At 54.8% G+C, this 56,918-nt stretch carries 55 protein-coding genes and 2 pseudogenes (2 of these 57 running past the window's edge); 27 read left to right on the top strand and 30 right to left on the bottom strand.

Translation table 11 applies throughout. The annotated features are described in order from the left end of the window. Together PGR23_RS02915 and mgrB are read right to left on the bottom strand one after the other, a co-directional pair. Positions 1-202, bottom strand: partial view of a YebO family protein gene (locus tag PGR23_RS02915; protein WP_047066877.1) — the 5' portion only. It extends 89 nt beyond the left edge of the window; 202 of the gene's 291 nt are visible here — the first part of the coding sequence; it begins with the start codon at positions 200-202; its stop codon lies beyond the left edge, outside the window. A 74-nt stretch (positions 203-276) separates the two neighbouring features. Further along, positions 277-420, bottom strand: coding sequence for a PhoP/PhoQ regulator MgrB (gene mgrB, locus PGR23_RS02910; protein ID WP_015366032.1), 144 nt, complete (start codon positions 418-420; stop codon positions 277-279). Between the two features lie 159 nt (positions 421-579). On the opposite strand from mgrB, the gene PGR23_RS02905 reads away from it, so the two are divergent. Next, positions 580-819: a YobH family protein gene (locus tag PGR23_RS02905; protein ID WP_015705933.1), complete on the top strand. Its 240-nt coding sequence runs from the start codon at positions 580-582 to the stop codon at positions 817-819. Positions 820-862: 43 nt separating this feature from the next. Here the strand turns inward: PGR23_RS02905 and kdgR are convergent, their stop codons facing one another. Then, positions 863-1,654 carry a DNA-binding transcriptional regulator KdgR gene (gene kdgR / locus PGR23_RS02900; RefSeq protein WP_396279564.1) on the bottom strand — a complete coding sequence of 264 codons (792 nt, stop codon included), beginning with the start codon at positions 1,652-1,654 and terminating at the stop codon, positions 863-865. 177 nt (positions 1,655-1,831) lie between these two features. Between kdgR and PGR23_RS02895 the strand changes: the two genes are divergently transcribed. Further along, positions 1,832-3,202, top strand: a complete 1,371-nt coding sequence (locus PGR23_RS02895) for an MFS transporter (RefSeq protein ID WP_396279563.1) — start codon at positions 1,832-1,834, stop codon at positions 3,200-3,202. 70 nt (positions 3,203-3,272) lie between these two features. On the opposite strand, the gene htpX is transcribed toward PGR23_RS02895, so the two are convergent. The 4 genes and pseudogenes from htpX to PGR23_RS02875 all read right to left on the bottom strand — a co-directional run bounded on the left by htpX (position 3,273) and on the right by PGR23_RS02875 (position 7,738). Next, positions 3,273-4,157, bottom strand: a complete 885-nt coding sequence (gene htpX / locus PGR23_RS02890) for a protease HtpX (RefSeq protein ID WP_045390374.1) — start codon at positions 4,155-4,157, stop codon at positions 3,273-3,275. A 234-nt stretch (positions 4,158-4,391) separates the two neighbouring features. Further along, positions 4,392-6,440, bottom strand: a complete 2,049-nt coding sequence (gene prc, locus PGR23_RS02885) for a carboxy terminal-processing peptidase (protein ID WP_047045293.1) — start codon at positions 6,438-6,440, stop codon at positions 4,392-4,394. Positions 6,441-6,459: 19 nt separating this feature from the next. Further along, on the bottom strand, positions 6,460-7,143 hold the full coding sequence (proQ, locus tag PGR23_RS02880) for an RNA chaperone ProQ (protein WP_015366026.1): 684 nt from the start codon (positions 7,141-7,143) through the stop codon (positions 6,460-6,462). 81 nt (positions 7,144-7,224) lie between these two features. After that, positions 7,225-7,738: pseudogene (locus tag PGR23_RS02875) on the bottom strand (GAF domain-containing protein). 133 nt (positions 7,739-7,871) lie between these two features. Between PGR23_RS02875 and yebS the strand changes: the two are divergent. The 5 genes from yebS to PGR23_RS02850 all read left to right on the top strand — a co-directional run bounded on the left by yebS (position 7,872) and on the right by PGR23_RS02850 (position 13,923). After that, on the top strand, positions 7,872-9,155 hold the full coding sequence (yebS, locus tag PGR23_RS02870; RefSeq protein ID WP_047045296.1) for a membrane integrity lipid transport subunit YebS: 1,284 nt from the start codon (positions 7,872-7,874) through the stop codon (positions 9,153-9,155). Beyond that, positions 9,124-11,757, top strand: coding sequence for a PqiB family protein (locus PGR23_RS02865; RefSeq protein WP_045390368.1), 2,634 nt, complete (start codon positions 9,124-9,126; stop codon positions 11,755-11,757). Before yebS ends, PGR23_RS02865 begins: the two co-directional genes overlap by 32 nt. Before the next feature lie 87 nt (positions 11,758-11,844). After that, on the top strand, positions 11,845-13,278 hold the full coding sequence (gene rsmF / locus PGR23_RS02860) for a 16S rRNA (cytosine(1407)-C(5))-methyltransferase RsmF (protein ID WP_074165435.1): 1,434 nt from the start codon (positions 11,845-11,847) through the stop codon (positions 13,276-13,278). A 112-nt stretch (positions 13,279-13,390) separates the two neighbouring features. Continuing rightward, positions 13,391-13,630: a YebV family protein gene (locus PGR23_RS02855; RefSeq protein WP_015705939.1), complete on the top strand. Its 240-nt coding sequence runs from the start codon at positions 13,391-13,393 to the stop codon at positions 13,628-13,630. 101 nt (positions 13,631-13,731) lie between these two features. Next, positions 13,732-13,923: a YebW family protein gene (locus PGR23_RS02850; RefSeq protein ID WP_047045307.1), complete on the top strand. Its 192-nt coding sequence runs from the start codon at positions 13,732-13,734 to the stop codon at positions 13,921-13,923. Between the two features lie 5 nt (positions 13,924-13,928). Here the strand turns inward: PGR23_RS02850 and pphA are convergent, their stop codons facing one another. After that, positions 13,929-14,573 (bottom strand): protein-serine/threonine phosphatase, encoded by a 645-nt coding sequence (pphA, locus tag PGR23_RS02845; RefSeq protein ID WP_430915570.1) that lies wholly within the window; start codon positions 14,571-14,573, stop codon positions 13,929-13,931. Positions 14,574-14,718: 145 nt separating this feature from the next. On the opposite strand from pphA, the gene PGR23_RS02840 reads away from it, so the two are divergent. From PGR23_RS02840 to PGR23_RS02810, 7 genes are all read left to right on the top strand, one after another. After that, positions 14,719-15,687, top strand: coding sequence for a VirK/YbjX family protein (locus PGR23_RS02840; protein WP_063416453.1), 969 nt, complete (start codon positions 14,719-14,721; stop codon positions 15,685-15,687). A 117-nt stretch (positions 15,688-15,804) separates the two neighbouring features. Further along, complete coding sequence (locus PGR23_RS02835) at positions 15,805-15,948, top strand: Ecr family regulatory small membrane protein (protein WP_113771553.1); 144 nt, start codon at positions 15,805-15,807, stop codon at positions 15,946-15,948. Positions 15,949-16,492: 544 nt separating this feature from the next. Continuing rightward, positions 16,493-17,065, top strand: coding sequence for a Csu type fimbrial protein (locus PGR23_RS02830; RefSeq protein WP_047077759.1), 573 nt, complete (start codon positions 16,493-16,495; stop codon positions 17,063-17,065). Between the two features lie 21 nt (positions 17,066-17,086). Next, positions 17,087-17,605, top strand: a complete 519-nt coding sequence (locus PGR23_RS02825; RefSeq protein ID WP_045390353.1) for a Csu type fimbrial protein — start codon at positions 17,087-17,089, stop codon at positions 17,603-17,605. A gap of 17 nt (positions 17,606-17,622) precedes the next feature. Next, entirely contained in the window at positions 17,623-18,372 is a 750-nt protein-coding gene (locus PGR23_RS02820) for a fimbrial biogenesis chaperone (protein WP_047077757.1), read from the top strand. Between the two features lie 2 nt (positions 18,373-18,374). Then, positions 18,375-20,699 carry a fimbria/pilus outer membrane usher protein gene (locus PGR23_RS02815; protein ID WP_047077756.1) on the top strand — a complete coding sequence of 775 codons (2,325 nt, stop codon included), beginning with the start codon at positions 18,375-18,377 and terminating at the stop codon, positions 20,697-20,699. Between the two features lie 17 nt (positions 20,700-20,716). Then, a complete protein-coding gene (locus tag PGR23_RS02810; protein WP_047045323.1) occupies positions 20,717-21,667 on the top strand; it encodes a Csu type fimbrial protein in 951 nt (316 codons plus the stop codon). Between the two features lie 428 nt (positions 21,668-22,095). On the opposite strand, the gene PGR23_RS02805 is transcribed toward PGR23_RS02810, so the two are convergent. The 3 genes from PGR23_RS02805 to yobA are packed head-to-tail and all read right to left on the bottom strand — an operon-like array spanning position 22,096 to position 23,698. Then, entirely contained in the window at positions 22,096-22,437 is a 342-nt protein-coding gene (locus PGR23_RS02805; RefSeq protein WP_072251410.1) for a YebY family protein, read from the bottom strand. A 13-nt stretch (positions 22,438-22,450) separates the two neighbouring features. Further along, entirely contained in the window at positions 22,451-23,320 is an 870-nt protein-coding gene (gene copD, locus PGR23_RS02800) for a copper homeostasis membrane protein CopD (protein WP_320482778.1), read from the bottom strand. A 3-nt stretch (positions 23,321-23,323) separates the two neighbouring features. Further along, positions 23,324-23,698, bottom strand: coding sequence for a CopC domain-containing protein YobA (gene yobA, locus PGR23_RS02795; RefSeq protein ID WP_045390336.1), 375 nt, complete (start codon positions 23,696-23,698; stop codon positions 23,324-23,326). A gap of 134 nt (positions 23,699-23,832) precedes the next feature. On the opposite strand from yobA, the gene PGR23_RS02790 reads away from it, so the two are divergent. Together PGR23_RS02790 and exoX are read left to right on the top strand one after the other, a co-directional pair. Beyond that, positions 23,833-24,063 (top strand): DNA polymerase III subunit theta, encoded by a 231-nt coding sequence (locus PGR23_RS02790; protein ID WP_015366007.1) that lies wholly within the window; start codon positions 23,833-23,835, stop codon positions 24,061-24,063. Between the two features lie 79 nt (positions 24,064-24,142). After that, positions 24,143-24,802: an exodeoxyribonuclease X gene (gene exoX, locus PGR23_RS02785; RefSeq protein WP_063416457.1), complete on the top strand. Its 660-nt coding sequence runs from the start codon at positions 24,143-24,145 to the stop codon at positions 24,800-24,802. A gap of 2 nt (positions 24,803-24,804) precedes the next feature. Here exoX and ptrB read toward each other — a convergent pair whose 3' ends face one another. The 3 genes from ptrB to PGR23_RS02770 form a co-directional block, all read right to left on the bottom strand. Further along, entirely contained in the window at positions 24,805-26,865 is a 2,061-nt protein-coding gene (gene ptrB / locus PGR23_RS02780) for an oligopeptidase B (RefSeq protein WP_063416459.1), read from the bottom strand. 122 nt (positions 26,866-26,987) lie between these two features. Next, positions 26,988-27,659 (bottom strand): tellurite resistance TerB family protein, encoded by a 672-nt coding sequence (locus PGR23_RS02775; RefSeq protein WP_047066818.1) that lies wholly within the window; start codon positions 27,657-27,659, stop codon positions 26,988-26,990. A gap of 105 nt (positions 27,660-27,764) precedes the next feature. After that, positions 27,765-28,124, bottom strand: a complete 360-nt coding sequence (locus PGR23_RS02770) for a YebG family protein (protein ID WP_045390327.1) — start codon at positions 28,122-28,124, stop codon at positions 27,765-27,767. A gap of 136 nt (positions 28,125-28,260) precedes the next feature. On the opposite strand from PGR23_RS02770, the gene purT reads away from it, so the two are divergent. Beyond that, positions 28,261-29,439 carry a formate-dependent phosphoribosylglycinamide formyltransferase gene (gene purT, locus PGR23_RS02765; RefSeq protein WP_063416460.1) on the top strand — a complete coding sequence of 393 codons (1,179 nt, stop codon included), beginning with the start codon at positions 28,261-28,263 and terminating at the stop codon, positions 29,437-29,439. Positions 29,440-29,493: 54 nt separating this feature from the next. Here purT and PGR23_RS02760 read toward each other — a convergent pair whose 3' ends face one another. The 3 genes from PGR23_RS02760 to zwf form a co-directional block, all read right to left on the bottom strand. Continuing rightward, entirely contained in the window at positions 29,494-30,135 is a 642-nt protein-coding gene (locus PGR23_RS02760) for a bifunctional 4-hydroxy-2-oxoglutarate aldolase/2-dehydro-3-deoxy-phosphogluconate aldolase (protein ID WP_015366001.1), read from the bottom strand. A gap of 38 nt (positions 30,136-30,173) precedes the next feature. Beyond that, a complete protein-coding gene (gene edd / locus PGR23_RS02755; protein WP_047066814.1) occupies positions 30,174-31,985 on the bottom strand; it encodes a phosphogluconate dehydratase in 1,812 nt (603 codons plus the stop codon). A 222-nt stretch (positions 31,986-32,207) separates the two neighbouring features. After that, on the bottom strand, positions 32,208-33,683 hold the full coding sequence (zwf, locus tag PGR23_RS02750; RefSeq protein ID WP_045390321.1) for a glucose-6-phosphate dehydrogenase: 1,476 nt from the start codon (positions 33,681-33,683) through the stop codon (positions 32,208-32,210). A 319-nt stretch (positions 33,684-34,002) separates the two neighbouring features. Between zwf and PGR23_RS02745 the strand changes: the two are divergent. Both PGR23_RS02745 and pyk read left to right on the top strand, forming a co-directional pair. Next, positions 34,003-34,907 (top strand): annotated as a pseudogene (locus PGR23_RS02745) (MurR/RpiR family transcriptional regulator). 125 nt (positions 34,908-35,032) lie between these two features. Continuing rightward, positions 35,033-36,475 (top strand): pyruvate kinase, encoded by a 1,443-nt coding sequence (gene pyk, locus PGR23_RS02740; protein ID WP_045390319.1) that lies wholly within the window; start codon positions 35,033-35,035, stop codon positions 36,473-36,475. 249 nt (positions 36,476-36,724) lie between these two features. Here the strand turns inward: pyk and lpxM are convergent, their stop codons facing one another. The 3 genes from lpxM to znuA all read right to left on the bottom strand — a co-directional run bounded on the left by lpxM (position 36,725) and on the right by znuA (position 40,102). Continuing rightward, on the bottom strand, positions 36,725-37,696 hold the full coding sequence (gene lpxM / locus PGR23_RS02735) for a lauroyl-Kdo(2)-lipid IV(A) myristoyltransferase (protein WP_045390317.1): 972 nt from the start codon (positions 37,694-37,696) through the stop codon (positions 36,725-36,727). Positions 37,697-37,822: 126 nt separating this feature from the next. After that, the gene (gene mepM / locus PGR23_RS02730; RefSeq protein ID WP_045376156.1) at positions 37,823-39,142 is read right to left on the bottom strand and encodes a murein DD-endopeptidase MepM; all 1,320 of its coding nucleotides are present in this window, start codon (positions 39,140-39,142) and stop codon (positions 37,823-37,825) included. 15 nt (positions 39,143-39,157) lie between these two features. After that, positions 39,158-40,102 carry a zinc ABC transporter substrate-binding protein ZnuA gene (gene znuA, locus PGR23_RS02725; protein WP_045390494.1) on the bottom strand — a complete coding sequence of 315 codons (945 nt, stop codon included), beginning with the start codon at positions 40,100-40,102 and terminating at the stop codon, positions 39,158-39,160. 78 nt (positions 40,103-40,180) lie between these two features. Between znuA and znuC the strand changes: the two genes are divergently transcribed. Further along, complete coding sequence (znuC, locus tag PGR23_RS02720) at positions 40,181-40,933, top strand: zinc ABC transporter ATP-binding protein ZnuC (protein ID WP_015705955.1); 753 nt, start codon at positions 40,181-40,183, stop codon at positions 40,931-40,933. Further along, the gene (gene znuB, locus PGR23_RS02715) at positions 40,933-41,718 is read left to right on the top strand and encodes a zinc ABC transporter permease subunit ZnuB (protein ID WP_045390315.1); all 786 of its coding nucleotides are present in this window, start codon (positions 40,933-40,935) and stop codon (positions 41,716-41,718) included. The genes znuC and znuB overlap by 1 nt, the downstream gene beginning before the upstream one ends. 39 nt (positions 41,719-41,757) lie before the next feature. Here the strand turns inward: znuB and ruvB are convergent, their stop codons facing one another. The 6 genes from ruvB to aspS form a co-directional block, all read right to left on the bottom strand. Then, positions 41,758-42,768, bottom strand: a complete 1,011-nt coding sequence (gene ruvB, locus PGR23_RS02710; protein WP_015365990.1) for a Holliday junction branch migration DNA helicase RuvB — start codon at positions 42,766-42,768, stop codon at positions 41,758-41,760. Between the two features lie 8 nt (positions 42,769-42,776). Then, positions 42,777-43,388: a Holliday junction branch migration protein RuvA gene (ruvA, locus tag PGR23_RS02705; RefSeq protein WP_015365989.1), complete on the bottom strand. Its 612-nt coding sequence runs from the start codon at positions 43,386-43,388 to the stop codon at positions 42,777-42,779. A gap of 81 nt (positions 43,389-43,469) precedes the next feature. Next, on the bottom strand, positions 43,470-43,991 hold the full coding sequence (gene ruvC / locus PGR23_RS02700; protein ID WP_015365988.1) for a crossover junction endodeoxyribonuclease RuvC: 522 nt from the start codon (positions 43,989-43,991) through the stop codon (positions 43,470-43,472). Positions 43,992-44,036: 45 nt separating this feature from the next. After that, the gene (locus tag PGR23_RS02695) at positions 44,037-44,777 is read right to left on the bottom strand and encodes a YebC/PmpR family DNA-binding transcriptional regulator (RefSeq protein ID WP_015365987.1); all 741 of its coding nucleotides are present in this window, start codon (positions 44,775-44,777) and stop codon (positions 44,037-44,039) included. 49 nt (positions 44,778-44,826) lie between these two features. Continuing rightward, entirely contained in the window at positions 44,827-45,270 is a 444-nt protein-coding gene (gene nudB, locus PGR23_RS02690) for a dihydroneopterin triphosphate diphosphatase (RefSeq protein ID WP_015365986.1), read from the bottom strand. 1 nt (position 45,271) lies between these two features. After that, a complete protein-coding gene (aspS, locus tag PGR23_RS02685; RefSeq protein WP_396279562.1) occupies positions 45,272-47,059 on the bottom strand; it encodes an aspartate--tRNA ligase in 1,788 nt (595 codons plus the stop codon). Between the two features lie 266 nt (positions 47,060-47,325). Here aspS and PGR23_RS02680 point away from each other — a divergent pair, with 266 nt between their 5' ends. The 5 genes from PGR23_RS02680 to cmoB are packed head-to-tail and all read left to right on the top strand — an operon-like array spanning position 47,326 to position 50,952. Next, the gene (locus tag PGR23_RS02680; RefSeq protein ID WP_213797646.1) at positions 47,326-47,892 is read left to right on the top strand and encodes a hydrolase; all 567 of its coding nucleotides are present in this window, start codon (positions 47,326-47,328) and stop codon (positions 47,890-47,892) included. Beyond that, positions 47,889-48,707 carry a DUF72 domain-containing protein gene (locus PGR23_RS02675; RefSeq protein ID WP_396279561.1) on the top strand — a complete coding sequence of 273 codons (819 nt, stop codon included), beginning with the start codon at positions 47,889-47,891 and terminating at the stop codon, positions 48,705-48,707. Before PGR23_RS02680 ends, PGR23_RS02675 begins: the two co-directional genes overlap by 4 nt. 53 nt (positions 48,708-48,760) lie before the next feature. Beyond that, the gene (locus tag PGR23_RS02670; RefSeq protein ID WP_015365982.1) at positions 48,761-49,156 is read left to right on the top strand and encodes an MAPEG family protein; all 396 of its coding nucleotides are present in this window, start codon (positions 48,761-48,763) and stop codon (positions 49,154-49,156) included. 39 nt (positions 49,157-49,195) lie between these two features. Next, on the top strand, positions 49,196-49,939 hold the full coding sequence (gene cmoA / locus PGR23_RS02665; protein ID WP_015365981.1) for a carboxy-S-adenosyl-L-methionine synthase CmoA: 744 nt from the start codon (positions 49,196-49,198) through the stop codon (positions 49,937-49,939). Beyond that, positions 49,936-50,952 (top strand): tRNA 5-methoxyuridine(34)/uridine 5-oxyacetic acid(34) synthase CmoB, encoded by a 1,017-nt coding sequence (gene cmoB, locus PGR23_RS02660; RefSeq protein ID WP_045390306.1) that lies wholly within the window; start codon positions 49,936-49,938, stop codon positions 50,950-50,952. Before cmoA ends, cmoB begins: the two co-directional genes overlap by 4 nt. A 128-nt stretch (positions 50,953-51,080) precedes the next feature. On the opposite strand, the gene cutC is transcribed toward cmoB, so the two are convergent. Further along, positions 51,081-51,821: a copper homeostasis protein CutC gene (cutC, locus tag PGR23_RS02655; protein ID WP_047045561.1), complete on the bottom strand. Its 741-nt coding sequence runs from the start codon at positions 51,819-51,821 to the stop codon at positions 51,081-51,083. Positions 51,822-51,900: 79 nt separating this feature from the next. Further along, positions 51,901-52,470, bottom strand: coding sequence for a VOC family protein (locus tag PGR23_RS02650; protein WP_047045558.1), 570 nt, complete (start codon positions 52,468-52,470; stop codon positions 51,901-51,903). Between the two features lie 229 nt (positions 52,471-52,699). Between PGR23_RS02650 and argS the strand changes: the two genes are divergently transcribed. Continuing rightward, the gene (argS, locus tag PGR23_RS02645; RefSeq protein ID WP_047045556.1) at positions 52,700-54,433 is read left to right on the top strand and encodes an arginine--tRNA ligase; all 1,734 of its coding nucleotides are present in this window, start codon (positions 52,700-52,702) and stop codon (positions 54,431-54,433) included. A 79-nt stretch (positions 54,434-54,512) separates the two neighbouring features. Here argS and PGR23_RS02640 read toward each other — a convergent pair whose 3' ends face one another. Both PGR23_RS02640 and PGR23_RS02635 read right to left on the bottom strand, forming a co-directional pair. After that, complete coding sequence (locus PGR23_RS02640; protein ID WP_047045553.1) at positions 54,513-55,652, bottom strand: glycoside hydrolase family 88/105 protein; 1,140 nt, start codon at positions 55,650-55,652, stop codon at positions 54,513-54,515. A 4-nt stretch (positions 55,653-55,656) separates the two neighbouring features. Next, positions 55,657-56,918, bottom strand: partial view of an MFS transporter gene (locus PGR23_RS02635; protein ID WP_045390297.1) — the 3' portion only. 322 nt of this gene lie beyond the right edge of the window; 1,262 of the gene's 1,584 nt are visible here — the last part of the coding sequence; the start codon falls outside the window, past its right edge — the gene reads right to left on this strand; the stop codon is at positions 55,657-55,659.

The following is a 56,918-nucleotide window of genomic DNA, read 5'->3' as shown; positions in this document are numbered from 1 at the left end:
CATTGGCTTCACAGAGACGGCGCAGCAGCGCATTCTGCCGCTTTTGTTGATCCAACAGCGACTGCAGCAGTTCGATTTGCTCATTGCTACGTGAACTGGCGCGATTCACAAAGAACCACAGCAGCAACCCCACCAGCAGCAGTACAACGGAAAGCGCCAGAGACGCCAGACTTACAATCCCAGGATTCAATAACTCACTCATTTCACCACCTCAAAGAGAAGGCGTTCATTCTACCACCCGCGCGGCAGAAGAAAATCCGTCGGCACAAAAATGCCTTACCAGGGGATGAACTTGTTAATAGCGCAAATACCGCTGAAAAATTGCACATCCTGATCGCACATTACGTTAAGCATCTGAGTCCACAGCAGTAAACAGCCCGCTATGACAACAATCAGCAAAACCCAGCGTAATTTTTTCACTCCACTCTCCGTACCATAATCAGATGTTGCCAGGATAACACGGCCTTCTTAAACCGCGGCTAACTGTAATACGAAAGGCGAGTTTAGGAATCATAGACTTGTATCAAATAATGTTCGTGCCAGAATAAACGTCAGGATCATACAAATAACGAGGCAACAATGCGATTGATCATTCGCTCTATTGTCATACTGGCGATCGTCTGGATTGGCGTATTATTAAGCGGTTATGGCGTATTAATTGGCAGCAATCAGAATGCTGGCGGGCTGGGACTACAGTGCAAATACCTGACGGCGCAAGGCATCACCACCGCACAATATGTTCACTCTGATAGCGGTATTATCGGCATTACCAACTGCCCGATTCTGCGCAAAAGCGTGAAGGTTATCGATCAGGGTTAATACCAGTGGAGCTACAGCATCGCGCTGTAGCTCCCGCTGACTATCAGAACGGATAATTGTTATAACCCATCTGCTCGGAAATCTTACGCGCGGCGGCATGCAGCATCGCCACATACTCGTGCAAACGTTCTTCAGAGAAGCGCAGCGTCGGGAAGGAAATACTCAAGCCGGCAATCACCACGCCAAAGCGATCGAAGACCGGCACCGCAATACAGCGTAATCCTTCTTCCTGCTCCTCATTGTCTTCGCCATAGCCCTGCTCGCGCACCTGGTCCAGCACTTTCAACAGCTCGCTGGTATCGGTAATGGTTCGCTCGGTGCTACGTTTGTACTCCACGCCCTCCATGATTTGCTCGACTTCCGCCCGCTCGCGCCACGCCAGCAGCACTTTACCAATGGCGGTGCTATACAGCGGATTACGACGACCGATACGCGAATACATCCGCAGGTTATACATGGAATCAATTTTGTGGATATAAACGATGCTGTCTTCATCTAGCGCGCCGAGGTGAATCGTCTCTTTAGTCAGACGCGAAATTTCGCGCATATGGATATCAGCGCTGCGGATCAGATCAACGTTCTGCAATGCCCGCGCGCCAAGCTCGAACAACTTCAACGTTAAAGAATATTTCTCAGACTCGCCTTCCTGTGCGACATAGCCCAGCGACTTCATAGTCTGTAAAAAACGATACACCGTGCTTTTAGACATCATCACACGCTGTGACAATTCGGTGATACCAATCTCACGCTCTTCGCCCAAAGCCTGCAGGATGCCAAAAACTTTTAATACTGAAGAGACAGAATCTGGCTGTTTATCCATATCAGCAGCTGCCATTGTTCACCTCATCGTAACTGTTTTATAAAATTCAGAACTGTTTTTTATTATAAATTCACATTATGACCGTCGCAATCGTTGTTCTGCGAGTTGGTTACAAATCTGCGACTTATGGTTGAATAATCAATGCTAAAATCATTAATCAGAAAATAGTTTCCTCTAAGACTTAAACTTCACATGGATAAAAAATTTTTGGATGGCCTGTCGGCGCCGCAGCGCTACGGCGCCATTCTGACGATTGTTTTAGGCTTGACGATGGCCGTACTTGATGGCGCTATCGCCAACGTCGCCCTGCCGACGATTGCCACCGACCTCAATGCTTCGCCGGCATCGTCAATCTGGATAGTCAACGCTTATCAAATCGCTATTGTCATCGCCCTCCTACCGCTATCGTTTCTTGGCGATATGGTTGGCTATCGGCGCATCTATAAAATCGGTCTGGTGGTATTTACTATCACCTCGTTGATTTGCGCACTTTCCCGAAGCCTTGAGATGTTGACGCTGGCGCGAGTGGCTCAAGGTTTAGGCGGCGCGGCGCTGATGAGCGTCAACACGGCGCTGATTCGCCTTATCTATCCTAAAAGGCAGCTAGGACGCGGAATGGGCATCAACTCTTTCGTTGTCGCCGTATCCTCCGCCGCGGGGCCAACCATTGCCGCCGCTATTCTTTCGCTCGCCTCCTGGCAATGGCTGTTTTTAATCAACGTACCGCTGGGGATTATTTCTATTTTCCTCGCTATGCGTTTTTTGCCGCCCAACAGCGCCGCCAGCAAAATTACCCGTTTCGATCTGCCGAGCGCGATCATGAACGCTCTCACCTTCGGGCTGCTCATCACGGCGCTCGGCGGCTTTGCCCAGGGGCAATCCGGTTATCTGGTGCTCGCGGAAGTCATCGCCATGCTGATTATCGGCTTCTTCTTTGTGCGACGGCAGTTGCGCATGCCGGTACCACTGCTACCCGTTGATTTACTGCGAATTCCGATCTTTTCGCTCTCTATCTGCACCTCGATCTGTTCATTTTGCGCCCAGATGCTGGCGATGGTATCCCTGCCCTTTTTCCTGCAAACCGTTATAGGACGCAGTGAAGTAGAGACCGGGCTGCTGTTAACGCCGTGGCCATTGGCGACCATGGTGATGGCCCCTCTGGCGGGTTACCTGATAGAGAAAGTTCATGCCGGGCTACTGGGGGCAATGGGGTTGCTGATCATGGCCTGCGGCCTGTTTGGCCTTGCGCTATTACCCTCTTCCCCTTCCGACCTCGATATTATCTGGCGGATGGCGCTGTGCGGCGCGGGCTTCGGGCTGTTTCAGTCGCCAAACAACCATACTATTGTCTCCTCCGCGCCAGGCCATCGCAGCGGAGGCGCCAGCGGCATGTTAGGTACCGCACGCTTACTGGGACAAAGTAGCGGCGCCGCGCTGGTCGCCCTGCTGTTTAACCTGGCGGGCGATAGCGGCACCCATACCGCGCTTCTGCTGGCAGGCGCCCTGGCGGTGGTTGCCGCCGCCATCAGCGGGCTACGCGTAACTCAACCGCGCGCCGCCTGATAACGCACAGCCAAAAAAAATCCGCAGCCCGAAAGCTGCGGATTTTTATTTTCAACGTCTGCACGCCAGATTATTTCAGGTATTCCCCGCTGCGCAGCGCTTCAATGCGTTTATCCAACGGCGGGTGGGTCATGAACAGTTCGCTCATCGACTTCGCTTTACCGTTGATACAGAACGCCATCATGCTGCTCGCTTCCTGCGGTTCATAGCTGGTTTTCAAGCGCTGCAACGCAGCAATCATCTTCTCACGGCCGACCAGTTTGGCGGAACCAGCATCGGCGTGGAATTCACGGTAGCGCGAGAACCACATGGTAATGATGCTGGCGAGAATACCAAACACCAGCTCCAGTACGGTAGCGACCGCAAAGTAGATAAGCGGGTTACCGTTGCTGCTTTCGCCTTCATCTTCACGATTACCGCCGAGAAAACCAGCCGCAATCTGCGCGATAACGCGGGAGATAAAGATAACGAAGGTGTTCACTACCCCCTGAATCAGCGTCATGGTGACCATGTCGCCATTGGCAATATGGCTGATTTCGTGAGCGATAACGGCTTCCGCTTCATCACGGCTCATATTCTGCAGCAAGCCGGTGCTCACGGCGACCAGAGAAGCGTCGCGGCGCGCGCCGGTGGCGAAGGCGTTAATGTCCGGGGCGTGATAAATCGCCACCTGCGGCATGCCGATGCCCGCCTGCTGCGCCTGCTGCGCGACGGTGTTCATCAGCCAACGCTCAGTTTCGTTACGCGGCTGCTCGATAACTTCCCCACCAACCGACTTCAGCGCCATCCATTTCGACATCAGCAGCGAAACGATCGAGCCGCCAAAACCAAACAGCAGCGCCATGATCAGCAGGCCGGTCATGCTGCTCGACTGGATCCCCGTCAGGCTAAGCACCAGGCCAAATACCACCATGACTGCCAGGTTAGTCAGCAGGAAAAGCGCGATTCGCATCATAATATTCTTTTTACCTCGATTTAACAAAACGCACTATGCGATACCCATATCGTATGGGTCAGATGCTAATTTTCAACTATCAGGCCCTGCTAAGTCACGAGAAAGACACAACTTTACATTTTGTAGCATATCGCTGACACCCTGAGAGAGTGTTGACATTTTTGTTGAATAAAGTCGACGGGCAGATGAAGAGAGAAAAAGAAACGGGCACAATCACTTGTGCCCGTTGAGGAGTTATTTGCTAACCGGCGGCTCTACCGGAGGCTGAGCTTTTTCCTGTTGCGCCAGGTCAATGGCGATATGCACGGTCTCATCAAGATACGGATCCGGTTCCTGATAATCCTTCGGCAGATCGTCAATCTTTTTGAGCAGCGGCTTGCCTTCGCGTTTCAGGCGATCGTTCACTCGCGCCAGACGAATTGCATCATCTTCTTCATTCTCTTTCTCACGCTGCGCGTAGTTCAGAGAAACAATATTGCGCTTGTCTTTCATAGCGTTAAAGCGCGCAATATCCTTCATGATGTACTGGAATTCCGGATCTTTCGCGATACGGTCTTCATGGCGCTTAAGCAGTTCAGGTTCGAACGGTTTCATATCGCCCGACTTCACATAGGTCGCCGGATCGATACTATCCCACGGCAGCGCGTTATCTTCATACTGCTCGCCGGTATCGCGATCTTCTTTACCGGTTGGCATCATGATGTCCGGAGTAACCCCTTTACGCTGAGTGCTGCCGCCGTTAATGCGGTAGAACTTCTGGATGGTGTACTGTACGGAACCTAACGCCGGCCATTCCGGGCGCAGCATCTGATCGTAGATACGGTTTAGCGAACGATACTGCTGAACGGTTCCTTTACCAAAGGTCTGCTCGCCGACGATAAGCGCACGGCCATAGTCCTGCATCGCGGCGGCAAAAATTTCCGATGCCGAGGCGCTGAAGCGATCGACCAGGACCACCAGCGGACCTTTGTAGTAGACGACACCGTCGGTATCGCTATCTTCGCGAACCTTACCGTTGTTATCACGCACCTGTACCACCGGGCCGGATGGGATAAACAGACCAGAGAGCGAAACCGCCTCCGTCAGCGCGCCACCGCCGTTACTGCGCAGATCGATGACGATGCTGCTGACATTCTGTTTTTCCAGCTTCTGCAGTTGCACTTTGACGTCATCGGTCAGGCCAACGTAGAAGCCCGGGATATCCAGCACGCCGACTTTTTCTTTACCGACGGTTTTGACCGACATCTTAACCGCACGGTCTTCAAGACGAATACGTTCGCGGGTCAGAGTAACAATTCGGGTTTTCGCCCCTTTGCCAGCCGGCAGAACTTCCAGGCGAACTTTGCTGCCCTTCGGCCCTTTGATCAGCGCGACAACATCGTCCAACCGCCAGCCGATGACATCGACCATGCTCTTACCCGGCTGACCGACGCCGACGATACGGTCGCCAACGCTAATCGCTTTGCTCTTCGCCGCAGGACCACCGGCAACCAGTGAATTGATCACGGTATAGTCGTCGTCCATTTGCAGCACCGCGCCAATACCTTCCAGAGACAAGCTCATTTCAGTATTGAACTGTTCGGTGTTACGCGGGGAGAGATAGTTGGTATGCGGGTCGATTTCGCGCGCGAAAGCGGTCATCGCCAGCGAGAAGACGTCTTCGCTGTTGGTTTGGGCCAGGCGACGAATCGCAAACTTGTAGCGACGAGTCAGGGTTTCACGAATTTCTTTCTCGTCTTTACCCGCCAGCTTCAGGCTTAGTTCATCGAACTTCACCTTGGCGTCCCACAACGCGTTAAGCTCGGCTTCATCCTTCGGCCACGGTGCCTTGCTGCGATCGAGATTGAAGTTGTCGTTGCCGGTAAAATTCATCGGACGATCCAGTACCTTTAAGGCGTACTGGTAACGCTCAAAGCGACGCTTCTGCGCGAGGTTATACAGGTCGTAGAAAACGTCCAGTTTACCGCTGCGCAGTTCGTCGCCGATTTTATTTTTTTGCGCCGCAAACTGAGAAACGTCGCTGGCCAGCAGCACGTTATGGCTGTAATCCAGCAGATTCAGATAGCGGTCGAAAATTTTTGCCGAAAAGGCGTTGTCGAGATCAAACTGCCGATAATGGGAGCGAGTAAAGCGCGAGGTAACGCGCTCACTCACCGTCGCGTGCTGCGGCTCTTCTTTCAGCACGGGAATTTGATCGACTCGGGTGATATCGTCCACGGCGAAGGCATGGCCTGCTATTGCTAGCAGGCCCGCAAGCGCGGTGAGCTTAAAAAGTTTGTTCATGCCTGGCCCGGCCTCCGTTTCAGAACACCAGGTGTTCTGCGCGTACAATCATTGACATACCAGAAGTCAGCTGTACACGAACGCCATCTTTGGTGATTTCCACAACGGTGGCGTCCATTGCGTTGTTGCCTGCTTTCACCTTCAGAGCCTGACCGACGCTCAATACAGAGACGTCAGACACCGGGGTAAGGCGTTGCTCTTCACGCGGTGCTTTGGCAGCTGCAGGACGCGGCTTACGCTGTTCACTACCTTCTTTACGGCGAGCCTGCGGCTGAGGACGCGGTTTACGCTCGCGGCGTGCCCCTTCTTCCTGCTGGCCTGCCGCGGCAGCGGCTTCGCGCTTCTTCGCCTGCTGGCTGGCGCGCTGCGCCTGAACGCGGGCTTTGGCTTCTTCGAGCTGCTGACGGGCGTGAGCAACGTGTTGCTCTTCCAGTTCGCCGCACGGGTTACCGTCGAGATCGACGCGAATCGCTCCCGCTTTCACGCCGTACAGATAACGCCAGCTCGAAGTATAAAGACGTAAGGCAGCGCGCAGTTGGGTTTTGCTGAGATTCATCTCGCCGCCAACTCGCTCTACAAGATCCTGAAAAATACCGATTTTCAGGGGGCGCGCTTCGCCTTCAGCGCTGAAACACTGAGGAAAACGTTCGGCCAGAAACGCGATTACTTCTTTACTGCTATTCAACTTAGGTTGATTTTCCATGAAATTTCCTGATTACAACGGACGTAGCCAACAAGCCGCAGGCATGAACAGGCGTCATTATAATGACGTCATCGCTAAATGCTACGTTATCCGTTGATTATCCTGCGACGTGGGCAAAGATTTTTTGATAATCGGTCGCCGCAATCAGCGTTTCAAGGCGCGAGACCAGCTCTGCAAGCCCCTGTTCGTCTTCTGCGGTGAAGCGGGAATACGCCGTGCTATCGATATCCAGTACGCCGATAATCTGATTATTCACCTGCAACGGAAAGACGATTTCCGAATTGCTGGCGGCGTCACAGGCGATATGGCCATCAAAAGCATGGACATCTTCCACGCGCTGGACGCGGTTCTGCGCCACGGCGGAACCGCACACGCCGCGGCCGACAGGAATACGTACACAGGCCAGCTTACCCTGGAACGGCCCCAGCACCAGCGTGTCGCCTTCCAGCAGGTAAAAACCGGCCCAGTTGACCTCTTCCAGGCGTTCAAACAACAACGCGCTGGTATTGGAGATCATTGCCAAAAAACTGGTTTCGCCTGCCATAAGCGCCTGGAAATCGCGGTTCAGATCCGCGTAGAATTCTGTTTTGTTCATTTTTTAATCACTTAGTTGTCTTACTATCTCATCTGCAGATGCCTACTAAAATAAGCATTAAATGCCTTCGGGCTCAAGATGAATTCATTCCTGGGTTAATATAGTGGGATACATTCATTCCCGAACGTAATAAATGCTGATAAAAACACCCTCAATCACGCCGACGAAGAAGATTACCGTTCATTCGGTCAGTTCGCCAACGCCGCATGCGCACTATCAGCGCTGTACGCAGTGCGACATGCTGTTCCGCATACCGGTTGTGAAAAGAAATCAATGCGCCTGGTGTCCGCGGTGCAACGCGAAAGTACGCGACGGCCGCGATTGGTCCCTCTCCCGGCTCGCCAGTATGGCGTTTACGATGATGTTGCTGATGCCGTTCGCCTGGAGCGAGCCGCTGCTGCGTTTGCATCTGCTCGGCGTGCGCATTGACGCTAACGTCCTGCAGGGGATCTGGCAGATGACCAACCAGGGCGACCCCATTACCGCCGCGATGGTGCTCTTCTGCGCCGTGGTTGCGCCCGTCCTGCTGGTGGTATCAATCGCCTACCTTTGGCTTGGCAACGTGCTGGGGATGAACCTGCGTCCGGTGCTGCTGATGCTCGGGAAACTGAAAGAGTGGGTGATGCTGGACATTTATCTGGTCGGTATAGGCGTCGCCTCCATTAAGGTCCAGGACTATGCCTTCCTGCAGCCCGGCATCGGCCTAATCGCGTTTATCGCGCTGACCCTACTCAGCATCCTGACGCTCATCCACATGAACGTTGAAGAGTTGTGGGAGCGTTTTTATCCCGAACGACCGGCAATGCGCTACGACACCAATCTTCAGGTTTGCACCGGCTGTCACTATACCGGTTATCGCGACTCCCGCGGCCGCTGCCGCCGGTGCCATACTTCGCTGCATCATCGCCGGCCGCAAAGCCTGCAGCGTAGCTGGGCGGCCCTGATTGCGTCGCTGGTTTTCCTGCTGCCGGCCAACCTGCTGCCGATATCGATAATCTACGTCAATGGCTCGCGCCAGGAAGATACGATTCTTTCGGGCATTATTTCACTTGCCAACAGCAACATCGCTATCGCCGGCGTAGTGTTCATCGCCAGTATTTTGGTACCATTCACCAAAGTTATAGTGTTATTTACCCTGCTGGTCAGCATACAATTCAAATGCGAACAGGGGCTACGTACGCGTATCCTGCTGCTGCGGCTGATTACCTGGATCGGCCGCTGGTCGATGTTGGATCTGTTTGTTATCTCATTAACCATGTCGTTGATAAACCGCGATCAGCTCCTGGCTTTTACCATGGGGCCGGCGGCGGTGTACTTCGGCGGCGCGGTGATTTTAACTATCCTTGCAGTTGAATGGCTGGACAGCCGCTTACTTTGGGACGCTCATGAGTCAGGAAACGCCCGCTTCGCCGACTGAAGCCAAAATAAAAACCAAACGTCGTATCTCGCCATTCTGGTTGTTGCCGGTCATCGCGCTGATGATTGCCGGATGGCTCATCTGGACCAGCTTTGAAGGCCGGGGAACGACGATTACCATCGATTTCCAGTCCGCAAACGGGATTGTTCCGGGGCGTACGCCTATCCGCTATCAAGGGGTAGAAGTTGGTACGGTACAGGATATCTCTTTGAGTAAGGACCTCAGCAAGATCGAAGTTTCCGCCAGCGTGAAGAGCGATATGAAAGACGCGCTGCGCAAAGACACCCAGTTCTGGCTGGTGACGCCAAAAGCTTCACTGGCCGGCGTTTCCGGGCTGGATGCGCTGGTCGGCGGTAACTATATCGGCATGATGCCGGGCAAAGGCGAACCGGAAGATCACTTCGTCGCCCTGGATACTCAGCCAAAATACCGCATCAACAACGGCGAACTAATGATTCATCTGCAGGCGCCGGATCTCGGCTCGCTGAACAGCGGCTCGCTGGTCTATTTCCGTAAAATTCCGGTTGGCCGGGTGTATGACTACACGCTCAACGCCAACAATCAGGGGGTGACGATTGATGTATTAATCGAGCGTCGCTTCACCAATCTTGTTAAAAAAGGCAGTCGGTTCTGGAACGTCTCCGGGATTAAAGCCGACGTCAGCCTGAGTGGCGCCAAAGTCCAGCTGGAAAATCTCTCCGCGTTAGTTAACGGCGCCATCGCCTTTGACTCGCCAGACGACTCCAAAGCGGCGGCGCAAAACGACGAGTACAACCTGTATGAGGATCTGGCGCACAGCCAGCGCGGCGTGCTGGTGACGCTGGAGCTGCCCGACGGCGATGGGTTGAAGGCGGGCTCTACGCCGCTGATGTACCAGGGGCTGGAAGTGGGTCAGTTAACCAAACTCAATCTCAATCCCGGCGGTAAAGTTAGCGGTGAGATGACCGTCGACCCGAGCGTGGTCACCCTGCTTCGGGATAAAACGCTGATTCAAATGAAGAAGCCGAAAATCTCGCTGGATAACCCAAGCGTCAGCGCCCTACTCACCGGCAACACCTTCGAACTGGTACCCGGTGACGGCGAACCGCGCAATCACTTTATGGTTATGCCAGCCGATAAAGCGCTGCTGGATGAGCCTAACGTCGCCACCGTGACGTTATCGGCGCCGGAAAGCTATGGCGTTTCCGCCGGCCAGCCGCTGATGCTGCACGGCGTGAAAGTGGGCCAGGTACTGGAACGCAAGCTAACCGCAGAGGGTGTCACTTTCCAGGTCGCCATTGCGCCGGAGTATCGCAATCTGGTACGCGGCGATAGCAAATTTGTCGTCAACAGCCGCCTTGATGTGAAAGTTGGGCTGGATGGCGTGCAGGTACTCGGCGCCAGCGCCAGCGAATGGGTTGATGGCGGGATCCGCATCATCCCCGGCGAAAAAGGGGAAATGCAGAGCCGCTATCCGCTGTATGCCAACCTGGAAAAAGCGCAGGAAAATAGCCTTAGTGAAATCCCAACCACCACGCTAAGCCTTTCTGCGGAAACGCTGCCCGATGTGCAGGCAGGCTCGGTAGTGTTGTATCGCAAATTCGCCGTCGGCGAGATCATCTCGGTGAAGCCGCGCAGCAACGCATTCGATATCGATCTGCATATCAAACCGGAATATCGCCATTTGTTGACCAATAACAGCGTCTTCTGGGCCGAAGGCGGCGCAAAGGTAAAACTCGACGGTAATGGGCTAACCGTGCAGGCGTCACCGCTGGCGCGCGCGCTGAAAGGCGCCATCAGCTTCGATAACCTCAGCGGCAGCAGCGCCAACGCGCGCTTGAACAATAAGCGTATCCTCTACGCCTCCGAAACCGCTGCCCGCGCGGTGGGCGGCCAGATCACGCTGCACGCTTTCGATGCCGGTAAAATGGCGGCGGGTATGCCGATTCGCTACCTCGGTATCGACATCGGCCAGATCCAGTCGCTGGAACTGATCACGGCAAAGAATGAAGTTCAGGCCAAAGCGGTACTTTATCCGGAGTATGTTGGCACCTTTGCCCGTGCCGGGACGCGTTTCTCGGTGATTACGCCGCAGATCTCTGCCGCCGGCGTTGAACATCTGGACACGATTTTCCAGTCTTATATCAACGTTGAACCTGGCCGTGGTTCGCCGCGCCGCGACTTTGAGATTCAGGACACCACCATCACCGACTCACGTTACATCGATGGCCTGAGTATTATCGTCGAAGTGCCGGAAGCCGGTTCGCTCGATATTGGTACGCCGGTGCTGTTCCGCGGCCTGGAAGTGGGCACCGTGACCGGGCTGACCCTGGGTTCAATGTCCGACCGCGTAATGGTTAAGCTGCGTATCAGTAAGCGTTATCAGTACTTAGTGCGCAACAACTCGGTGTTCTGGTTGGCTTCCGGCTATAGCCTCGACTTCGGCCTGATTGGCGGCGTGGTGAAAACAGGAACCTTCAACCAGTTTATTCGCGGCGGTATCGCCTTTGCCACGCCGCCGGGAACGCCGCTGGCGCCGAAAGCGCAGGATGGCAAGCACTTCCTGCTGCTGGAAAGCGAGCCGAAAGAGTGGCGCGACTGGGGAACGGCGCTACCTAATTAATTCCCAATGTCCCATAAGCGCCCCGGTGTCCCGCTCCGGGGCGTTTATGGTAAACTGCGCACCCTTTTTTCTTGTGGTGCGCTGCTCGTGGCTCAAAACGCTGTCTATCTTCCGGAACCCTTCCTCGCTCAAATGCGTGCGGCTATGCCAACGCATCTCTCTTTCGATGACTTTATCGCCGCCTGCCAGCGTCCGCTGCGTCGCAGTATCCGCGTCAATACGTTGAAGATTACGGTCGCTGATTTTCTGCAACTGGTCGCCCCTTACGGCTGGCAGTTAACGCCGGTTCCGTGGTGCGCCGAGGGTTTCTGGATCGAGCGCGATGACGACGATGTATTACCGCTGGGCAGCACCGCCGAGCATCTGAGCGGGCTATTTTATATTCAGGAAGCGAGCTCGATGCTGCCGGTAGCGGCGCTGTTCGCCGATGGGAACATGCCTGAGCGAGTGATGGACGTCGCCGCCGCGCCGGGTTCCAAAACGACGCAAATCGCCGCTCGCATGGGCAATCGCGGCGGGATTCTGGCTAACGAATTCTCCGCCAGTCGGGTGAAAGTGCTGCACGCCAATATCAGCCGCTGTGGCATCACGAACGTTGCCCTCACCCACTTCGACGGGCGCGTCTTCGGCGCCGCTCTGCCTGAGTGTTTCGATGCGATTTTGCTCGACGCCCCCTGCTCGGGCGAAGGGGTAGTGCGTAAAGATCCTGATGCGCTAAAAAACTGGTCGCCAGAAAGTAATCAGGAGATTGCCGCCACCCAACGTGAGCTCATTGACAGCGCCTTTCACGCTCTGCGTCCTGGCGGCACCCTCGTTTACTCCACCTGTACACTGAACCGTGAAGAAAACGAGGAAGTGATAAACTGGCTCCTGCAGACCTACCCGCAGGCGGTAGAAGTCCTGACGCTGGATTCACTGTTCCCACAGGCCCGCGAGGCGCTCACCGACGAAGGCTTCCTGCACGTGTTCCCGCAGATTTTTGATTGTGAGGGTTTTTTCGTTGCCCGCCTGCGTAAAACCGCCTCTATCGATCCGCTGCCTGCGCCCGGCTATAAAGTGGGTAAGTTCCCTTTCGCGCCGATGAAAGGACGTGAGGCAGCGGCTGTCACCGCAGCCGCCAACGCCGTTGGCCTGCATTGGGGAGAGCATCTTCATCTGTGGCAGCGTGATAAAGAAATCTGGCTGTTCCCACAGGCGCTGGAAGCGCTAATCGGCAACGTCCGTTTTTCGCGCATCGGGATCCGCCTCGCTGAAACGCATAACAAAGGCTACCGCTGGCAGCATGAAGCAGCGATCGCGCTTGCCGCGCCAGAGGAGCCGTTTGAGCTCACCTTAGCGGAAGCGGAAGAGTGGTATCGTGGACGCGATGTCTATCCCGAGGCGCCGCCGCGGCAGGATGAAGTGATTGTCACGTTCCAGGGAACGCCATTAGGACTTGCCAAGCGTGTGGGATCGCGGTTGAAAAACAGTTACCCCCGCGAACTGGTGCGCGACGGCAAACTCTTCGCTGGAAAGTCGTGACCGCGCGCCAAAAAGCGCACTTTTTGACTGGCGATTTACTCCCCGTTGTCTACGCTGAAAAATGACGGCCTAACTGGTCGTACCACAACTCAGCAGACAAACGGGGTGAATGATGAGTAAAACTAACGTACGAATCGGCGCGTTTGAGATCGACGACGCCGAGCTGCATGGCGAGTCACAGGGTGAGCGAACGTTAAGCATTCCTTGCAAATCCGATCCTGACTTATGCATGCAATTAGACGCCTGGGATGCCGAAACCAGCGTTCCCGCCATTCTTAATGGCGAACATTCTGTGCTTTACCGCAAACATTACGATCGCCAATCCGATGCCTGGGTCATGCGCCTTGCCTGACTCAAATGAACCCGTCGCCTGAGACGGGTTATTTATATCCCTCCCCCGCTGCGCTAACTTCCCCTACACTTACCTTATGTTCATTCGCTAATGAGGGCAGGATGTTTGCCTTAGTATTATTCATTTGCTATCTGGACGGCGGGTGCGAAGACATCGTAGTGGATGTCTATGATAACGAACGACAATGCCTCGTCGCTATGGACGACCAACGAATTCGCCAGGGAGGCTGTTTCCCGGTAGAAGATTTTATCGACGGCTTCTGGCGACCGGCGACGGAATACAGCGATTTTTAAGCGGCTCACTGCAGCTGCACCAGCGTTAGCTCTCCGCCAAACACCGCGCCGGTGTCAATGTAGTGTTGGTTATTGCTATCGTAACGGCGTTTAAGCGGCGTATGGCCAAACCAAAAGTGATCCGCCCCGACAATCTCACCGTGCCGCCCCGCCAGATGATCGGTTAAACGCTGGCGGCCCCAGAGCACCTGATGTTCGTCCACGGGCAACTGCCAATAATAAACGCTGGCGGGATAGTCGGCATGGGCAATCACGTGGGTGGTATCCTGACAGCGGAGTTCAATGATTAACGGCACATCCCGGCAGCGGTTAAACAGCAAATCAGCCAACCGTTTCTGTTCTTGTGAGGCGGTTGGATACCACTCGCCACCGTTCATCGTCCACAGTGCCATTTCCCCGCTCGCCAGCGCATCCAGCGCCATTTGCTCATGGTTACCGCGCACCGCTCTGAACCACCGGCAACGCAGCAACCCCAGACATTCCACGCTTTGCGGCCCACGGTCAATCAGATCGCCAACAGAAATAAGAAGATCCTGCCAGGGATCAAATTTAAGCTGGCGCAGCTGGGACATTAATAAAGCAAAACAACCATGTAGATCGCCCACCAGCCAAATATTACGCCAGGTGCTACCTGCCAATCGCTGATACATATTTCACCCCCTCTGTTAATTATACAAAATATGTCTGAAAACGAGGTTGAAAATTCATACGTCAATCAACGTTAAACAAGGCGTAAATATAGTCTGGCGAACCATTAAGCTTTTCCCGCGAGATCCGTAAAATAAAAATAAAATAATGACGAGGTATGACATCGTGACGGACAATAGCCTGCATTCATCATGCACACTGCAGCAACGCTCAAATTTGATTGCCGATCTCGTAATGGGGCGTATCACGCCTGCGCCAATCTGGCAAAAACGCAACTTTCGGCTCAAATTCTTGTTGCGTACGGCATTATTTTATCAGCCGACCCGAGAAATGCTGGACACCCTTTCGGCACGTAGTGATTTCCGCCAACTGTTGGCTGCGCAGGCTACGCTTCCAGGTAAAGTACATCGTCAGTATTTAGTGCGCGATCTAAACGCGCGTCAGCGTTCCCAGGCCATCATCAGCCACTATCAGTATGTCGACTCGTTGGGCGAAAACCGGCTGGCGATGGCCATGATATCGCCGTCAGAACTACCGTTACTGACCCTGTCCGCTAAAGATGATGCGGCCTTTACGCTCTTTGCCTCGTCAGCCGGGAAAGCAGAGCGGGAAGGTGAAACCACCCTTTGGCTTCGCGATAGCCATCACCAGTTGTTGGCCAGCGCCACGTTTAGCGTAATCCGCCACCAAGGGCAGTGGCAACTGGTCATCGGCGGCCTGCAGGGGCCCCGCCGCCATGTTTCCCATGAGGTGATTAAACACGCGACCCGCGCCTGCTACGGCCTGTTTCCCAAACGTCTGCTGCTGGAATTCATCTGGCTGTTGGCCGGCCAAAGCAATATTCAGGCTATTTACGCCGTTAGCGATAATGGCCACGTATTCCGCGCGCTGCGCTATCGTTTAAGCAAAGGCCGGCACTTCCATGCCAGCTATGATGAGTTCTGGCAATCAATTGAAGGTGTGCGCGATGATAGTTACCGCTGGCGCTTGCCGCTGAAACTGGAAAGAAAATCGCTGGAAAGTATCGCGAGCAAGAAGCGCGCCGAATATCGCCGCCGTTTCCAGCTAATGGATGAGATGGCCGTACAGGTGGCTAATCTGCTAAGTGTAAAATAAATATTCACGTCTTATTACGAAAAAAATTCGCCGTTTTAAATAACGGCGTTTTCATTTGTACATTCTTTGGTTAATATCGTGGCCTGTTGATAATCGGTTTAAGTTGGCCATTGACCCATGAGTAAAACTGAGATTTTCCTGCTGCTGGTTATCCTGCTTATTTTAGGTAGTGCCCTATGGTTTATTTTCAGTGACGAGATATGGGTATTGGTCAGCTATCTGGAAACGTCACTTTATCCGGCACTGATCGCGCCAGAATAATTCTCCATATTGCTCGTGGCCGAAAACTTAGTTCAATTATTAACAACTTGCAGAATTACGACGTCGATTAGCCGAAGAACCGCATTAATTGTAAAACATTCCATCATTGCCTTATTTCATTTGTCATACAAATATGTATACTGACGACTTCCGATGTAGACCCAATTTTCACCTGCACCATGGGTCTGGTTGCGTGCAGGTGTCTTCTTTTCTGCTGTTTTTATATGCTCATCCCTACCAACTTTTTCCCTGGCATTTCGCTAAAAATATGCGCTAACACGACAATTGCAAAAATTGTACACAGTCCCCCCTTCCCCACCTCGCCATACGAAGAATTTACAACGCCAAAAACACCTAAAAACCAATAATAAAAACAAACATTCACAAAATATAAAGCATAAAACACCATAAAAACACTAACTATAAGTTCATTGTAAAAAAATAAGCATTTTTCCAGAGAGCGATTATATGTTGATTAATGGGATTAATCTCATGCTCACAAAAACAGGGTTTTACTTAGCGGCTTTCAATCCAGAGGTTCATCATGAACGTCAACACTATTTCGCGCATTTTGCTTGGCGGCTTTATCACAACAGCGCTTCTCGTTCAGGCGCCATGGGTCACTGCAGCTGGGCTAACCACAGGTACATTGACGGGTCAGGTCGGGGTGCAATTGACTATCGGCTCGGGCTGTACCGTCACCAATGGTTCCAGCGCAAGCGGCGTAAACAACTGGGGTACCATTGATTTCGGCACCTATAGCGATTTGGTTAACGCCATAGATAGCAATCTGATTGGCAGCGGCGGCGCCAGCGCTGTCTCTATCGTCTGTAGCAATAACCTTCCCGCAACGCTGACTTTGAATAACGGCCAGCATGTAGGAACAACCGGACTGCGCCAAATGCAAAGCGCCGACGGCGATCAAATTGCCTACCGGCTTTACTCAAATAGCACCCGGCAGGCCGAATTTACCAGTGCCGGTATCGGCATCACGGGGACAGGTAGCGCACAGGAAATCCCAATTTATGCCCGAGTGCTGCCGGCGGACCAAGGAGGCGTAACCGCCCCTGCTGCGGGCTTCTACCAGGACATGGTCACCGCGACATTAACCTGGTAACACTGTGGAGAAATGGATGTCATGTCGCGCACAATTTGGCTACTCATATTCTTTTTTTGGACCACAGCCGTCTGGGCTGACACCGCGCAGAAAACCTTCAAGGTTACCGCCCAGATCACGACCGGCTGCCTGCTTGGCAACGGAACAGGAACACCTGGCGCTGATTTTGGCACCTTAAATTTTGGCTCCATGTCGTCGCTTTATAGCAATGTTGATGTCGCTAGCTCCGCTGGCGCTGGCTCAATCGTCGTCGCGTGTACGCCGGGGATGGCGATCTCGCTGGCGCTTGACTACGGTGTCAACGGCGGCTCCGCGGCCCAACGCTATATGTCCAACAGCACCGGCAATACGCTGGCTTACCAGCTTTTTCAGGATGCTAACCGCTCTACCGTTTGGGGGACCGGCGCTCAAGCTTACAGCGTCGCCTCATTCCCCAACACGACACAAACTTATACGGTTTATGGCCGCCTTTTTGCCACGAATGGCTTTCCGGCGCAGGGTTCATACAGTGATACCGTTACGGTCACGCTGACCTATTAAAATAAGACAGGTTGAATATGATTCGTCGTTGTATTGTTGTTTTGCTGGGTTCAGCAATAAGTACTAACGCCTGCGCCGCCAGCTCGGTGCTGGTCTGGCCTATTTTTCAAACCATCAGCGCCAGCGAAAAAGGCTCTGAACTGTGGCTGGAAAACCGCGGCGAGACGGCGGTCAATTTACAGCTACGCATCTTCGGCTGGGATCAAAAAGAATCGAAAGATGTTTACGCCGATCAGAATGACGTCGTCTCCAGCCCGCCCTTTGCCAATGTGCAACCCGGCCAGCGTCAACTTATCCGCCTGATGCGCGTTTCGCCAGTCGCCAGCGGCCAGGAAAAATCATACCGTATCGTGATTGACGAAATCCCCGCGGCGCAACCGATAAAACAGACAGACAAAAGCTCCGCCGGCCTGAATATGCGCATGCGTTACGTATTGCCTCTGTTCACCTATGGGCAGGGTGCGGATCCGTTGAAGCTGGAAAACGGCATAGAGCTGCTACGAACCACGTTAAACTGGTCACTTAGCGGTCAGAGTCTGTGCATTAACAATGGCGGAAATCAGCACGCCAGGCTGAGTAACGTCTACTGGGCAACCGCTGCGGGAAAATCGCAGATAGAACAAACGCAGGGTTTATTGGGTTATGTACTGGCTAAACGCCGCGTCTGTTTCCCGATCTCAGGTCACCCGGAAAACAGAGCCGGTATACGTCTGTATGCGAAGTTAACGGATAATAGCCAGGCGGTGGAAATTCCGGCAGCGCGTTAATTATGAGGCTCCTCATTGGAACCTGCGGTCTGCTGGTCATCGCTTCGGCAACGACATGGTCGGCGACTTATGATTCTTTACCTGCACCTGCGGCTATACTCAGCCAACAGCAGGAGTACGTGCTGTATTTGGGTATTTCCGTTAACGGTAATACTCCCGTGGGAACCGTACCGGTTAAAGTAGTAAATAATCGTTATTGGGTCTCTGCGGCTGTACTCAAGCAGCTGTGGATCCCGGTGCCCGATGGCAAAACGCTGGTCGATGTCGGGCAGTTAGCAGACGTCAACGTCGTCTACGATCAGGCCGGGCAGATGCTGAAATTAACCGTTCCTGATAGCTGGCTGCCGGAACAGCATATTGGCAATAGTCGCGAACAGGAGTATCTGCAGGCCATCAGTACCCCAGGACTGTTGTTTAACTATGACTCCTACAGTCTGGCATCTTCCGCCGGCGACCGAACCACCAGTACCTCTACGGAATTTCGCTTTTTCGGCCCGGCGGGCGTTTTTTCTAATAATGCCGTTATCAGACAAAACTGGTCATCCCGCCGCGATGATAGCCAACAGGGATATATCCGCTACGATTCGCTGTGGAAGTATAGCGATCCTGAAAATATGCTCAGCTACCAGGCAGGCGACGTGGTGAGCAATGCGTTAACCTGGAGTAGTTCGGTGCGCCTCGGCGGTATTCGCCTCAGCCGTAACTTTTCGGTTCGTCCGGACCTGGTCACTTACCCGTTATTGAATCTATCCGGTAGCGCAGCAGTCCCTTCAAGCGTCGATCTGTTTATCAACGGTTATAAAGCCAGCTCAACGCAAATTAACGGCGGTCCGTATACCCTGACTAACGTGCCGTACATTAGTGGCGCTGGTGAAGCAACCATCGTCACAACCGATGCTCTTGGCCGTCAAGTCTCTACCAGCGTCCCTTTTTACGTCTCAAACACCCTGCTGCGCCAGGGACTCAGCGATTTCGATTTTACCCTCGGCGCGTTGCGTAATAACTACGGCATTAAAAATGCCGACTATGGCGCTGGTGCCATCAGCGCAATTTATCGCTACGGTTTAACCAACTGGCTCACGCTGTCAATGCATACAGAAGATCGGCAAGGATTAACTAATGGCGGGGTCGGCAGCGACATCGCTATTGGCGCGCTGGGTACGCTGAGTCTGTCCGCCAGCACGAGTAAGGGCGATGGGCAGGGTGACCAGTATTCCGCTGGTTATTCGTATTACGGCAATATCTGGGGGATTAACTATCAACATATTCAACGCAGCGAGAATTTCGCTAATCTCTCCAGCTATCGATCGACGGTAACGCTCAGCCGTCAGTCAGACCAGGCAACATTAAGCCTCAGCCCATGGGGAAAAATACTGGGTTCATTTAGCCTTGGTTATTTCGATATCCAGGCGCAGGATGACAGCCGCACCCGCCTGATGAACTTATCCTGGAGCCGTAGCCTGTGGCGAAATAGCAGCTTCAACATCAGCATTAACCGGGATCTGCAGGCAAATACTTATTCCAGTATGATGCAGATAACCATTCCTTTCGACAGTTTCGGCTCATTGCAGTTAAGCAGTCAGCGCGCCAGCTCCGGCGAATGGGGGCAAAACGTCGCCTACAACCGCTCCGCTCCCGCAGACGGTGGATTAGGTTGGAATTTGGCCCACTCCGTTACCGGAGATCGCTATAGTCAGGCGGATTTAACCTGGGTAAATGATGTTTCAACGTTAAGTGGCGGTTATTACGGTTCCCAGCATGATAATCAGGGCTGGTTTGAAGCAGCTGGTTCGGTGGTGTTGATGGATAGCAGCCTGTTCTTCGCGCGCAGGATCAGCGATGCGTTTATCGTCGTCTCGACCGCTGGCTATCCGGATGTCGCAGTTAATTACGAAAACCGTAAAGTCGGAACGACCGACAAGAGTGGCCATCTGCTAATCCCGTGGGCCACCGCCTGGTATCCTGGCAAAGTGACCCTCGACACCTTACCGCTGCCCACGGACGTTGAGGCTAAAGTCGTAGAAAAACGAATTGCGATACGGGAATCCAGCGGCGCGCTGGTGGATTTCCCGGTCACCCGCGTCCGTTCCGCTTCGATTACCCTGGTCGATGAAGCGGGCAACCCTCTGCCGCCAGGCACGTCGGTTGAAGAAGTCAGCAGCCAGCAATCGGGGCTGGTTGGTTACGACGGACTGGTGTGGTTCAGTCATCTCACTCAACACAACAAATTGGTTATTCACGCTGCCAGCGGCGTGTGTACGGCGCAATTCGAGTTGCCGGAATCAACGCCGGTACCGCAACGTATCGGCCCGATTAGCTGCCATTGAAGAATAAGGATAGAAAATTGAAACATCTGTTTTTACTGTGCGCGCTATTCTTTCTGCTTTGTGCAACGGCGCGCGCGGATATTAGTTGTTCATTTCAGCTCTCAAACGATGCAAGTTTTGGTTCTGTTGACTCCTTTACGCTGGCAAACACTCAGCAAACGGTCAAATCGGGGTCTGGTTTTTCCTGTTCCGGCAGTGCCCTATCGCTACTCAGTACAAATACGATAAACGCCAGGATTCTTTCCTCCGATCATCCCTCGGGCACCACACCCCAAATGATGAGCACCACCGGTACCGACGTGGTTCCTTACAACATCTGCTCAGATACCAATTGTTCGGAAATTTACAATATTGGCTATACCAAAACATGGAGTATCACTTCACTCATCGGCCTGCTTGGGTTATTTAATGCCAGCGACGGTTCGCTGCCTTTGTATTTGAAGATCCCGGCCGGACTCAACGTACCTGCGGGTACTTATACTGACACCATTAGTATTCATTGGGATTACCGGATTTGCGTTTCCGGCATTATTACCTGCAACTATGCCACCGGCCAGCAAACCGTCACGCTGAATGTGAAGCTAATTGTTACCAATTTCTGTTACATCGATAATGCTCCTGATGTCGCCTTTACTCCGGCGTCAATTCCTTCAAGCTTTACCACGCTTAGCAACAAACTTTCCGTTCGCTGTACTAAAAACGCAACCTATACCGTCAACCTCACCAGCGCCAATGCCCTCGCTGGCGGATGGCGGCAGCTTATTGCGAGCATTAACCAGGTGAATTACGGGTTGCAATATCAGTTTTATCAGCCTTCAGGCAGTGCATGGACGCCAACCAATAATCTGAGCTTCAGCGGCACCGGCGCATCACAGGATGTAAACTACACAGTACAGATAAATCCCAGCCAGACCAGTAAACCCGCAGGAGTATATTCGGATATCGTCACCGTCACCGTGACCTATTAAGAACGGTACAGGATTCCGGCCAGCATGTCTGAACTCGGCCATTAACGGGACAAATTTTATGTAAAAATAATGTTAAGAGTGTTTTTGTTGTGATATAAGGGGAAAAGCTGAGCGTTCGGCCGTTTGGGCAGTCAAAAATGGATATTATTAACTCGCTGAACTTCAGATAAAAAGAGACCGAACACGATTCCTGTATTCGGTCCAGGGAAATGGCTCTTGGGAGAGAGCCGTGCGCTAAAAGTTGGCATTAATGCAGGCTAAGTCGCCTTGCCTTATAAGAATAGTTGACTGTGTCAGCTTTTCCAGTCCGCGACAAAAGCGGTTGAAAAATTGCTGACAAAATCCGTTGCGCCAACAAAAAACCGCCGCGTTTTTCCACAAGACGCAGGCGGTTTTTTATCTTTAAAACAACGTGATATAGGTAATTATCAGCAGAGCTTTTGCGCTCGTTCGATAAACGGCGCCAGACTCATTTTTTGCCCCGGATGCTGCGGATCGTCAGCCAGGATGATTGAAATCGGCTGCGCGGTAGTCTTACCGGCCTTCACTTCCTGCTCGGCGACATCATTCAGCGGATACTGCACCAGGGTGCTCGGGTTAATCACATAAAGCGCATTACCCGGGCGGCAGGTTAACATCACCTCTTCGCGGGTGAAGGCCCAGTTGTCCTTGCCCACTTCAAAACGGCTCACGGTAATCACCTGTGGCGCCGCCAGCGCGGCGCCTGAGCTTGCCAGTAACAACATTGTCAGAACGATTTTTTTCATCATTTAGCCAGTTAACTCAATTAGGTTGCCAGGTCGCGAACAGGCTGACGGCGAGGATCGCCAGCGCGGCAAGCGCCATTTCCAGCTGTGTAGTGCGTAAAATAGTCCGTTCCGCCCATGCGCCTTCGCCTGACATTCGCGGTACCAGAACATACCTGTTCACCAGCGCAATTGCTACCATCGCGGCGACCAGCGCACATTTGAGCAACAACATCGCTCCCCACGGTGAATCGCCAATCAGCCGCCCCTGTATTAATAGCGTATTGCCAATTCCGCTGGCAATCGCGCCAGCCACGGCCAGATGCCCATAACGTGAAAAACGCATCATGGTGGTTATCGCTACCTGACGCCAGCGCCCGCGCGCCAGCCGCAGGCAATAGACAAATGGCAACAGCCCGCCGGCCCAGGCAGCGACGCAGAACAGATGTAGCGCGTGATTGGTGCGCTGTAGCGCGCCGAGCCAACCGTCGTTCATCGCCGCATGCCCCACGCCGGCCATTAACAACAACTGCGCGCAAAATAGCAGTAACAGAAGACGCGCCGGGCGGCGTGGTTTGAGCCACGCCGCCGCCAGCGCAATCCACGCCAGCACCATTTGCCAAAGCCAGACGCCGCCGAACTGCGTCCCGATAACAGCCCTCCAGATTGCAGGTCGCCAGACATCCCCCCAGCCATCGGCCATCAACCCGCCTTGTGCCATCAGCATCAAGGTGGCTGAAATAGCGCTAATCATTAGCAGGTAGCGCAGCAAAGGATAAAAACGCTGCATCAGCAGACGACGCAGCGAGGCTGGCGCCCACCATGCGCCGTACAGCGCGCAACCGAAAGCCGTCATCAATGAGATGAAGTGGACAAACCGCAGGCCGACATACACTCCCGTCAGCATGGTTTACTTCACGCTGAAGTGGTATTGCCCTTTGGTCTTATGGCCGTCAACGGAGACCACATGCCACGCTACGGTATACTCGCCCGCCGCCAGCGGTTCAGTCAGCGGCAGCGTTAATTGCGCCTTATTACCGTCGCTGCGGGCCAGCTTGCCGGTAGCGACAGGTTTATTCTGCGGGCCGCTGAGGGTCACACCGCTGAAGGAGAGCTCGACGCCTTCACTAAACGTTAACGTGAGCGACTGCGGCGACGCGGAGACCGTCGAATCGGCCGCCGGGATTTGTTGTTGCAGATGAGCATGAGCAAAAGCGCTGGCGGTGGTTAACATAGCGCTGAAAAACACGGCGGCGTATAGCGCGCGTCCGGCGATGTTTCGCATAAACGTCATTCCTTTTTGTTATGTATGTTGGACAGAGAATAACCCTGTATAATGGCATAGTCGAGCTAAGCATCCGGGACTTGCCTTTCAGCGTCACGCTTAGTAACTTTTGCGCCGTAATGAAGGAGGTACTGATGGCAAATAATCTGGCAAAAATTTCGCAAGATGAAATGGACAAGGTCAACGTTGATCTCGCGGCGGCCGGCGTCGCCTTTAAAGAACGCTACAATATGCCCGTCGTTGCCGACCTCGTCGAGCGAGAGCAACCGGCTCACCTGCGCGACTGGTTCCGTGAACGTCTGATCGCGCACCGTCTGGCATCCGTGTCACTTTCCCGCCTGCCGTATGAACCGAAAGCAAAATGATTGATCATTCCTTGAGGATCCCCCCATTGGCATCCGCCGCGCATTCCTTTACGCTGGTGTTTTTGGCGAGGAGTAAGCCATGCTGCGCGTAATCGATACCGAAACCTGCGGTTTGCAGGGCGGCATTGTCGAAATTGCCTCCGTCGATATCATCGACGGCCAGATAACGAATCCCATGAGTCATCTGGTGAGACCTGACCGCCCTATCAGCCCGCAGGCGATGGCTATCCACCGCATCACTGAAGAAATGGTGGCCGATAAGCCCTGGATTGAAGAAATCGTACCGCAATACCAGGGCAGCCCATGGTATGTCGCCCATAACGCCAGCTTTGATCGCCGGGTATTACCGGAAATGAACGGCGAGTGGATTTGTACTATGAAGCTGGCGCGCCGCCTGTGGCCGGGAATTAAGTACAGCAATATGGGGTTGTATAAGTCGCGCAAGCTAAGCGTAGCCACCCCGCCGGGTTTGCATCACCACCGCGCGCTGTACGACTGTTATATCACCGCCGCCCTACTGCTGGATATCATGCAGGTTTCCGGCTGGTCACCGGATGAAATGGCCGACATTACCGGCCGACCGGCGCTGATGACTACCTTTACCTTCGGCAAATATCGCGGCAAAGCGGTGTCGGAAGTGGCGGAAAACGATCCAGGCTATTTACGTTGGCTGTTCAATAACCTGGACCGAATGAGCCCGGAACTGCGGCTGACCCTCAAACACTACCTCGGCGAGTAACGCTACACTTCTACCTTGCCGGGCAAGGTGCCTTGCGCGAGGGCGATTAAAAAGGCGTACTCCAACGCCACGCCCTCGTAGCTTTTAAACCGTCCCGACTTACCGCCATGCCCGGAATCCATGTCGGTACATAACAGCAGCAGATTGTCGTCGGTTTTCAGCTCGCGTAGCTTCGCCACCCATTTTGCGGGTTCCCAGTATTGCACCTGCGAATCATGCAGCCCGGTGGTCACTAACATATGCGGATAAGCCTGGGCTGAGACGCCATCATAGGGGCTATAGCTCTTCATATAGTGATAATAGGTTTCGTCCTGCGGGTTTCCCCACTCCTCAAACTCACCGGTCGTGAGCGGAATAGATTCGTCGAGCATGGTGGTCAGTACGTCAACAAACGGCACCTGCGCCACTACGCCATGGAACAACTCCGGTCGTTGGTTTATCGCCACGCCCATCAGCATGCCGCCGGCGCTGCCGCCCATGCCATAGCATAATTTAGGGTCGCCATATCCCTGCGCCAGCAGCGCATCGCAGACGTCCAGATAATCGTTAAAGGTATTCTTCTTGTTGAGGAATTTGCCGTCTTCATACCACTGCTGGCCAAGTTCGCCGCCGCCGCGAATATGGGCTATTGCAAAGACAAAACCGCGATCCAGCAGGCTCAGACGGCTGGCGCTAAAATCGGCGTCCATGCTGGCGCCGTAAGAGCCATAGCCGTACACCAGTAACGGGTTGACCCCTTTGCGAAAGTGTTCACGGTGATAGACCAGCGATACCGGCACCTCCACGCCGTCACGCGCTGTCACCCACAGATGTTCGCTGCGATAACAGGCAGCGTCAAAGCCCTGCACTTCCTGTTGTTTGATAACCCGCCGCTCGCCGGTATCCATATCCAGCTCAAATAGCGTATCCGGGGTCGTCATCGATGAATAACCATAGCGCAGCCTTGACGTTTCCGGTTCCGGATTATAGGCAAGCCACGTGACGTAGGCGGGATCGTCAAAAGCGATGCCAACCACTTCTCGCGTTTTACGGTTGATCTGCCGCAGGCTGGTTAAGCCCCGCTGGCGTTCCTCGACCACCAGCCAATCGGTAAACAGGGTAAAACCTTCGAGCATCACGTCAGGACGCGCAGGGATCAACGTCTGCCACTGCCCTTCGTCGCGAAGCACGGTGCGGTAGAGGCCAAAGTTCTTACCTTCGCGATTAGAGCGCAGATAAAACGCGTGCTGATAATGGTCGAGGCTATATTCATGATCCTTGCGTCGCGGCAAAAAGCACACCGGTGCCGCATCGGGAAGTTCCGGATTAAGGAGTAACACTTCACTGGTGGTGGCGCTGGCAAGATAAATAACCACAAACTGCTGGGAGGTGGTTTTATGCACGCTGACGTAAAACGTGTCGTCTTTCTCTTCGTAGACCAACACATCGTTATCCGCGCTAGTGCCAATGGCATGCCGCCAGACCTGATACGGCAGCAGCGTGGTCGGGTGCTTACGCACATACCACAAAAAACGAGAGTCATTACTCCAGGCAAATCCTGGCGTGACGTTTTCCAGGATCTCAGCCGACCATTCGCCGCTGCTCAGATCCTTAAAACGTAAGCCGTACTGACGGCGGGAAAGATAATCTTCCGCCACCGCCATCAGTTGGTTGTTCGGCGCGACGCCTAATCCGCCGAGAGTATAGAATTCGCTCTTCGCCGCCCGTTGGTTGGCGTCGAGCAAAATCTCCCATTCATCCCACTCTTCTTTGAGCACCGATTGACGTTGGTAAATCGCGTATTCACAGCCTGGTTCATAGACCTGGCGATAGCGGTAGCCATTTTTGCTATAAGGAGCGGAGACCTCCCGCTGCGGAATGCGATCGATGATTTCCTTCAGCACCCGCTCCTGCAGGCTGCTTTGCGTATCCATCACCTTTTTGCCGTAGTCATTTTCCTGATGGAGATACTCCAGCACTTCCGGGCGCGCGCGTTCGTCATCGCGTAGCCAGTAGTAGTTATCGATGCGAGTGTCGCCATGTAGCGTCATGGCGTGGGGGATCCGTTTGGCTTTCGGTAGCATGCGTTATTCTTCTGCGTCTTATTATGGAATCACAAAATCACTCAGGGCGCCGAGCGCCCTGAACGATGTCGTGTCTATAAGGGTGGCAAAAGTGGCCAGCGATGCAAGCGAAATGCTCTCTTTTAAGAATCAAGCGCCTGCTTTTGCGCCTGAACATCGCGTTCTATCTCCTGACGAACGTCCTCAGGCAGCTTGAGCGCATCGCCGAGCGCATCCAGATAGCTGCGCTCCATAAAATGGTCGATATCAATTACCGCGCAGCTGAGGTAGTAGATTTCCAGCGCTTCTTGCCCATCGCGCACGCTTTGCGCCAGCCGCTGCGGGTCGAGCGGCTGGGTTAAAACCCTGTCGATCAACACTCGGCCCTGCACGTCGATGTTCGCCGCGCGCAACTGCTCTTCTATATGCTGACGTTCACGTTCGTCAATATGACCGTCGCTTTTGGCGGCAAAGACTAGCGCGGTAATCAGCCGCTCGCTGCGCGCATCAAGCACAACCGGTTCCTGGGCAACCGCGGTGGATGTCTGCATTGCGATATCCGCCTGCTGACCGCGCATTTTTTGCTGATATTTATTCCACAGCACGCTGCCTGCCACCGCGCCGCCGCCAACCAGCAGCGCGCCAGTGCCATATTTCGCCAGCAGCTTGCGCGATGATTTGCTGGCGACCAACAAACCCGCAAGGCCGCCCAATGCGCCGGGCAGCAGGTTTTTAGCGGATGAAGACTTTTCAGCGGAAACGGAATCGCCCTGCTGACCCAGCAGGGACTGAAGTTGATTAAGCCAGTTAGCCATAACATTCCTCATAGCGCGAGATGCGATGCCATCAGCCTAAACGACGAGACGTCAGGAAATGTTATGGCTGGCTAAAGATGCGAAAATTTCCGTTGCGCCCGGTTATCAGGCGGCCTTTGCTTTGCGCGGCTTTTTCGCGGCGCCTTCTTCGGCGGCACCAGGCTGAGCCTCGTCCTCTGTAGGCGCAGACTCCGGCATTTCTGCCGCCGCCTCAGCATGATCTTCTGCTTCCGGCAATTTCCCTGACTTCAGAATGTGGTGTAAGGCGTCTTTGCGCTCGGCCAGCCACATCGACATATTGTCACGCTGAGCTTCATCTAATTCCAGCGGGCACGCGACCAGCCAGTCATTGAGCACCTCAGCCAAATCGAGCATTTTGTCGTAAGCATCGGCCTCTTTTTTGCTGGCAAAAGACATTTTTTCCTCACCTTCACGGATCACGACGTATTTGATTTCAACCGCCATTGTGCAGCCTCTTTATACTGTATTTATATACAGCATATCAAATTTCGCCGCCGTTCTCAACTTACGCGTATAAAGACAGACGCAAACGTTTTCGTTTATAATGCGCGGCATGTTCTGTTTACGCTGAGAGTAGGTTATGACTTTATTAGGTACCGCGCTGCGCCCCGCGGCCACGAAGGTAATGTTGTTAGGTTCCGGCGAGCTCGGAAAAGAAGTCGCCATTGAATGCCAGCGGCTGGGTATTGAAACCATCGCCGTCGACCGCTATCCCGATGCGCCGGCGATGCAGGTGGCCCATCGTTCGCACGTCATCAACATGCTGCACGGCGACGCGCTGCGTGAACTGATCGCCTTAGAAAGGCCAGATTATATCGTGCCGGAGATCGAAGCCATTGCCACCGACACTCTGGTTGAACTTGAACAAGCCGGGCAAAAAGTGGTGCCAACCGCGCGGGCCGCGAAACTCACCATGAATCGCGAAGGCATTCGCCGGCTGGCGGCAGAAGAACTGCAGATCCCCACCTCTGCCTATCGTTTTGCCGACAGTGAAGAAGGGTTCCGCGCCGCCGTCGCCGAAATTGGTCTGCCTTGTATCGTTAAGCCGGTAATGAGTTCCTCGGGTAAAGGCCAAAGCTTTATCCGCTCGGCTGACCAGCTCAGCGCCGCCTGGCAATACGCCCAACAGGGCGGGCGCGCAGGCGCCGGACGCGTCATCGTCGAAGGGGTGGTAAATTTTGATTTTGAAATTACGCTGCTCACCGTCAGCGCCGTCGACGGCGTCCACTTTTGCGCCCCGGTAGGCCATCGTCAGGAAGATGGCGACTACCGTGAATCCTGGCAGCCGCAGCTGATGAGCGATCTCGCGCTGCAACGCGCGCAGGAGATCGCCTGCAAAGTGGTGCTGGCGCTGGGTGGATATGGGCTCTTCGGCGTTGAATTGTTCGTTTGCGGCGATGAGGTTATCTTCAGCGAAGTCTCCCCTCGCCCACACGATACCGGCATGGTCACTCTGATCTCGCAGGATCTATCGGAATTCGCCCTGCACGTTCGCGCCTTCCTTGGCCTGCCGATCGGTGCCATCCGCCAGTATGGCCCAGCGGCATCGGCGGTGATTTTACCGCAGCTAACCAGTGAGAATGTGACCTTTGGCAATCTGCATGCCGCCGTTGGCGCGGGTCTGCAGTTGCGTCTGTTCGGTAAACCGGAAATCGCCGGCGCGCGTCGCCTGGGCGTTACGCTGGCGGTTGCTGACAACGTCGATGAAGCCATCAGCCGCGCCAAAAACGCTGCCGCCGCGGTTGTCGTGAAGGGATAAAAAAAAGCCCGGTCGCTCACGCGGGCCGGGCTTCTGTCATTTAAGGCGCAGAAATTATTTCGCGCCTTCTACCGCTTCGCGGGCCAGTTTGGTGATGCGATCGTAGTCGCCGTTTTCCAGCGCGTCGGCCGGAACCAGCCAGGAGCCGCCGATGCACAGCACGCTGTTAAGCGCCAGATAGTCGCGGTAATTCGCCGGAGAGATGCCGCCGGTCGGGCAAAAACGAATGTGGCCGAATGGACCCGCAATCGCCTGCAGCGCTTTCACGCCGCCGTTCGCTTCCGCCGGGAAGAATTTGAACTCTTTCAGGCCATACTGCATGCCCAGCATCAGCTCGGATACGGTGCTAATACCCGGGATCAGCGGGATAGTACCTTCGCCGGTCGCCGCTTTCAGCAGGGATTCGGTCAGGCCCGGGCTAATAGCGAACTGCGCGCCTGCTTCAGTTACGGCTTTCAGTTGCTCAACGTTGGTCACGGTGCCGGCGCCGACAATCGCCTCCGGCACTTCTTTGGCGATAGCGCGGATAGCTTCCAGCGCGCACTCGGTGCGCAACGTGACTTCCAGAACGCGTACACCGCCTGCAACCAGCGCTTTCGCCATCGGCACCGCGTGTTCCAGCTTTTTCACCACGATAACCGGTACGACCGGGCCGTTAGTCAGGATTGCTTCTGCAGTTGTTTTCCAGTTTTTCATCAGAGTTTTCTCTCGCCAGATCTACAAATCGAATCGTCTTAAAAAGTGATGCAGGTTGCGCCCTGCTCGGCTCCGGAGAGCTTCTCGCGCAGCGCGCCGAACATCTCGCGGCCGGTACCGACCCGCGAACTGCTCAGGTCAGGAATATGCGGCTGGCGGGCGGCCAGTTCGGCTTCATCGACCAGCAGGGTCAACTCGCCGGTCTGCCCGTTAACGCGAATCATGTCGCCATCGCGCACTTTCGCCAGCAAGCCGCCATCATAGGCTTCAGGAGTAACATGGATGGCTGACGGTACCTTGCCTGATGCGCCGGAAAGTCGACCATCGGTGACCAGCGCAATTTTGAAACGGCGGTCCAATAATACACCAAGTGGCGGCATAAGTTTATGTAATTCTGGCATGCCGTTCGCTTTCGGCCCCTGATGGCGTACAACGACTACGCAATCTTTATCCAGCAGTCCCGCCTCAAACGCCGGCAGTACGTCGTGCTGGCTCTCAAAGACGACCGCTGGCGCTTCGATAATCTGGTTCTCAACCGGCACCGCGGAGGTCTTCATTACCGCACGACCGAGGTTACCGCTCAGCACTTTGGTACCGCCATGGCGGGAGAACGGTTTCTCGAAGGTAGCAATGACCTGATCGTCAAGCGGCGCGGTCGCCCCTTCACGCCAGTCCAGTTCGCCGTTATTCAGCCATGGTTCCATGGTGTAACGGGACAGGCCGAAGCCGGCAACCGTGTTGACATCTTCATGCAGCAATCCGCCTTTTAGCAGCTCGCGCACCAGTACCGGCACGCCGCCTGCCGCCTGGAAGTGGTTAATGTCCGCCGGACCGTTTGGATACAGACGCGCCAGCAGCGGCACCACATCAGAAAGATCGGAGAAATCATCCCAGTTAATGATAATGCCCGCCGCGCGCGCCATCGCTACCAGGTGCATCGTATGGTTGGTGGAGCCGCCGGTCGCCAGCAGCGCAACGATACCGTTGACCACCACTTTTTCGTCAATCATTTTACCCAGCGGCATCCACTCATTGCCGTTGCCGGTCATGCGCGTCACCTGACGCGCGGCGGCGCTGGTCAGCGCTTCACGCAGCGGAGCGTCCGGGTGAACAAATGACGAACCTGGCAGCTGCATACCCATGAACTCAACCACCATCTGGTTGGTGTTGGCGGTACCGTAGAAGGTACAAGTGCCCGGCGCATGATAAGAGGCAGCTTCGGATTCAAGCAGCGCCATACGGTCAACCTTACCTTCGGCATACAGCTGACGAATACGCACTTTCTCTTTATTCGGCAGACCGCTGGCCATCGGGCCGGAGGGAATAAACACCGATGGCAGATGACCGAAGGAGAGCGCCGCCATGGTCAGACCGGGAACAATTTTATCGCATACGCCAAGATACAATGCGCCGTCGAACATGTTATGCGACAGGCCGATGGCGGCGGACATGGCAATCACTTCGCGGCTCAGCAGCGACAGCTCCATGCCATCCTGACCCTGCGTCACGCCGTCGCACATTGCCGGTACGCCGCCGGCCACTTGCCCTACCGCATTGGCGGAGTGCAAGGCTTTGCGAATGATATCCGGATAATGTTCATAAGGCTGGTGGGCGGACAACATATCGTTGTAGGAGGTGATAATGGCGATGTTGTTGCGCAACATGCTCTTCAGCGACGCTTTATCTTCTGACTGACAGGCGGCAAAACCGTGCGCCAGGTTACCGCAGGCCAACTGCGAGCGATGGACGGTATCGCTTTTGGCTTGATTAATCCGTGCGAGGTAGGCTGAGCGGGTTTCGCGCGACCGTTCGATAATGCGATTTGTTACCCGTAACATTGTCGAATTCATAGAGGCTCCTCAAAATTTATCTGTCCGGCCACCGCGCGATGACGTCGAAGAATGGTGTAAATGGCACCACCACTGGGGCTCAGGGGCAAAATGTCTACAGGCAGTGTAATAAAAAAAGCCCCGGGGGTGAATCCTCCCGGGGCTTAAAAGATTAAAAATTATGCGCCAGACTGCGCCAGATCATGTTACCGGTAAAATAACTCTCCCGGATTAACGATACACTTACTCGAATTCGTTCCAGGAACGGCCATCGCGGGTGATCATCGCCACCGACGCCACCGGGCCCCAGGTACCGGCCTGGTAAGGCTTCGGCGCGTCGCCGTCGGCCGCCCATGCGCCGGTAATGGAGTCAACCCACTTCCACGCTTCTTCCACTTCATCGCGACGCACGAACAGCGCCTGGATACCGCGCATGGTTTCCAACAGCAGGCGTTCGTAGGCATCCGCCAGGTGAGTTTGATTGAAGGTCTCGGAGTAGCTCAGATCCAGTTTGGTGATCTGCAGATTATGCTTGTGATCGAGGCCTGGAACTTTGTTAAGCACCTGAATATCAACACCTTCATCCGGCTGCAGACGAATGGTTAGTTTGTTCTGCGGCAGCTCCTGCCAGGTCTCTTTGAACAGGTTCAGTTCCGGAGTTTTGAAGTAAACCACCACTTCGGAACATTTGGTCGGCAGACGTTTACCGGTACGCAGGTAGAACGGAACCCCAGCCCAGCGCCAGTTATCGATATCCACGCGGATGGCCACAAAGGTCTCCGTATTACTGGATTTGTTAGCGCCCTCTTCTTCCAGATAGCCCGGTACTTTTTTGCCTTGCGCAAACCCGGCGGTGTATTGACCACGGACGGTTTTCTCACGCACGTTCGAGCGATCGATTCGGCGTAGCGATTTCAGCACTTTTACTTTTTCATCGCGGATGCTGTCGGCAGTTAGATCCGACGGCGGCGACATGGCGATCATGCACAGGATCTGCAGCAGATGGTTCTGGATCATGTCGCGCATCTGCCCGGCTTGATCGAAATAACCCCAGCGGCCTTCGATACCCACTTCTTCCGCCACGGTGATTTCAACGTGGTCAATGGTGCGGCAGTCCCAGTTATTGACGAACAGGGAGTTAGCAAAGCGCAGCGCCAACAGGTTCAGTACCGTCTCTTTACCCAGGTAATGGTCGATACGGTAAACCTGGCACTCTTCGAAATACTCACCCACCTGGTCATTGATTTCCCGGGAGGTTTCCAGCGAGGTACCGAGCGGTTTTTCCATCACCACCCGCGCGGGTTTGGCATTCAGCTTCGCTTCGCCCAGGCCTTTGCAGATGGCGCCGAAAGTGCTTGGCGGCATCGCGAAGTAGTTAATGGTGACCCGGTTTTCCTGATCCAGCATTTCGCCCAGACGGGTGAAGCCGCTGGTATCGTTGACATCAAGATTACAGAAGTCCAGACGACCGCTCAGGGTATCCCATAAACCTTCGTCGATTTTCTCTTTCATGAAGGTTTCTAACGCTTCACGCACTACTTTGGTGTAAGCGTCTTTATCCCAATCGGCGCGACCAACGCCGATGATGCGGGTTTCAGGGTTAATCTGGCCAGCCTTTTCAAGCTGATACAGGGAAGGCAACAGTTTACGGCGCGCGAGGTCACCTTTCGCGCCGAAAATGACCAGATCGCATGCCTGGGCCGTTTGCGTTACCGCCATGTCATTCTCCTCAGTTGATAGTCTGGTGCTTATGCCAGGCTAAATTTGTAATTTTCTTACGCTGCACTGTACTGTGTTTACGAATTTCCTGAAACCCTTAGCGGTGCTTTCCCGACGTTACCGCACATAGAGGAAAAGCGTTCGCCGACAAATTGGGCATCAGGCTAAGAATGTTCGTTGTTTCGTCTGGTTTTCAGTTAGTAAAATACGACTCTGATCATGTAATGAAAAAAAACGACATTTTTTCTCGTTATTCCTCACCGCTTCTGATTGCGGAGGGGTATATTCTTGCTAAAACGCCTGATGATTTCACCCATTAATGAAATCGTTTCCATTGATGAGCGCCTGTTAACAATGAACATGCTGGAAAAAATCCAGTCCCGACTGGAAAACCTTAGCAAATCTGAACGCAAAGTGGCGGAAGTCATTCTTGCCACCCCGGCGCAGGCCATTCACTCAAGCATAGCGGCCCTGGCGCTGGAAGCCGGCGTCAGCGAGCCGACCGTAAACCGATTTTGTCGCAGTCTTGAAACCCGGGGTTTCCCCGATTTTAAACTGCATCTGGCACAAAGTCTGGCACACGGTACCCTCTATGTTAACCGTAATGTCGATGAAGACGACAGCGTCGAATCCTATACGGCGAAAATTTTCGAATCGGCGATGGCCAGCCTCGATCAGGTACATCATGCGCTGGATATGTCGGCGGTCAACCGGGCAGTCGATCTGCTTACCCAGGCGAAGAAAATCTCCTTCTTCGGTCTGGGGTCCTCAGCCGCCGTCGCGCATGACGCAATGAATAAATTTTTCCGTTTTAACGTCCCGGTCATCTACTCCGACGATATTGTCCTGCAGCGCATGAGCTGTATGAATTGTAACGATGATGACGTGGTGGTCATCATTTCACACACCGGGCGCACCAAAAGCCTGGTTGAACTGGCGCAACTGGCGCGTGAAAACGATGCCATGGTCATTGCCATTACTTCAGCCGGCACCCCGCTGGCGCGGGAGTCGACGCTGGCCATTACTCTGGACGTCCCGGAAGACACCGATATTTATATGCCAATGGTGTCGCGTCTGGCCCAGCTCACGGTAATTGATGTGCTGGCGACCGGCTTCACCCTGCGCCGCGGAGCAAAATTCAGAGATAACTTGAAGAGGGTCAAGGAAGCGCTCAAGGAATCGCGCTTTGATAAAGAACTACTCATTAGTAGTGATAAACAATAATAGTCATTATAAGTCAGAGACCAATTATGTCCCGGCAGCGTAGCAGTTCCGCCGATTAGCGGATTCGGCGCTACCGAATCCATGTTCACGCAACACCAAAGTTGTTTCAGTCAACGGAGTATTACATGTCCAGAAGGCTTCGCAGAACCAAAATCGTAACGACCTTAGGCCCGGCAACTGACCGCGATAACAACCTCGAAAAGGTTATCGCCGCGGGTGCTAACGTCGTACGCATGAACTTCTCTCACGGTACCCCGGAAGATCACCAGCTCCGCGCAGACAAAGTCCGTGAAATTGCAGCAAAACTGGGCCGTCACGTAGCAATTCTCGGCGACCTGCAGGGGCCGAAAATCCGCGTCTCTACCTTCAAAGAAGGCAAAATTTTCCTTAACATCGGCGACAAATTCCTGCTCGACGCCAACCTCGGCAAAGGCGAAGGCGATAAAGAAAAAGTCGGCATCGACTATAAAGGCCTGCCGGCGGACGTCGTTCCAGGCGATATCCTGCTGCTCGACGATGGTCGCGTGCAGCTGAAGGTCCTGGAAGTACAAGGGATGAAAGTGTTCACCGAAGTTACCGTTGGCGGCCCGCTATCTAACAATAAAGGTATCAACAAACTCGGCGGCGGGCTGTCTGCTGAAGCGCTAACCGATAAAGACAAAGCCGATATCATTACCGCCGCAAAAATTGGCGTTGATTACCTGGCGGTCTCCTTCCCGCGCTGCGGCGAAGACCTGAACTATGCTCGCCGTCTGGCCCGCGACGCTGGCTGCGATGCGAAAATCGTCGCTAAAGTCGAGCGTGCGGAAGCGGTCTGCGACCAGGATGCCATGGACGACGTTATTCTCGCCTCCGATGTGGTGATGGTTGCTCGCGGCGATCTCGGTGTGGAAATCGGCGATCCGGAACTGGTGGGTATCCAGAAAGCGCTGATCCGCCGCGCTCGCCAGCTTAACCGCTCGGTCATCACCGCCACGCAGATGATGGAATCGATGATCACCAATCCGATGCCGACCCGCGCGGAAGTTATGGACGTAGCGAACGCCGTGCTGGACGGTACCGATGCCGTAATGCTGTCCGCAGAAACCGCTGCCGGCCAGTATCCGTCAGAAACCGTTGCCGCGATGGCGCGCGTGTGCCTGGGCGCGGAGAAGATCCCAAGCCTCAACGTTTCTAAACACCGTCTTGACGTCCAGTTCGACAACGTCGAAGAAGCGATTGCCATGTCGGCGATGTATGCGGCCAACCACCTGAAAGGCATTACCGCGATTATCACCATGACCGAGTCCGGCCGCACCGCACTGATGACTTCGCGTATCAGTTCCGGCCTGCCGATTTTCGCCCTCTCCCGTCACGAGCGTACTCTGAACCTGACAGCGCTCTATCGTGGCGTGACGCCGGTACATTTCGACAGCCATAACGACGGCGTTGCCGCCGCGCACGACGCGGTTAACCTGCTGCGTGATAAAGGCTATCTGGTCTCCGGCGACCTGGTGGTCGTCACCCAGGGCGACGTGATGAGCACCATCGGCAGCACCAACACCACCCGTATCCTGACCGTTGAGTAATCATCTTCAGAGACAGGAAAGCCTCCTTACGGAGGCTTTTTTATGCTTGTTATCCTGGTAAATGCAGGCATCACAGCATGCCGGCGATGGTAGCATACGGAAATGCTTTGTAGGCCCGCGCAAGCGCAGCGCCGCCGGGCAATATCCGCGGATAAGGAGCCGCTTTTGCGCCGGATGGCGGCTGCGCCTTATCCGGCCTACGGTCTGGTAAATGCAGGCGCCGTAGCCCTGCTCAGCGCAGCATACAGCTTACTTCTTCGGAAACAGTTCTTTGCGCTTATAAGGCTCAGTTTCACCCGGCTTACGCGTCTTCAGCAGTTTCAGGATCCAGGTATACTGTTCGGTGTGCGGCCTGACGAAAATCTCAACCTCTTCGTTCATACGGCGCGCAATCGTCGTGTCATCGGCTTCCAGCAGATCGTCCATCGGCGGGCGCACCAGTACCGTCAGGCGATGCGTTTTACCGTCATACACCGGAAATAGCGGCACTACGCGCGCGCGGCAGACTTTCATCAGACGGCCAATCGCCGGAAGAGTCGCTTTATAAGTCGCGAAGAAATCAACAAATTCGCTGTGCTCGGCGCCGTGATCCTGGTCGGGCAGATAATAGCCCCAGTAGCCCTGTCGCACCGATTGAATAAACGGCTTGATACCATCGTTACGCGCGTGCATCCGCCCGCCAAAACGACGGCGCACGGTGTTCCAGACGTAGTCAAATACTGGATTACCCTGGTTATGGAACATCGCGGCCATTTTTTGCCCGCCTGAAGCCATCAGCATCGCCGGAATATCCACGCCCCAGGCGTGCGGCACTAAAAAGATGACCTTTTCATTATTACGGTGCATCTCGTCAATGATCTCTTTCCCTTGCCAGTCAACGCGGGACATCACACGCTGCGGATCGCGCATGCCGAGTTCGGCCATCATCACCATTGCCTGCGGAGCAGACATATACATCGCATCAATGATAGCTTCACGCTCTTGCTCACTTTTTTCCGGGAAGCAGTACAGCAGGTTAATCTGCGCCCGACGGCGGGAGCTTTTTGCCAGACGGCCAACAAAACGCCCCAGTTTTCCGAGAATAGGGTCGCGGAAAGAGGGAGGCGTCAGCGCGATTCCGGCGAAGGCGAAAACGCCCAGCCACGCGCCCCAGTAGCGCGGCAGTAAAAAAGATTTCTCAAATTTGGGGATAAATTCAATGTTATTTTTTTTCGTTTCCATGCCCGGTCCGCAGAAGTTCTGCTTAATCAATAAAGATAATGGCTTAGTTTAGCGACACGTCACTCATCGCACAAAAGAAAAAGCCGGCGCATATCAGGCGCCGGCTTTCAGTGAAGATAATTCAGACTAATCAAAGCGCAGCTGTGGGATAACCTCTTTGGCCTGCGCCAGATAATCGGTACGGTCGGAACCGGTTAAACCTTCGGTACGCGGCAATTTCGCCGTCAGCGGGTTAACCGCCTGCTGGTTGATCCAGACTTCATAGTGCAGGTGCGGGCCAGTAGAACGCCCGGTGTTGCCCGACAGCGCGATACGATCACCGCGTTTCACTTTCTGCCCCGGTTTCACCAGCAGCTTACGCAGGTGCATATAGCGGGTGGTATAGGTGCGGCCATGACGCACGGCGACATAGTAACCTGCCGCGCCGCTGCGTTTCGCCACCACCACTTCACCATCGCCGACGGAAAGCACCGGCGTGCCCTGCGGCATAGCGAAGTCAACGCCGCGATGCGGCGCAACGCGCCCGGTCACCGGATTCAGGCGACGCGGGTTGAAGTTAGACGACACGCGGAACTGACGCGAGGTCGGGAAGCGCAGGAAGCCTTTCGCCAGACCCGTACCGTTGCGATCGTAGAATTTGCCATCTTCGGCACGGATCGCGTAATAATCTTTGCCATCGGAACGTAAACGCACGCCCAACAGCTGGCTCTGCTCGCGCTTGCCATCAAGCATTTCACGCGACATCAGCACCGAGAATTCATCACCTTTTTTCAGCTTACGGAAGTCCATCTGCCACTGCATCGCTTTGATGACCGCGCTGATTTCCGTACTGGTGAGGCCAGCATCACGGGCGCTGGAGACGAAGCTAGCGCCAACGGTACCTTTCAGGACATTGTTGACCCAATCCCCTTTCTGCAGCTCGCTGCTCATTTTAAAGCCATTGGCGACGCGGTTATAGGTACGCGTCTCGCGGCGCGACATCTCCCACGTCAGGCTTTGCAGGTCGCCATCGGCGGTCAGCGTCCAGGAGAGCTGTTGACCAATTTTAAGGTTGCGCAGTTCTTTATCAGCAGAGGAGAGTTGAGCGATATCGCCCATATCAATACCGTACTGATTAAGAATACTGCTCAGCGTATCGCCGGTGGAAACCACATATTCATGGCCGCCGGAGTCGCTATCGGATTTATCGTCGAGCTCATCCTGCGGGATAGCTTCTTCTTCCTGCGGCGCCTGATCGATGGGTTCAGAGGCTTCCGGCAGCAGAGAGCGGATTTCGCTTTTTTCCAGCTCAATCGTTCTGACGATCGGGGCTGATTCCGGGTGGTAGATGTAGGGCCGCCAGACGGCGACCGCTAAAGTCAGGACGCTCAACGACCCCAGCATAACGCGATGGGGTCGCGGCAAGTTGTTGAATGCCTGAGTGACAGCGCGGGCTATCTGTTGCACGTATTCACTTCCTCGTTAATCTCCTTTCAGGCAGCTTGAATACTGATGCCCCAACTGGCTCAGGAACTGCGGGTAACTGTCTTTACCCAGCTTAATTCCGATTCCAAGTGGATCCAGGGTTCCCATGCGCACGGAGGTCCCCCTGGCAACAGCTTCGATAACCGCTGGCCTGAATTGTGGCTCAGCAAAAACGCAAGTCGCTTTCTGCTCAACCAACTGTGTTCTTATTTCGTGTAAACGCTGCGCACCAGGCTGGATTTCAGGGTTGACGGTAAAATGCCCCAACGAGGTCAAACCGTAATGTTTTTCGTAGTAGCCATAGGCATCATGAAAAACGAAATACCCCTTACCTTTCACCGGCGCCAGCTCGTTACTCACCTGTTTGTCGGTTGCGGCTAATTTTGCCTCAAATTCCTTCAGGTTGGCGTCAAGTTTGGCTCGACTCTGCGGCATAAGTTCCAATAATTTATCGTGGATTGCAACCGCTGAGAGCCGCGCTATCTCTGGGGAGAGCCACAGATGCATATTGTAAATGCCGTGATGGTGATCGCCGTCACTTTTTTCGCCATTAGCATGTTCGTGACCATGTTCGTCATCGTCATCATCCGTCCCTTTCATGAGCAACGGTTTCACCCCATCCAACTGGGCGATGGTGACCTTTTTCTGCTCCGCAATGCTTTGCGTTGACTTGTCCATAAAGGCTTCCATTTCTGGACCAATCCATACGACTAAGTCTGCGTTCTGTAAGCGTTTTACATCCGATGGACGCAGGGAATAATCATGCTCGGAAGCACCATCAGGCAGTAAAACCTGGGTATCCGTCACGCCATCGGCGATGGCGGAAGCGATAAAGCCAAGGGGTTTCATGGAAGCGACAACGGCTGCATGAGCAACCGGGGCATGAGCGAACAAAAAAGCGGCGCTAAGTCCAGCGCAAAGAAGCGTATTTTTATGTAACATAATGCGACTAATCATCGTAATGAGCGAAAGTGATGTGATATTATAACATTCAATCGCTAGTGCAACCCCTAATTTGACATGACGAATCTTGTAACGCTGGAAAAAGTCGCGGTCGTCTACGGCCAGCGGCGCGTGTTGTCTGACATTTCGCTAACGCTAAAACCAGGCAAAATTTTAACGCTTCTTGGCCCAAACGGCGCCGGGAAATCGACGCTGGTGCGCGTGGTGCTCGGCCTGGTGACGCCGACCGAAGGTGCTATCCAGCGCGAGAAAAATCTGCGTATCGGCTATGTGCCGCAAAAACTGCATCTTGATGCTACCATGCCGCTGACGGTCAGCCGCTTTATGCGCCTGCGTCCCGGTACCCGCAAGCAGGATATTATGCCGGCGCTGCAGCGTGTGCAGGCCGGGCATCTAATCGATGCGCCAATGCAAAAGCTCTCCGGTGGCGAAACCCAGCGCGTTTTGCTGGCGCGCGCCCTGCTGAATCAACCACAACTTCTGGTGCTGGATGAACCGACCCAGGGCGTCGACGTCAATGGTCAGGTGGCATTGTATGATTTAATTAATCAACTGCGTCAGGAGCTGAACTGCGCGGTCTTAATGGTTTCCCACGATCTCCACCTGGTGATGGCCAAAACCGATGAAGTGCTGTGCCTGAATCAGCATATTTGCTGCTCCGGAACTCCGGAAGTGGTCTCGATGCATCCGGAATTTATCTCCATGTTCGGCCCGCGCGGCGCGGAACAGCTGGGCATTTATCGTCACCAACATAATCACCGCCACGACCTGCAGGGGCGGATTGTACTGCGTCGAGGAAATGGCCGCTGATGATTGAATTACTGTTACCCGGCTGGTTAGCCGGCATGATGCTCGCCTGCGCGGCAGGCCCCCTGGGTTCGTTCGTGGTCTGGCGGAGAATGTCCTACTTTGGCGATACGCTGGCGCATGCTTCGCTGCTTGGCGTGGCGTTTGGTCTGCTGCTCAACGTTAATCCGTTTTATGCGGTTATTGTGGTCACGCTGCTGCTGGCAGGCGGGCTGGTATGGCTGGAAAAACGCCCTCACCTGGCGGTCGATACCCTGCTGGGTATTATGGCGCACAGCGCGCTGTCGCTCGGTCTGGTGGTGGTGAGCCTGATGTCGAACGTGCGCGTCGACCTGATGGCCTATCTGTTTGGCGATCTGTTAGCCGTTACCCCGCAGGATTTAATCTCCATTGCGTTAGGCGTGGTGGTAGTGGTCGCGATATTGCTCTGGCAGTGGCGCAACCTGCTGGCGATGACCATCAGCCCTGATTTAGCGTTTGTTGATGGGGTGAAGTTGCAGCGGGTTAAGCTGCTGCTGATGCTGGTGACGGCATTGACTATCGGCGTGGCAATGAAGTTCGTCGGCGCGCTGATCATCACTTCGTTGTTGATAATCCCGGCCGCTACCGCCCGCCGTTTTGCCCGCACGCCGGAACAGATGGCCGCGGTAGCCGTTGGTGTAGGTATGCTGGCGGTGACCGGCGGTTTAACCTTCTCGGCGTTCTACGATACCCCTGCAGGCCCTTCGGTTGTGCTCTGCGCAGCGGCGCTGTTTGTTCTGAGTATGACGAAGAAAGCGGCGAGTTGATTGAGAGGCTACCCGGTAGCGGAAAGCTACCGGGTTTTATCAGGGCATTTCCGGCGGGGTAATACCGAAGTGATTCCAGGCGCGCACCGTCGCCATTCGGCCACGCGGCGTGCGCTGCAGGAACCCCTGCTGAATTAAGTACGGCTCCAGCACGTCTTCAATGGTTTCCCGCTCCTCGCCGATAGCCGCCGCGAGGTTATCGAGGCCGACCGGACCACCGAAGAATTTATCGATCACCGCCAATAGCAGCTTGCGATCCATATAGTCAAACCCTTCGGCATCCACGTTGAGCATATCCAGCGCCTGAGCGGCGATCTCAGCGGAAATAGTGCCATCGTGACGCACTTCGGCGAAGTCGCGTACCCGGCGCAGCAGACGGTTGGCGATACGCGGTGTACCGCGCGCACGACGGGCCACTTCCAGCGCCCCTTCCTCGCTCATCTCCAAACCCATATGACGGGCGCTGCGGCCTACGATATGCTGCAGGTCCGGCACCTGATAAAACTCGAGGCGCTGCACGATACCAAAGCGGTCGCGCAGCGGCGAAGTCAATGAACCGGCGCGGGTAGTCGCGCCAATCAGGGTGAACGGCGGCAGGTCGATTTTAATCGAGCGTGCGGCCGGGCCTTCGCCAATCATGATATCCAGCTGATAATCTTCCATTGCCGGATACAGTACCTCTTCCACTACCGGCGAAAGGCGATGGATCTCATCAATAAACAGGACATCATGCGGCTCAAGGTTGGTCAGCATTGCCGCCAGGTCGCCGGCCTTTTCCAGCACCGGGCCGGAGGTGGTACGCAGATTCACGCCCATTTCGTTGGCGACGATATTAGCAAGCGTGGTTTTCCCCAATCCCGGCGGGCCAAAAATCAACAGGTGATCGAGCGCATCGCCGCGCAGTTTCGCCGCCTGGATAAAGATTTCCATCTGCGAACGCACCTGCGGCTGGCCGACATATTCTGCCAGTAATTTGGGGCGGATAGCGCGGTCAGCGGCCTCTTCAAAGCCAATGCTGTCGCCTGATACCAGCCGATCTGCTTCAATCATCCCTTACCTCACAACGCCGCGCGCAGCGCTTCGCGGATTAGCGTTTCACTGTTGGCGTCCGGGCGAGCGATTTTGCTCACCATTCGGCTGGCCTCTTGTGGTTTATAGCCCAGCGCCACCAGCGCGGCAACCGCTTCTTGCTCCGCATCGTCGGCAGTTGGGCCGGCAGGCGTGGTCAGCACCAGATCGGCGGCCGGAGTAAACAGGTCGCCATGCAGGCCTTTAAAGCGATCTTTCATCTCGACAATTAAACGTTCGGCGGTTTTCTTGCCGATACCAGGCAGTTTCACCAGCGAGGCAACTTCTTCACGCTCAACGGCGTTCACAAACTGCTGCGCCGACATGCCGGAAAGGATAGCCAGCGCCAGCTTCGGCCCGACGCCGTTGGTTTTGATAAGCTCTTTAAACAGCGTGCGTTCCTGCTTGTTGTTAAAGCCGTACAGCAGCTGCGCGTCTTCACGCACTACAAAATGGGTGAAGACGATGGCTTCCTGCCCGGCTTCCGGTAGCTCGTAGAAGCAGGTCATCGGCATATGGACTTCATAACCTACGCCCCCGGTTTCCAGTAATACCAGCGGGGGTTGCTTTTCGAGAATGATGCCTCTGAGTCTGCCTATCACGTAGCGCTCCTGAATAAAGGGCCGAAAGTCTAATGCGTTATCATAAAAAAAGGCTGGATGAATATCCAGCCTGATTTGTGATTATCGTAACCGCCCTCGCGCCAGATTGAGCCGGGTCTCGCTAATCTGAGCCAGGTTCTGACTGAGGTGGCAATGGGTGATGGCGATGGCCAGCGCATCCGCCGCATCCGCCTGCGGATTTGCAGGAAGTTTCAGCAAGGTACGCACCATATGCTGTACCTGGCTCTTTTCCGCGCTACCGATGCCGACGACGGTTTGCTTAACCTGGCGGGCGGCGTACTCAAAGACCGGCAGGTCCTGGTTCGTCGCCGCGACAATCGCCACTCCGCGCGCCTGCCCAAGCTTCAACGCCGAATCGGCATTTTTCGCCATAAAGACCTGCTCGATAGCGAAATAGTCGGGCTGGAACTGGGTAATAATTTCGGTGACGCCGGCGTATATCAGCTTCAGCCGCGACGGCAGATCGTCTACTTTGGTGCGGATACATCCGCTGCCAAGGTAGCTCAACTGCCGCCCGACCTGGCGAATCACGCCATAACCGGTCACGCGTGACCCCGGGTCAATGCCGAGAATAATGGCCATCACGCGCCTCCAGTAATAACTCACCCGCAATACCGGCTACCGGCATCACAGCGTTGCGGCAACCTCATCAGAGATTTCGCCGTTATGATACACTTCCTGCACGTCGTCGCAGTCTTCCAGCATATCAATAAGACGCAGCAGCTTCGGCGCGGTTTCCGCATCCATATCCGCTTTAGTCGACGGGATCATTGAGACTTCAGCAGCATCGGCTTTCAGGCCAGCGGCTTCCAGCGCATCACGCACCGCGCCCATCTCTTCCCAGGCGGTGTAAACGTCAATGGCGCCGTCGTCATAGGTAACAACGTCTTCAGCACCCGCTTCCAGCGCGGCTTCCATGATGGTGTCTTCGTCGCCTTTCTCGAAGGAGATCACGCCTTTTTTGCTGAACAGATAGGCCACGGAGCCGTCGGTTCCGAGGTTACCACCGGTTTTGGTAAAGGCGTGGCGTACTTCGGCGACGGTACGGTTACGGTTGTCGCTCAGACATTCAACCATTACCGCAGTGCCGCCCGGGCCGTAACCTTCATAAATGATGGTTTCCATGTTCGCGTCTTCATCACCGCCGACGCCGCGCGCGATGGCGCGGTTCAAGGTGTCGCGAGTCATGTTATTGGACAACGCTTTATCTACCGCCGCGCGCAGACGCGGGTTGGATGCCGGATCGCCGCCGCCCAGACGCGCAGCGGTGACCAGCTCGCGGATGATTTTAGTAAAGATCTTACCGCGCTTGGCATCTTGCGCCGCTTTGCGGTGTTTGGTGTTGGCCCATTTACTATGACCTGCCATAAAAAACTCTCCAAAAAAGCCGTCTTCCCGCGACAAACGCCGCGGGAAGTTATCCGGCGTTAATTACAAATTCTTCAATCGCCTGCCGGTTGCTCCACGATTTGGTTAGCGCGGCGGCATCCGACGCGCTAACCCAGCGGTAATCCAGATGTTCAGTGAAAACAATCTGGCGCTCATGGGGCAGCGCAAGACGGAACCAGAATTCCGTATTGCGCTCGACGCCCGGCGCATAGCGATGACGTAAGTGAGAAAATATCTCGAACTCCACCGTACGCTGACAGTCAATTAAGGCCAGTTGCTCGCGAGCAACGTCAATGGCGACCTCTTCCTTTACTTCGCGCGCGGCGGCCTGCAACGCGGTTTCCCCCTCTTCCAGGCTGCCGGTAACCGACTGCCAGAAAGCGGGATCGTCGCGTCGCTGCAACATCAGCACCCGCTTCGTATCTTCGGCGTAAATCACCACCAGAACGGAGACGGGCAGCTTGAATGACATCTTAGTTGTTCTCCGGAGACTCTTTTGCCTCTTTCGCCACAACCTGAATCCCCAGTTCGCCTAACGCGGCAGGATTCGCGAAGCTCGGCGCTTCGGTCATCAGGCACGCGGCAGCCGTCGTTTTCGGGAAGGCGATAACGTCACGGATGTTATCGGTACCGGTCAGCAGCATGGTCAGGCGATCGAGGCCAAACGCCAGGCCGGCATGCGGCGGCGTGCCGTACTTCAGCGCATCCAGCAGGAAGCCGAATTTTTCACGCTGTTCTTGTTCGTTAATGCCCAGAATGCCAAACACGGTTTGCTGCATTTCACCACTGTGGATACGCACCGAACCACCGCCGACTTCGTAGCCGTTGATGACCATATCGTAGGCGTTAGCCACAGCGTCTTCCGGAGCGGCTTTCAGCTCGGCGGCAGTCATATCTTTCGGCGAGGTGAACGGATGGTGCATCGCGGTCAGGCCGCCTTCACCGTCGTCTTCGAACATCGGGAAGTCGATAACCCACAGCGGCGCCCATTTGTTCTCGTCGGTGAGATTCAGGTCTTTGCCCAGCTTCAGACGCAGCGCGCCGAGGGCATCGGCAACCACTTTCTTGTTGTCAGCGCCGAAGAAGATCATGTCGCCGTCCTGCGCGCCCGTGCGCTCAAGAATAGCTTCGACGATTTCGGCGTTGAGGAATTTCGCCACCGGGCTATTGATGCCTTCAAGGCCCTTCGCACGCTCGGTCACTTTAATATAGGCCAACCCTTTCGCACCGTAGATCTGTACGAATTTGCCGTATTCATCAATCTGTTTACGGGTCAGCGCCGCACCGCCCGGCACGCGTAAGGCAGCAACGCGGCCTTTGGCGTCGTTAGCCGGGCCGGAGAAGACGGCGAATTCGACCGCTTTCACCAGATCGGCTACGTCTACCAGTTCCATCGGGTTACGCAGGTCCGGTTTATCGGAACCGTAACGACGCTCCGCTTCGGCAAAGGTCATCACCGGGAATTGACCGAAGTCTACGCCCTTCACGTCCTGCCACAGCTTACGAACCAGATCTTCCATCACTTCACGCACCTGCGGCGCGGTCATGAACGAGGTTTCAACATCAATCTGAGTAAATTCAGGCTGACGGTCGGCACGCAGGTCTTCGTCGCGGAAGCATTTGACTATCTGATAGTAACGATCGAAACCGGACATCATTAGTAGCTGTTTGAACAGCTGCGGAGATTGCGGCAGCGCGTAGAATTTACCTTTATGGACGCGCGACGGCACGAGGTAGTCACGCGCGCCTTCCGGTGTGGCTTTAGTCAGCATCGGGGTTTCGATATCGAGGAACCCGTGATCGTCCATGAAGCGGCGCACGAAGCTGGTGATTTTGGCGCGGGTTTTCAGGCGCTGAGCCATTTCCGGACGACGCAGGTCCAGATAGCGGTATTTCAGGCGCGCTTCTTCGGTGTTGACGTGGTTGGAGTCCAGCGGCAGCGCTTCCGCGCGGTTGATGATGGTCAGGTCAGACGCCAGCACTTCGATTTCGCCGGTGGCCATCTCGCGGTTGACGTTACGCTCTTCACGCGCGCGCACGGTACCGGTGATTTGGATGCAGAACTCATTACGCAGTTCGGAAGCCAGTTTTAATGCATCCGCACGATCCGGATCGAAAAACACCTGCACGATGCCTTCACGGTCGCGCATATCGATGAAGATAAGGCTACCGAGATCACGACGACGGTTGACCCAACCACACAGGGTCACTTGCTGCCCCACGTGGGACTGACGTAGCTGTCCGCAATATTCTGTACGCATGAGATATCCCTTAACTTAGCCGCAGGCGGATGTTGCCTGCCATGCAGGCGACGAGGTCGCAGCTTTGCTGAATGTCACTACTGAATGAAAAAAGGCGGCTATTATACTGGAAATTCTGTCTGACGATAAGCCCGACGCAGTTTGTACGCTGCTTTGCTGCGCGCTTATTGCTTGTGCTCACATAAATTAACAAAATTTGTTACCCTTGAGCCGAATTAGCAACGGTATTGTAGCGGCCTGATAAGAGAACAAGATACGGGGATACCATGTTAGAACTCAATGCGAAAAAAACCGCGCTGGTCGTTATTGACCTGCAAGAAGGCATTTTACCCTTTGCCGGCGGCCCGCATCGCGCCGACGAGGTGGTGACGCGCGCGGCAAAGCTGGCTGAAAAATGTCGTCAACAGGGTTCGCCCGTCATCATGGTTCGCGTCGGCTGGTCCGCCGATTTCGCTGAAGCGTTAAAACAGCCGGTAGATGCCCAGGCTGGCGCCGCGAAGCTGCCTGAAAACTGGTGGGTCTATCCGCCGGCGCTTGGCAAGCAGGATAGCGATCTTGAAGTGACGAAACGTCAGTGGGGCGCGTTCTACGGTACCGATCTTGAACTGCAACTTCGCCGCCGCGGTATCGACACCATTATCCTTTGCGGTATCTCCACGAATATCGGCGTGGAATCCACCGCTCGCAATGCCTGGGAACTCGGTTTCAATCTGATCATCGCCGAGGATGCGTGCAGCGCCGCCTCCGCCGATCAGCATCAGGGCAGTATGACGCATATCTTCCCGCGCATCGCCCGCGTGCGCAGTACTGAGGACATTCTCGCCGCCTTATGATTTATATCGGGCTCCCGCAATGGTCGCACCCTAAATGGGTGTGCCTTGGCATCACCGGCCTTGAAGAGTATGCCCGCCATTTTAACTGCGTGGAGGGTAATACCACCCTGTATGCCTTACCAAAGGCCGAGATAGTCGATCGCTGGTATCAACAAACTCACGATGATTTTCGGTTCTGTTTCAAATTCCCGGCCACGATTTCGCATCAGGCGGCACTGCGCGACTGCGACGATTTAAGCCACGAATTTTTTACTCGTCTGGCGCCGCTGGAATCGCGCATCGGCCAGTACTGGTTGCAGTTGCCCGCCACCTTCGGGCCACGAGACCTCCCTGCCCTGTGGCATTTTCTCGATACGCTACCGAAAAACTTCACTTACGGCGTTGAAGTTCGCCATCCCGAGTTTTTCGCCAAAGGCGATGCCGAACAGCAGCTTAATCGCGGGCTACACCAGCGCAACGCCAATCGAGTTATCCTCGATAGCCGCCCGGTGCATAGCGCCGTCGCGCGTAATCCGGCGATGATCGACGCGCAGAAAAAGAAACCCAAAGTCCCGGTTCACGCGGTCATGACCGCGGAGCAGCCGATGGTGCGCTTTATCGGCAGCGATGATATGGCGCAGAATCGCGAATTGTTTCGCGTCTGGCTACAGACGCTGCCAAAATGGCATCAGTCGGCCACGCCGTGGCTGTTTTTGCATACCCCGGATATCGCCCAGGCGCCTGAACTGGTAGATACCTTATGGGAAGACCTACGCGCGGTGCTGCCGCAAGTCGGCGCTGCACCGTCAATTCCGCAGCAATCCTCGCTTTTCTGATATCCTGCTATGATAGTCGGAGCCACCTGACATAATTAAAGGGAGTTTTGGGTATGGTCAGCGCGCTGTATGCGGTTTTGGGTGCGTTATTGTTAATCAAGTTTTCCTTCGACGTGGTACGTCTGCGCATGCAGTATCGCGTCGGCTATGGCGACGGCGGTTTTAGCGAACTACAGGTCGCCATTCGCGTTCATGGCAATGCCGTGGAATACGTCCCCATTGGGCTTATCTTGCTGCTGTTTATGGAAATGAACGGCGCGCTAACCTGGATGGTGCACGTTTGCGGTATTTTGCTGATTGCCGGGCGCCTGATGCACTCGTACGGTTTCCATCATCGCCTGTTCCGCTGGCGGCGTTCCGGAATGAGCGCCACCTGGTGCTCGCTGTTGCTGATGGTGCTGGCTAACCTGTGGTATATGCCCTGGGAGTTGGTTTTCTCCCTGCGTTAGCGCACAATACGCCGTTTTCGTTTTTTCGGGTTTAACGTTATGTCTCACCGCGATACGCTTTTTTCCGCGCCGATTGCCAGTCTCGGCGACTGGACCTTTGATGAACGGGTAGCCGAAGTCTTCCCGGATATGATCCAGCGCTCTGTTCCTGGTTACTCCAATATTATTTCGATGATCGGCATGCTGGCTGAGCGTTTTGTTCAGCCAAACACTCAGGTTTACGATCTTGGCTGTTCGCTCGGCGCCGCGACGCTTTCCGTGCGCCGCAATATTGCGCACCCGGGGTGCAAAATTATCGCCATTGATAACTCCCCGGCGATGGTAGAACGTTGCCGTCGTCATATTGATGCCTATAAAGCGCCAACGCCGGTTGAGGTTATCGAGGGCGATATTCGCCATATCGCCATTGAAAATGCCTCGATGGTCGTGCTGAACTTCACTATTCAGTTCCTCGAACCGAGCGAACGTCAGGCTATCCTTGATAAAGTCTATCAAGGGCTCAATCCGGGCGGCGCACTGGTGCTTTCCGAAAAATTCAGCTTTGAAGATGCCAACGTCGGCGAACTGCTGTTCAACATGCACCATGACTTCAAGCGCGCCAATGGCTATAGCGAACTGGAAATCAGCCAGAAACGCAGCATGCTGGAAAACGTCATGCTGACCGATTCGGTTGAAACCCATAAAGCGCGCCTTCGTCAGGCCGGATTTGAACATGCCGAACTGTGGTTCCAGTGCTTTAATTTTGGTTCGTTGGTGGCGGTTAAATCCGAGGAACGGGCATGATCGACTTCAGTAATTTTTATCAGTTGATCGCGAAAGGGCCGCTCTCCCACTGGCTGGAAACCCTGCCCGCTCAGGTCGCTGCCTGGCAACGCGAAGCGCTGCACGGTAAGTTTCGCGAATGGGAACGCGCCGTTGAGTTTCTGCCCGAGCTGGCGCCCTGGCGTCTCGATCTATTGCATAGCGTCACGGCGGAAAGCGAAACGCCACTCAGCGAAGGCCACCAGCTGCGAATTGAAAATCTGCTGCGAAACCTGATGCCGTGGCGTAAAGGCCCTTATTCGCTGTATGGCATTAATATCGATACCGAATGGCGTTCCGACCTGAAATGGGAACGCGTGCTGCCGCATCTTTCCGACCTCACCGGTCGTACTATTCTTGATGTCGGCTGCGGCAGTGGTTATCACATGTGGCGAATGATCGGCGCCGGCGCGCATCTGGCGGTCGGTATCGATCCAACCCAGCTGTTCTTATGCCAGTTTGAAGCGGTACGCAAACTCATCGGCAACGATCAGCGCGCGCACCTACTGCCGCTAGGCATCGAACAACTGCCGGCGCTGGAAGCTTTTGATACCGTCTTTTCGATGGGAGTGCTGTATCACCGCCGTTCCCCGCTGGATCATCTGTGGCAGCTCAAAGATCAGTTAGCCCCCGGCGGCGAACTGGTACTGGAGACGCTGGTCGTTGAAGGTGATGAGAACACCGTGCTGGTGCCAGGCGACCGCTACGCGCAAATGCGTAACGTTTATTTCATTCCTTCCGCCGCCGCGCTAAAACAGTGGCTGGAGAAGTGCGGATTCATCGATGTGCGCATTGTTGATACCTGCGTCACCACCAGCGAAGAGCAGCGCCGCACCGAATGGATGACGACGGAATCACTCGCCGACTTCCTCGACCCGCATGACAGCAGCAAAACGCTGGAAGGTTACCCCGCGCCGCTGCGCGCGGTGATCGTCGCCACTAAACCAGAGACGCAACAGTCGCTGGCCAAAAAAGCGGCCGCGGCCAGGGCGTAATTCACCTCAGCCGACCACTGGCGCTCGTGGGATAAAAAAAGGCCCCTGTTGAAATTGCAGGGGCCTGGTACGGGCAATCATCATATTGGGCGACATGATGTGCAGCAAAAAACGGTTAGCTTCGCGGGCTAATCCCGCGCGGCAGAAATAATCTGTTTCATTTCCGCTACCGCTTCGCCGTTAACGGCATAGCGGCAATATTCATCGGCATCTGCGTCGGTGGACATCGATAACCCCGGATTACGAAAGCGCATCGGCGATGGCAACCACTGCCCCGCTGAGCTATGCACCTCTTTGAGGCCTGCCTGCAGAAACTTTTGCAGATTGGCAGCCCGCACTCCCGCTCCGGCCATAATGATTGGAGTATCGCCCAGCGCAATTAGTTCCATAATTTTTGCAAGACCTTGTTCCGCCGTTGGCCGTTGACCGGAAGTGAGGATGCGAGCAACGCCAAGTTCAGCAAGCGCATGCCAGGCCTGACGCGGGTCGGCGCACATATCAAAGGCGCGATGGAAGGTCACCGCCAGCGGACCCGCCGCCGCCATAATTTTTCGCATACGGGGGATATCCACCTGGCCGTCAGCATCGAGCACGCCAATCACCAGACCAGCAAAACCCAGATCTCTGACCGTCGCCACATCATCCAGCATGGCGGCAAATTCACCCTCGGTGTAACAAAAATCGCCGCCGCGCGGACGGATAATCGGATGAACCGGAATCGAGATATTGTCTCGCACCGAACGCAGCACGCCCAACGACGGCGTTAACCCGCCCTCCTGCGGCGCGGCGCAAAGTTCAATGCGATCGGCGCCGCAGCGCTGCGCCTCAAGCGCGCATTCCATGCTATAGCAGCAAACTTCCAGCAACATCGATTCCTTCTCCATTTTCATCACGGGCAGCACAGCATGTCACGATTTTTCCCCGCAGACGCCGCGCGGCTTCACACTGTTAAGTATCGGTTCGCTCGCTGGCGACGATTTGCTCGATCGACCAGGGATGGAATTTGATGGTCACTTTGCCGTCCGTGACCGCAAGCGTCGGGTTCGGCAAGCGTTCACGCTCCCCTTTCGGCGAGCTGGTTTTTACGAAAATTCCCGGCTGGCTGAGCCCGTCATCGGAAAGCAAGGCCAGCGCGCGAGCGTTGAGGGTTTCCGGCTCGCCCGGCAGAACGATTTCGATATGTTCCCAGCCTTCGTGCGGATAGCGTTTTTCCCCCGGCCATGGCAACTCCACAACCGTAAAGCGCCAGTGGGCGACACAAATAGGTTCGGCAAGCTTAAATAAGCAAATGGGGCGGCCATTAATGATATTTTCCGATAACAGCGCGCCGCAACGCTCCAGCCCCTGCCGCCAGCGTTCCGCCGTAGTATTTTGATGACAGCGCAGCGAGATATGGTCGGCGTCCAGCGGCGCAAGCTCCAACCCCAACCGTTCGGCCAGCGCTTGCAGCGCATCGCTAAAACGCGGTAAATCCGCCGAAATATCTTTCAGTTCATCAATTTGCTGCCAGTTCGCCATCTTGCGCCTCGGTCATTGCTAAAAAGGCTAATTTATCCTGTTTCGCCGCCCCGACCAACCGCCAATCCGCGCGCCTGAACAACGAATGGTTATTCATTAAGCGTGCCGCTTTACAACTTGCGCGCGGTGCTGACGGCTGGGCGCAAATGCAGTATACTCCCGCCTTAATTTGTCCATGTTCCGGCGCCGCCCCACAGGGGTTCTCGCGCCTTAAAAGTAAGGTATTCCGGTGAATATTCAGGCTCTTCTCTCAGAAAAAGTCAGCCAGGCCCTGATCGCGGCAGGCGCGCCTGCCGATTGCGAACCTCAGGTCCGCCAGTCAGCAAAAGTTCAGTTCGGCGACTATCAAGCCAATGGCGTGATGGCAGTGGCCAAAAAACTGGGCATGGCGCCGCGACAACTTGCAGAGCAGGTACTGTCTCATCTCGATCTGAACGGCATTGCCAATAAAGTCGAAATCGCCGGGCCGGGCTTTATCAATATTTTCCTCGATCCGGCCTTCCTGGCGGAAAACGTCAATCTCGCGCTGCAGTCCGAGCGCCTGGGCGTGGCGAAACCACAGCCGCAGACCATCGTTGTTGACTACTCCGCGCCGAACGTGGCGAAAGAGATGCATGTCGGCCATCTGCGTTCAACCATCATCGGCGATGCCTCGGTACGTACTCTGGAATTCCTCGGCCATCGCGTTATCCGCGCCAACCACGTCGGTGACTGGGGTACCCAGTTCGGGATGCTGATCGCTTATCTGGAAAAGCAGCAGCAGGAAAACGCCGGCGAAATGGCGCTGGCCGACCTCGAAGGTTTCTACCGCGAAGCGAAAAAGCACTATGACGAAGACGAAGCGTTCGCCGAGCGCGCGCGTAGCTACGTGGTTAAGCTGCAGGGCGGCGACGAGTACTTCCTGCAGATGTGGCGTAAACTGGTCGACATCACCATGTCGCAAAACCAGATCACCTACGATCGCCTGAATGTCACCCTGACTCGCGATGATGTGATGGGTGAAAGCCTGTACAATCCGATGCTGCCGGGGATCGTTGCCGATCTGAAAGCAAAAGGTATGGCCGTCGAGAGCGAAGGCGCGACCGTGGTCTTCCTTGATGAATACAAAAACAAAGAAGGCGAACCGATGGGCGTCATCATCCAGAAAAAGGATGGCGGCTACCTCTACACCACTACCGATATCGCCTGCGCAAAATACCGTTATGAAACGCTGCATGCCGACCGCGTGCTCTACTACATCGACTCTCGTCAGCATCAGCACCTGATGCAGGCATGGACCATTGTCCGTAAAGCCGGCTATGTGCCTGAATCCGTACCGCTGGAACACCACATGTTCGGCATGATGCTCGGGAAAGATGGTAAACCGTTTAAAACCCGCGCCGGCGGTACCGTCAAACTGGCCGATCTGCTGGACGAAGCGCTGGAGCGCGCACGCCGCCTGGTGGCCGAGAAGAACCCGGATATGCCTGCCGATGAGCTGGAAAAACTGGCCAATGCGGTGGGTATCGGCGCGGTGAAATATGCTGACCTGTCGAAAAACCGTACTACTGATTACATTTTCGACTGGGATAACATGCTGGCGTTCGAAGGTAATACCGCGCCTTACATGCAGTATGCCTATACCCGCGTGCTGTCGGTGTTCCGTAAAGCCGGTATCGACGAAAGCGCGCTGGCTGCCGCGCCGGTGGTTATTAGCGAAGATCGCGAAGCGCAGTTGGCTGCCCGCCTGCTGCAGTTCGAAGAAACGCTGGCCGTCGTCGCCCGTGAAGGTACTCCGCACGTGATGTGCGCCTATCTGTACGATCTGGCCGGGCTGTTCTCAGGTTTCTACGAACACTGCCCAATCCTCAGCGCCGAAAGCGAAGAGGCCCGTAATAGCCGCCTGAAACTGGCGCAGCTGACGGCGAAGACGCTGAAGCTGGGTCTTGATACTCTGGGTATTGAGACCGTAGAGCGGATGTAAAAACAAACCCGGTGAAAGCCGGGTTTGTTTTATCAGGAGCCCCGGTACGCACAGCGCGGCCGGGGAATCTATGCCGCTATCAGAAATACTTGCGCAGATATTCCGTCAGACAAAGAATCGCCATCGCCTGGCCGTACGGCATCGACGTCAGCGGAATTTGCCGATAAAAATCAAGATCGGAGCCCATCCCGGTACCAAACGAGGTTTGCAGCAGTTCCCCCTCTGGTGAAATATTTCGCACAATCCCGCGTATCGCCTTTTCGGCAACCTCGGTGTACTCCGCCCCGACATAACGCTTGCGTATCGCTTTCAGGATGCCGTAAGCAAAGCCCGCCGTCGCTGACGCTTCAAGGTAGGAATGCGGATCGTCGAGCAGGGTATGCCAGAGGCCGCTCTCATCCTGACAGTCAGCTAACGCGGCAATTTGCGCATTCAGTACCTGTAGCAGATAGCGGCGCACCGCACTCCCCTCTGGCAAATCCACCAGCTCAAGGAAGTCCGGGATAACGATGGTGAGCCAGCTGTTACCCCGCGCCCAGCGCGCACGCGCAAAGTTGTGCCGACCGTCGTAATTCCAGCCGTGGAACCACAGGCCAGTCTCTTTGTCCATCAGGTTCTGTACATGCAGCAAGAACTGATAGGTTGCTTCTTCAATGTAGTGCGGACGATTTAGTAATTTACCGATTTTGGCTAGCGGCAGCACCGTCATCATCAGCGTGTCATCCCACATCTGCTGATGGTTCTCTTCCGCCAGGGTAATGTGCTGCATGCCTCCCTGCTCGGTGCGCGGCATCTCATGCATCGCCCACTCGGCCCAGCTATCGAGCCACGGGAGATACTCCTGACGCCCGGTCTCTTCATAGCGATAAGCCAGCGTCAAAAACGGCGCCATGGTATTAACGTTTTTGGTGGTTGCCCCTTCGGCGAAGCGGTCGGCGAACCAGCCGTCAATGATATCGCGCATGGCGGTATCGCCGGTTTGTTGATAATACTGGTAGATGCCGTACAGCCCAACGCCGTGGGTCCATTCCCAACCGGCCCAGCCTTTGGTATCGATGACTCGCCCGTCGTCCAGCCGCAGTAAAAATTGCCCGCTTTCATCCTTAATATTCACCAGGTTTTGCGTCACATTACGGATCAATGCCTGAAGCTCGCTGCGAGCGATAAAGCGCTCAGGCTGACGCAATAATGGGCTATGTTTGACCGGCCAAACTTTCATGTTCTTAACCTCTGGTATATGTCGAATTCAAAGCACCGCCCTGATTCAGCGCCGGGGCGGCAGGTTTATTGCGATTCAGGTAACCAATATTGTTATTGCCCCACAGGCATTCGTAAGGCATCCCCGCCAGCTGCTCAACCACCGCGCGGTTTTCCGCTGTCGCCCGCTCGGGCTGTGCGTAACCGACATCGCGCATCATTAGCGTCTCGGCGCGCAGCACGCTATGCGTATGCAGATTGAGTTTAAAGCGCAGGGAGACCAGGAAGCCGCAAGCCAGCACCACCAACGTACCGACGCTAAGGATCAACAGAATGGTATGACTCACGCCTTCCGGCTGAATTTTTTGCCCGGAGACAAAGCCCGATAGTTGCATGATGATGCCAACCAGCATCACCGCCCCCGCCTGCGACGCTTTGCGGGTCAGCGTCATGATACCGGCGAAAATACCCTCCCGACGCTGGCCGGTAATGACTTCGTCGACGTCGGCAATATAGGTGTAGGTATTCCACGGCACGTAATTAATGCCGCCGCGCCCCAGGCCCGCGATAGCAGAAATGAGCAGCAATAATGAATAGACATCGCTCAGCCCCGCGTAATAAAGCACGGCATAAGAGAGTGAACTCAAACCGAACAGCACCACTACCATGCGGTATGAAGGCGCCGGGCCAAAGCGGATGCAGAGCGGGATCATGGCGATGACCGCGATAAACTGGAAGATAGCCATCGTGCCGAGTAAGTTAGAGGCGACGGAGGCATCCTGCATCAGCACAAAGACCACATAATAGGTAAACACCGCATTGAAAACGTCCTGCGCGATGTAACCGCCCAGATACATACCAAGATGCTGGCGGAAGATTTTAATGCGCAGCGTAGAGCTAAGCTCAATAAACAGCCGGTTAAGACTCTGCGCGAGGGTTAAATTGCGTTTTTCTTCTTCTGCGCGCAGCGCCGCTTCAGACCACGCTTCCCGAGGGCGCTCCCAGGTAAAAAACCAGACGAAGGTCAGCATCAGGGCGCACAGCACCGAAAAGACCAGGCTTGCATAAAAAAATGAGCTGGCGTTGTCTTTACCCAGTTGGGTGAGCAGAATCCCCGGTAAAAACGAGGCTAATATCGCCGACATCTGCGCCATGGAAATACGCGCGCCTGAAAATTTGGTCTTCTGTTTGAAATCATCGGTCATCTCCGGCACAAGCGTCTCGTAGGGCACCAGAATCATGGTATAGACAATATCAAACAGCAGATAAGTCGCGAGGTAATACCAGA

The organism is Klebsiella sp. 141162, from assembly GCF_050600755.1.
GTDB classification, from domain to species: domain Bacteria; phylum Pseudomonadota; class Gammaproteobacteria; order Enterobacterales; family Enterobacteriaceae; genus Klebsiella; species Klebsiella aerogenes.
This window is presented reverse-complemented; position numbering and strand designations above follow the sequence as displayed.

What these genes read in the sequence shown, in the direction of transcription:
- zwf (WP_045390321.1), bottom strand. Translation starts at nt 33,683, where the DNA reads ATGGCGGTAACGCAAACGGCCCAGGCATGCGATCTGGTCATTTTCGGC.
- PGR23_RS02840 (WP_063416453.1), top strand. Translation starts at nt 14,719, where the DNA reads ATGACGAGGTATGACATCGTGACGGACAATAGCCTGCATTCATCATGC.
- PGR23_RS02850 (WP_047045307.1), top strand. Translation starts at nt 13,732, where the DNA reads ATGTTTGCCTTAGTATTATTCATTTGCTATCTGGACGGCGGGTGCGAA.
- purT (WP_063416460.1), top strand. Translation starts at nt 28,261, where the DNA reads ATGACTTTATTAGGTACCGCGCTGCGCCCCGCGGCCACGAAGGTAATG.
- PGR23_RS02640 (WP_047045553.1), bottom strand. Translation starts at nt 55,652, where the DNA reads ATGAAAGTTTGGCCGGTCAAACATAGCCCATTATTGCGTCAGCCTGAG.
- PGR23_RS02865 (WP_045390368.1), top strand. Translation starts at nt 9,124, where the DNA reads ATGAGTCAGGAAACGCCCGCTTCGCCGACTGAAGCCAAAATAAAAACC.
- PGR23_RS02905 (WP_015705933.1), top strand. Translation starts at nt 580, where the DNA reads ATGCGATTGATCATTCGCTCTATTGTCATACTGGCGATCGTCTGGATT.
- PGR23_RS02675 (WP_396279561.1), top strand. Translation starts at nt 47,889, where the DNA reads ATGATTTATATCGGGCTCCCGCAATGGTCGCACCCTAAATGGGTGTGC.
- cmoB (WP_045390306.1), top strand. Translation starts at nt 49,936, where the DNA reads ATGATCGACTTCAGTAATTTTTATCAGTTGATCGCGAAAGGGCCGCTC.
- ptrB (WP_063416459.1), bottom strand. Translation starts at nt 26,865, where the DNA reads ATGCTACCGAAAGCCAAACGGATCCCCCACGCCATGACGCTACATGGC.
- exoX (WP_063416457.1), top strand. Translation starts at nt 24,143, where the DNA reads ATGCTGCGCGTAATCGATACCGAAACCTGCGGTTTGCAGGGCGGCATT.
- PGR23_RS02825 (WP_045390353.1), top strand. Translation starts at nt 17,087, where the DNA reads ATGTCGCGCACAATTTGGCTACTCATATTCTTTTTTTGGACCACAGCC.
- PGR23_RS02680 (WP_213797646.1), top strand. Translation starts at nt 47,326, where the DNA reads ATGTTAGAACTCAATGCGAAAAAAACCGCGCTGGTCGTTATTGACCTG.
- znuC (WP_015705955.1), top strand. Translation starts at nt 40,181, where the DNA reads ATGACGAATCTTGTAACGCTGGAAAAAGTCGCGGTCGTCTACGGCCAG.
- PGR23_RS02820 (WP_047077757.1), top strand. Translation starts at nt 17,623, where the DNA reads ATGATTCGTCGTTGTATTGTTGTTTTGCTGGGTTCAGCAATAAGTACT.
- znuB (WP_045390315.1), top strand. Translation starts at nt 40,933, where the DNA reads ATGATTGAATTACTGTTACCCGGCTGGTTAGCCGGCATGATGCTCGCC.
- ruvB (WP_015365990.1), bottom strand. Translation starts at nt 42,768, where the DNA reads ATGATTGAAGCAGATCGGCTGGTATCAGGCGACAGCATTGGCTTTGAA.
- kdgR (WP_396279564.1), bottom strand. Translation starts at nt 1,654, where the DNA reads ATGGCAGCTGCTGATATGGATAAACAGCCAGATTCTGTCTCTTCAGTA.
- copD (WP_320482778.1), bottom strand. Translation starts at nt 23,320, where the DNA reads ATGCTGACGGGAGTGTATGTCGGCCTGCGGTTTGTCCACTTCATCTCA.
- nudB (WP_015365986.1), bottom strand. Translation starts at nt 45,270, where the DNA reads ATGTCATTCAAGCTGCCCGTCTCCGTTCTGGTGGTGATTTACGCCGAA.
- prc (WP_047045293.1), bottom strand. Translation starts at nt 6,440, where the DNA reads ATGAACAAACTTTTTAAGCTCACCGCGCTTGCGGGCCTGCTAGCAATA.
- cutC (WP_047045561.1), bottom strand. Translation starts at nt 51,821, where the DNA reads ATGTTGCTGGAAGTTTGCTGCTATAGCATGGAATGCGCGCTTGAGGCG.
- PGR23_RS02815 (WP_047077756.1), top strand. Translation starts at nt 18,375, where the DNA reads ATGAGGCTCCTCATTGGAACCTGCGGTCTGCTGGTCATCGCTTCGGCA.
- PGR23_RS02895 (WP_396279563.1), top strand. Translation starts at nt 1,832, where the DNA reads ATGGATAAAAAATTTTTGGATGGCCTGTCGGCGCCGCAGCGCTACGGC.
- aspS (WP_396279562.1), bottom strand. Translation starts at nt 47,059, where the DNA reads ATGCGTACAGAATATTGCGGACAGCTACGTCAGTCCCACGTGGGGCAG.
- znuA (WP_045390494.1), bottom strand. Translation starts at nt 40,102, where the DNA reads ATGTTACATAAAAATACGCTTCTTTGCGCTGGACTTAGCGCCGCTTTT.
- PGR23_RS02770 (WP_045390327.1), bottom strand. Translation starts at nt 28,124, where the DNA reads ATGGCGGTTGAAATCAAATACGTCGTGATCCGTGAAGGTGAGGAAAAA.
- PGR23_RS02775 (WP_047066818.1), bottom strand. Translation starts at nt 27,659, where the DNA reads ATGGCTAACTGGCTTAATCAACTTCAGTCCCTGCTGGGTCAGCAGGGC.
- htpX (WP_045390374.1), bottom strand. Translation starts at nt 4,157, where the DNA reads ATGATGCGAATCGCGCTTTTCCTGCTGACTAACCTGGCAGTCATGGTG.
- PGR23_RS02650 (WP_047045558.1), bottom strand. Translation starts at nt 52,470, where the DNA reads ATGGCGAACTGGCAGCAAATTGATGAACTGAAAGATATTTCGGCGGAT.
- pyk (WP_045390319.1), top strand. Translation starts at nt 35,033, where the DNA reads ATGTCCAGAAGGCTTCGCAGAACCAAAATCGTAACGACCTTAGGCCCG.
- PGR23_RS02790 (WP_015366007.1), top strand. Translation starts at nt 23,833, where the DNA reads ATGGCAAATAATCTGGCAAAAATTTCGCAAGATGAAATGGACAAGGTC.
- yobA (WP_045390336.1), bottom strand. Translation starts at nt 23,698, where the DNA reads ATGCGAAACATCGCCGGACGCGCGCTATACGCCGCCGTGTTTTTCAGC.
- yebS (WP_047045296.1), top strand. Translation starts at nt 7,872, where the DNA reads ATGCTGATAAAAACACCCTCAATCACGCCGACGAAGAAGATTACCGTT.
- lpxM (WP_045390317.1), bottom strand. Translation starts at nt 37,696, where the DNA reads ATGGAAACGAAAAAAAATAACATTGAATTTATCCCCAAATTTGAGAAA.
- cmoA (WP_015365981.1), top strand. Translation starts at nt 49,196, where the DNA reads ATGTCTCACCGCGATACGCTTTTTTCCGCGCCGATTGCCAGTCTCGGC.
- PGR23_RS02830 (WP_047077759.1), top strand. Translation starts at nt 16,493, where the DNA reads ATGAACGTCAACACTATTTCGCGCATTTTGCTTGGCGGCTTTATCACA.
- PGR23_RS02805 (WP_072251410.1), bottom strand. Translation starts at nt 22,437, where the DNA reads ATGATGAAAAAAATCGTTCTGACAATGTTGTTACTGGCAAGCTCAGGC.
- ruvC (WP_015365988.1), bottom strand. Translation starts at nt 43,991, where the DNA reads ATGGCCATTATTCTCGGCATTGACCCGGGGTCACGCGTGACCGGTTAT.
- edd (WP_047066814.1), bottom strand. Translation starts at nt 31,985, where the DNA reads ATGAATTCGACAATGTTACGGGTAACAAATCGCATTATCGAACGGTCG.
- PGR23_RS02855 (WP_015705939.1), top strand. Translation starts at nt 13,391, where the DNA reads ATGAGTAAAACTAACGTACGAATCGGCGCGTTTGAGATCGACGACGCC.
- PGR23_RS02835 (WP_113771553.1), top strand. Translation starts at nt 15,805, where the DNA reads ATGAGTAAAACTGAGATTTTCCTGCTGCTGGTTATCCTGCTTATTTTA.
- PGR23_RS02760 (WP_015366001.1), bottom strand. Translation starts at nt 30,135, where the DNA reads ATGAAAAACTGGAAAACAACTGCAGAAGCAATCCTGACTAACGGCCCG.
- PGR23_RS02695 (WP_015365987.1), bottom strand. Translation starts at nt 44,777, where the DNA reads ATGGCAGGTCATAGTAAATGGGCCAACACCAAACACCGCAAAGCGGCG.
- proQ (WP_015366026.1), bottom strand. Translation starts at nt 7,143, where the DNA reads ATGGAAAATCAACCTAAGTTGAATAGCAGTAAAGAAGTAATCGCGTTT.
- pphA (WP_430915570.1), bottom strand. Translation starts at nt 14,573, where the DNA reads ATGTATCAGCGATTGGCAGGTAGCACCTGGCGTAATATTTGGCTGGTG.
- PGR23_RS02670 (WP_015365982.1), top strand. Translation starts at nt 48,761, where the DNA reads ATGGTCAGCGCGCTGTATGCGGTTTTGGGTGCGTTATTGTTAATCAAG.